The sequence below is a fragment of the Salinispora vitiensis genome, from assembly GCF_000378825.1.
In the GTDB taxonomy this organism is placed as follows: domain Bacteria; phylum Actinomycetota; class Actinomycetes; order Mycobacteriales; family Micromonosporaceae; genus Micromonospora; species Micromonospora vitiensis.
This window is the reverse complement of sequence record NZ_KB900389.1, coordinates 1-53,430: the sequence shown is the minus strand read 5'-3', so window position 1 is coordinate 53,430 and position 53,430 is coordinate 1. Positions and strand designations below refer to the sequence as shown.

Sequence of the window (53,430 nt, the reverse complement as noted above, 5' to 3'; positions counted from 1 at the left end):
CCGCAGGCACCCGTGCGGGCGCTGTTGCAGATGGCCTTCACCGCCGCCGGCTGACGTGCAGGTGCGGGGCGCCCCCGGTGCGAGGCCGGGGGCGCCCCGCACCTGCACTACCCGACACGGCCGACGGAAAGTGGGTAACTCACATTGATGCTTTCTACGCGCCCACGTATCGTCAAGGTCAAGAAGTGTGTTGACCAGGTGGACGCGGGTGAACGCCCGCGTACCGCAAACCGAGGAGGTGACCGCATGGCCACCAGCGAACCCGCAGCGGCCAGGGCCGCCGGCAAAGGCAAAACCCGGATGGACGAGCTACGGGCTATCCCGGGCCCGTGGGACTGCAGCACGATCTCAAGAGTTTTCGGCGTGGGCGTACAGACCGTGTGGATTTGGGTGCACGGGGGCCGCAGGACCCGCGACGAGAAGATCGCCCACCACTACGACGTCACTCTCGACACCGTGCGGCGCTGGCGCAAGGAAAGCGACGGGCAAACCTGGCGCGACAAGGCCGCCCACGTAGACCTCGACGGGGTAGGCGTTAACCATCAGATGCTGCCCGAGGCCACCGCGAAACTGGGCGGCAGCGATGGATGGGAACCCGACACGATCCTCAAGTGGGGCCTGACCTCGTGGGACGACACCGGTCGGACCCGCCTGGATGCCACCGGGCAGGCACGCCAGCTCCCCCCAACAGGACGGCCGCGGGGAACCCTCGAAACTAAACCGAGGGCCCACAACGACAACCGGGACAAGGTCCGGAAAGCGGTAGTCACCACCTACCGGAAGCTCGTGTCCCAAGAGTTCACCGACACGGCGGCGCGCGGTGCCGTCGCCGAACGGCTCGGCCTCAACCGCAAACAGGTGTCGCGGCACCTCGCCGCCGCCCGGCAGCTCCCCGACGAGTACGGCGACATCCCGCAGGGCTCCTCCAAGCGTGGCCCACGCCGCGCTCCGGGCAGCGTGCCCACCGCGGTCACGCCCCGCACGTCGCAAAAGGGGAAGGGGAAGGCCATCGAGTAAACGAAACCCGCCCCCCGACGCACCCGGACAAAGGCTGGAAAACCGAGAACGGTGCACGGAGGGCGGATCTTCCGAGAGGACGAGCACGCCCCAACTGCCACGTAGGTGGAGGTCGGTAACTGCCTCGCCTCGCAACACCCCTCGCGGGATGTCGCACGCCCACGGTAGCAACGCTGCGAGCGGACTGTCTAACGCGCCCCGTGTGCTGCGCGTCCCACAAGACCCAGACTGAAAGGGATTTTGTGACGCAAACCCCTCGGGCCCGGCATCCCAAACGGGCCCTGCTACTACCTACCCCCGGGAAGCTTCGCGCCCGCAAATCTGCCGGCCGTCGGCTTCATCTGCCGGCCACCACCCCGAACCCGGTCCTTATGGTGCAACTACGTGGCCGGTACGCGGGCCCACTCGAGCCCGCCGAGCAATGGCGGTACGCGCAGGCTCTCGCGCGGGGACGCACCGTCATCCCCACCGACTACCGGGCCAACCCCGGTGATCTCGTCGCGTTGATGGGCCACGCCATCGCGCTGGACATCCCCTTACCGGTGGCGTGGACACACCTACACTTCAGCGCCGACGGCAAGGGCGGCATGAGCGGCATCCTGATGTATGGGCTGCTGGTCCGCGCGGGTCACCGCGTGAACATCCTGCGCGCCGATGACCACGAGGTGTGCGCCCAGCTCGTCCGCGGTGACGGCCTGCCCGGCGGGCAGGCACGCTGGAGCATCCGGGAGGCGATGCGCGCCGACCTGCTGCTAACCACCAGGTGGCGACGCTACCCCGGCGACATGCTGTGGTGGCGGTGCCTGGCACGACTCGCCCGCCGATTCGCCCCGGACGTGGTGCTAGGTCTCGGCTACCTCCCCGAGGAGCTGGAAACCGGCGCGGTCGGTGACGATCCCACCGAGGCCACCGAGGCCACCGAGGCCACTGAGGCCGTTGACGCCGACGGGAACGCCGTGCCCCGCGCGGACGTGATGGAATTCCTCGCCGGTGTCGACACCCTGTCCTGGGCCGACCTCCGCCGGAAGATGAAGAAAGCGGTGGATCTGGGTCTTCATGGCCTGTACGCCGGGACCGTCGACTCGGTACCGCTCACCGTGCAGGACACGCTAATCAACGCCGGCAACCGCGCGGTCGCGGCCGAGGAAGCCCAGCGGGAGGCCGACACCCCACCCGGTGACGGGCTACCACCCACCGTCGGGGTGCCCAACACACCCGTAGTCGACCTTGGACGCACGACGACGGGTATGGCCTGCAAGTGCCCGCTCGAGCACATCGTGAGCACCGGTAACCATCTGCCCGCATGCGGCCAGTACCGGCCCCCGTTCGCTCCCAAGGGCGGCGAGCAGCGGTGATCGACCTCCTGACCGCCGACGCCGACCAGGTGCGCGCCCTCGTCGCCAAGGGGGTGTCCCAGGCGTTCATCGCCGAAACCACGCAACGCGCCCGGGACCCACACCACCTGGGCCTGTCCTCGATCGGCGGGTGCACCCGCGCCGCCGCGTACGCCCTGGCCCGCGTCGACCCGTCGGACACCCCGCCCGTGGAGGAGGGCCGGCAAGCCAACCTTGGTGTCTGGTACCACGAAGGTCTGCTACCCCGCCTGTCGGAGCAGATGGGCGGCGAGGTCGAGCTACCCGTGGTCCTGCACGCGGCCGGGGTCGCGATCACGGGCACCGCTGACCTGGTGCCGCCCGGCGCGGTAGTCGACCTCAAGACGGTCGGCGCGCACAAGCTGCAAACCATCCGCTACCACGTGTCGCCGTACCGTCGGCACCGGTTGCAGGTCCTCGGCTACGTCCTCGCCGTCCAGCAGGGCGGGCGGCCGACCCGATGGGCGATCTGGATCTACATGGACCGATCCACCGGCGAGGTGGAAGTCATCGTGGAGGAGTTCACCGCCCGCGCCGCGCTTGAGGTCATCGACCGGATAGCCGAGATCCGCCGATACGCCGAGCATGATCCTGACCTGGCCCCGGCTGAGGATCGCGGGCCGGGCCTGTCATTCACCTGCGACGCCTGTCCGTGGCTTCGCCGTTGCTGGGGCCCCGACGCGGTCCCCGGGCAGATCGGCGCCCAAACGTCGCTCGTAGCCGGCGCGATCCCCCAGGTACATCCGCCCGACCCCCGGGCGGTGCAGGCGCTGTCTTCCTACAAGGACGCCTCGGTCCGCAAGGGGGAGGCCGAACGTGACCAAAAGTTCTGGGGCTCGGTCATCGCGGGCCTTGATTACGGCGTGTACGGCGCGTGGAAGCTGACCCGCGACCGCGATGCAGACACGATGGATCAGGAGCGGGTTCGGCGGGAGTACGATGCTCGCCGACACAGTTGCGAGCCCCCGACACGCCGTAAACGGGGCGCGCTGCGGGTCACACTGATCGAGGCTAACGGCGCGAAGACCACGAGGGAGGTAGGGCCATGAACACCGCGACCATCGAGGGTTCGCGTACGCCGACGGCGTACAGCGCCTATTCGAAGGGCCGGGACCGCACCCGTCGAGGGCTACGGGCCAAGGCCGACTACATGGCCGCGAAGCGGGCCGCGGCCCGTGACGCCCGTGACGCCGCGAACGCCGCCGGCCGCCCCTACATTGTGGAGGGCATCAAGCACGGCTACTCCGGCTACGTCAACCACCTGTGCCAGTGCGGGGCCTGCAAGGACGCCAAGGCCGTTTTCGATGCGCGCCGACGCGCCGGATAAATCCCGGCAAGGGTGTTCCCCATCGCACGGTCAATGGGTCTAGGATCATCGGCGGCGACACGTCGCAACATGAACAGCGTGTGTCGATGCTGAGAAGTATTCCGGCCCCCTCACCCGGGGGTGTAGGGGGCCGGCGAACGCACAGGATGTTCGGACTGTGGAGGAGGGATAAGGTCCAGGACTAAGCGGGAACTCAACCGGACCCCGAGGATTGGTCGCGCTTGACACACCTCGTGTTCGACACCTCTATCGAGCTTCCCGATCTCCAATCGCACACTCAACACCGATTTTTCAGCCCTCCTGCGCGGGGCATGGACGAGCATAGCGGATGCACACGGGAAAGTGCACCCGGTAGCACCATGCGCCACGGGCCACGTCCTACCGCACAGGGGGCCGGAAGGAAACCCCCCGATGCTCCCCGATGAGATGACCGTTAGGGGGCGGCGTGTCCGCCTACCTGTCCTGCTCGTGCTGTCTGCCCACCACTCCCCAAGCGATCTATATTTGTTCGGCTTGGTCGACGTGATGACCGGCCGGCACCGGGGCCCCGCCGTCGCCTCCCGCGCCTGGTACGCGGGCCGGCTGGGCCTCTCCGAATCCGGCGTCGCCAAGTGCCTAGGACGACTCGCCCGCCCACACGCCTCCACCAGTGCCCTGGTGCCCGACGCCCCCGTCTTCATGATCTCCCGCCGGCGGGGCTGCAAACTCACCGCCGAACGGCAGGTAATCCCGGGCGTGCCCTACGTCGAGCTCCCCGAATGGAGCATCGGCGACGATAGCACCGGCCCACTAGTCTCTGCCCTGGCCTGGCGTCTCTACGCCCTGTGCATGTGGAAGCGGTGCCCCCAACGCGGCACCCTCGCCCTAGCCCGCCGCGAACTCGCCCAGTTGATCCGGGTCCGACCCGACAGCCTGCCGCGACTCGTCCGCGAACTCACCGACGCCGGCCTCATCCTCACCCACGCCCGCCCCGGCAGGGAAACACTGATCCTGCCACTCGCCCGTCGGGTCACGCCGGCCCAGGCCGCTCGACTGTGGGAAGCCGTCCTGACCCCCGAAGAGCAGGACACGCCGGTCAGCGACGCACAACGCTGCGCCGAGGCCACCGAAGCGGCCGAGGCCGCGGGCACGATGCCCCCGCCTCCGGTCGAAGATCTCACCTCGGCACGGTCAGACGAACCGCCGACGTGTGGACAACCCGCCGGACCCGCCCCCCCCATGTACACCTCACCCCAGCCCTCCCCAGGCACAACACCCCGCCCCGATACGGGTACATCCACTAAAGACCCGCACTATGAAGACCCGCACTATGAAGACCCCGCCCGCGTGCGCGCCGCCGGCCCCTCCGGGGCGGCGACGCCGGGCGATCCCGTGTCCGCCGACTACGCCGAGGTCTGGCCAGAGGCAACAGGGGCGACGCTTGCACGAGCGGTCCTGTCCGACATCACCGCTCGCCGGCAACGCGAACGCGCCAACCGCCAGCCGTCTCGCGCTATCGGCAAGTCCGGGGTGTGGTGGGACGACCCCCAGCAACGAGAACGCTCGCTAGCCGACGCAGGGTAGCCCCAAGTCGAGGAAGTACGCGCCAGCTCTGAACGCACGCTTACGCCACAGGTATCAGCGTGCGTTCAGAGCTGGCGCACCAAGTCGAGGGCCTAGTACTTACGGGTGAGGCTAGTTAATCAGTTAACTAGCCTCACCCGTAAGTACTAGCTGTACGTTTTGGAGACCTTGAGTGTCTGTACCTTGCAGCGTCGCTGATGACCTCACTGCGGCTACGGCTAGCTCCGGTCGTAGACCTGCACGACGTCTCGAAGTCCGTGCCACCGCACCGGTACACAGCTAGCCACGAGCTTCCAGCCCTGCTGCTCCAGCGTGGTGAAGAGGTCATCATCACCGCACGAACCATATTTCTCTCCGATATAGATGACTCGGTTGCCTTGGTAGGCGTCCAGGATCGCGTTCGCGTTGTAGCCAAGTGGCGGCCATGACACCAGCAGCGTGTGGCTAGGGTGCCAGGAAACGGCGTCCTCGGCGTCTGCCTCCGTGACCGGGAAGTGCGCGGCGACGTTTCGGTGCCACCGGTTGCTGTCAGAGCCCAGCGTGGGCGGGTGTCGGTCGTACGCGACGACGTTGACCCCGGCCTGCGCCAGCAGCCACGCCCAGTAGCCGGTTCCTGCCATTGGGTCCAGAAGGTGACCTTGGGAGTGCGCGGCGACGAAGCGGAGCGTGTCCGGGGCGGTGATCGTCCAGGAGTAGCGTGCGACGTAGGTCTGACGCACAGACAGCCAGTCGGTAACGGTGCCCTGCCCTCCGTGCTGGGTCAGCCCGAATCCACCGACGGTCGGTGTGCCCCCAGGGATTGATCCGGTTGGGTCCACGTAGCCACTCACCGCATCCCAGTAGGGATTGATGATGTCGTCCCCCATTGCAGGCTCCTCACTCTGGGGCTGTAAGGGTCAGAGCTAACGCCCCTCCCTCTGATGTCAGAGGGAGGGGCGTTGTGCCCCCGTATTCAGGTTGTCATGGCGCTTGCTCCGCTACCAGACCCTCTACTGAGGGTGACTGGTAGGGCACTCGACGGGATGAAGCGTCCACACAGAGGAGGTTAGTTAATCAGTTAACTAACCTCCCCTGAAAGGAGGATGCAACCGAGGCCAGTACCGGTATCAGCGAAAAACCAACAAAGCTAGTTGCATAACTTCTACTGGGCCGCTAATGTGGGTGGCGCGTGGGGTGCTGGAACTCCACCGCAATCCTCAATCCGAGAGGGCGACCCATGGTTCGCACTAATGACCGCCTAGCGGCAATCTTCAGATTCAGACCCGATCGTGCCTCAAGGCACACCCCCGTCACTGAGGAAGACCTTCCGCAACCGTCCCCTCAGGATGAGGGGACGGCAGATGACCGGGAACTCAACTTCATTGCCGAGCTGCTGTGGCAGCTCGGCGGGCAAGCCGACTACCAGACCATCGCCAGTGCGGTCCCTCCGGGACTCCTGCGCCCCGACGACGAGGTGGAGGGCAACCCCACCCGTCTGCAATGGGCTCTGCGCCGCGGCGTGTGGGGTGGCTGGTTCTCGGTGGAGCCCAACGGGCACAACTACTGGTTTCTGCTGACCGAGGTTGGCTGCGGGAAAGCCAACCTCGGATCTCTCGAGGGCACGGACCTACGGAAGCTGCTGGCGCTAGCGCAACAGCTCGCAACCGGGGTCTTTGCGATGGCCAGTGGAGAGATCGACGGGCCCTCCCGCGAAAACTATGGCGGCATAGCCGCCAAGCTCGCCGAGCTGGTGCACGCTGCGGGGATAGCCGCAACCCGTTGCGGGCACACCGGCAGCACGAAGGAGTACCTGGGGCAGGTAGATGTGCTCTTCCATGACATCACCCGCAGCAACAGCTAGGGCACCATCTACCAACTGAGGCGTAGCCCTGTTGACCAGGCGAGGAGGACACGTGGCCGGTAGTGACATCACCCCACCCCTGTGCGGGTACATCACCCCACCCCTGTGCGGGGACGTCACCACCGGCCGCGTGTCCTCCGGCACTCACCACCTGCTCAGAGCGCATGATGGGGTGCTTCCGCTCCCCACCGACAACGCCTCTACGGTGGGGAGCCTCGGGGCAGGCTGCGACGGGACGCAGCCAGCCACGAAGGGGCCCCTTCACCTTGGCGGCGCTGACGCGCCGCCGCATCCATCCGAACCAACCCCTAGTTAGGACCCCCCATGGCAACAACCATCCTGATCAACTCCAACAAGGGCGGCGTGGGTAAGAGCGCGCAATGCCGGGAGCTGGCGTGCGCGCTGGCGCGTGCCGGCTGGCAGGTCGACGTGGCCGACATGGCCCCCCAGGGCAACACCACGAGACGGTTCGGCATCGACCGTGCTGCGTTGGCGGCTGCCGGTCACCCGGGCACCGCCGACTTGATCGACCCCACCAAGAACATCACCTACCACCAGACGCTGGTCCCGGTGGAGTGGGATGTCCCCTGGACAGGCAACATCCGTGTAGCGCCCTCCCTGAACGCCATCAACATGCAAAACCGCAATTTGGAAGCGGGCAGGCCCGGCGCGGAACGGCGTCTGTTCGCTGCTCTACGCGGCCAGACCGAGGACCGGCACGTGGTCCTCATCGACACCGACCCCGGCATGGACCACCTCATGGCCGTCGCCCTCGCCGCGGCGGACGGACTTTTGATCACCGTCGAGCTGGACTACGACGCGGTCGAAGGTGGGGTAAACGTGGTGTCCTACCTCAACGCCAACAAGGTTCTTATGGGCCTGGAAGACGTGAGAGTCGTCGGGGTCGTCGTGACCAAAGCCCGCCGGGAACTGTCCGCCACGGCCAGGGTGCAGGAGGAAAACCTTCCGCAGGCTTTCGCCGCCGCCGGGGGCCCAGAACTCATCTGGACGCCGTCCGTGCCGCTGTACGACACCCTCGCCGCCGCACTGTCCGACGCCCAGCCGTTGGAGGCGTACAACCACCCGTCCGCACGTCGCCTCGAGGACGTGTTCGCCGCGCACGCGGCACAACTCGTCAAGGCCATCGGCTACTGAAAGTTACTGTCTAGCCACGAGAGGAGATCCCCATGGCGACCACAAAGAAGCCGGTTCCCGGTGCAACCTCACCTATGGTCCCGCCCCCGCCGCCGCCGCTCCCGCCGCCCTCGCCGGTACAGCGGCAAGCCCCACCCCAACCCTCGCCTCCGCCGGCCCCTCAGGAACCCGTGTACACGCAGCCTCAGGAACCGGCGAACGTGCAGCCTCAGGAAGTACCCCCGGCGCAGACTCCAGCCACCACCGCACAATCCGGCGGCGTGGTTAACCAGTTAACTAACCTCCCCCAAACAGGGGATGTGACGCAGGCCCTGTCGCTCGCCGCGATGGTGGGCCCCCACATGGTGGACCCAGAAACTGACCGCAAGCTCGCCGGCTTCAACTTACCTCAATACGTCATCGATGCGCTCGATGCCACCGTCCGACTACGCCTGGTAACCCCACCGGTCACGGGTAAGGCACTCAACCGACAGGAGATCGTAGACCTCGCGTTGAAGCAGCTACTACCGTCAGCCCTTCTGGACCAGGCATACCTAAACCGATACGGGCGGCCACGACCAGGAGGAGGGACCCAGTGAGTAGCGCAGTGCCCTCCTCGCCCGGCACACACCCACCGACTGCCTTCGACGGCACCGACCCCGTGGACCTCAACGAGCTAGGAGCGGAGTACCGGGCATGGCGCGCGGTACTCGACCTGCTCGCCCGCACGGGCGAGACCATGCCCCTGCCCGCAGAGTTCGCGCCCGACCCGACGATGCTCATCATCGCGGCGGGCTGGCACTACCAGCCCGCCCTACGCCGTGAGGGCGACCGCTTCGTCCTGGCCTGCACACACACTGGATGGACCCCGGACCTTCTAGCCGCGCAACAACTCCTAGCGCGCCACGGCGAGTAGCCCCCCGGTGTCGGGTCGCTCGAGTCGCCCCCTTGCCCGGGGGCGACTCGACACCGACGCGCGTGGGGACGGCCTCAACACCGCTCGACCCACCCCACCCCTGTGCGGGTACGTCACCCCGTTCTCCCCCCACGGTCAGTCATGCTGCCCGCACGCACGCTCGTCGGGCGTGGTGAGCAGGAAAAACGCCTCATCGTGGCCGGTGGGGCCGGCGCTACCCACCCGGAATCACGAGCGCTCCCAGAACTCCCTCAATCGAACGTCCGTGACATGCCCGCACAGGGGTGGGGTCCTCCCACGCCGCCACCGCAGCCTTTCTGGCCTGCCCGTTTCTGCTGGCGCGCGCCGGGTCGGACCTGACGCGGCAGGTAGACAGAGCACACACCAGGGCCCAACGTGATACTCTTCTGGCCGTAGCGGGACTCGATCCCGCCCTTCATTGAGGCAAGTTGCAGCCCTTAATCTGGGCTGTCGCCGATTATCTGTAGCGGGTGTGTTATACCTGCCCTTCATTGAGGCAGGTTGCAGCCCTTAATTGAGGCTGTCGCCGGTCGATCATCTGTAGCGGGCATTGCCCGCCCTTCACTGACCCCGGACCGGCCCGGTCCGGGGTCGTGGAAGTAAGCACGCGACCCCGGCACGTCACACTACGGGCGGCCCGACGTAGGTGACGTGCCCGCACAGGGGCGGGGTCCTCCCCTCCCACACCGTCCGGCAAGGGCCTTCAGCGGCACGCCCACCGGTCCGCCTCAAACCGCGCCGCCCGCAACGGACCGAGCCCTGATCGACTCGGCTGCGCTACACTGCCCGCACGGCTGCCGCGCCAGCCGATCCGGGAGCCCATCCCTGCCACGCCGGGGGCGGGCCGCGAACGGAGAAGACGTCGCAGACTCAGCGCCCACCCACTCGCACTGCTGTCAGGCATTGGATCTCGTGTCGGTTGGGGTCGGGCGTGGGCGTACCCCGGCCGCGAAACGAGCGATGATGCCGAAAAATAGTCGCAAGCTCACCCGCGCCGCGACTCAGCGCCGCGACAGCACCGGCGAAACTTACACCCAGGCCCGGCAGGGCGTGATCGCCACCCTGACCCTGCCAGAGCCCGAGCGTCAGGCCCACGCCTTCCGCGCGGCCGTCGCACTGCGCATGGTCCACGCCGGCGAGGACAAGACCACGGCCGTCACCGCGGTGGAGGCGATACAGGACATTGCGCAACGCAACGACTGGACCTTCCCCGTCGCTCAGGCCGCCTACGACGACCCCGCTAACCAGGTCATGTGCCAGGAGTGTGGGTGGACCAACGGCATGGTGTGCCCCGAGTGCCCCGGCTGCGGCTGCTACAACAGCGGATGCTCGGGCTGGCGGCACGAGGAGTTCATGGACGACGACGAACGCCGCGAACTCCACGAGTGCCCGGAGTGCGGCGGCGACATGCGCAACCACTACGACTGCACCTGCTACGACGACGTTGACGATGAGGACTGACCCCAGACCCACGCTGGCTGCCGGCCTGGCAGTGTTTCCGCTGCCGGCCGGCGCCAAGGGCGCCGCCCCGGGCTGGTCACGCCAGATCACGACCGACCCCGCGACAGTCGCCGGCTGGCCCGATGGCGTCAACATCGGTGTTGCCTGCCGCGCCTCGAACGTGGTCGGGCTGGACCTGGACCGCAAGCACGGCGTCGATGGTGTCGACACCCTGCGGGCGCTGTGCGCCGCGGCACGCTGGCCGTGGCCGGACACCCTCACCGTGGCCACCGCACACGGGCTGCACCTGTACTTCCGCGCCCCAACCGGCGTGGTGCCCAGCTCGATCGGCCGGTGGCCCGGCATCGATGTCCGCGCTCCCGGCCGCCGTCTCGGCGGCTACCTCGTGGGCCCCGGCTCCGTTGTCGACGGCCGCCCGTACACGATCAGCCGGAACCGGCCCATCGCGGCGCTACCGCCCTGGCTGGCCGCGAAGCTGACCGATTCCCGCGTGGTGGTGACGCCGTGACCAGGTGCGCCTAGTCACGGCAACGTCAACGAGCCGTACGCTAGGTGCTCACCGTCACCCGATGAGCTGGTCGAGCGTCGCTGTCGGCGTGAGCGCGTGCATCTCGTCGTGGCCGGTGGCGATCGCCATTGCCTCGATGACGCGGCGGGCGTGGGCGTGGCCGCCTGCCACGACGGCGTCGCGTAGGTCGACGGGCTCACCGCTGGCCAGGCTCACGGCCAGGGCGACCAGCCGTTGCGCGCCGGTGCCCCACCGACGTGCGACCGCGATCGACTCCACCGTGGGCCAGTCGCGGACGAACGCGGCTGTGACCGGCGCGTCCGTGTCGTCGTCGTTGTCGAATTCGAGCATGCTCACCGCGTCATGCTGGTGTGGGAACGCGGTGAACGTCAGGAGGTGCACCGCGGCCTGCATCGTCGGGCGGCCACCGAATCTCGCGCCGACGGTGAGCAGGTCGATTAGCTCATCCGGGCTGCATCCCGACGGGTCTCGTGGTGCGGCGTTGTCGTCGTGAGCCATGAGCCGTACCGTACGTCACACGGCAGCTACCGATCTACGCCCCGGTGCTGCCTGTGTGTGACAGGTCAGAAGCTGTTGCCGGTACAGGTCACCACCGCGTAGTCGCCCTGAGACGTCTTCTCCTCCACCACCTCACCATCGATGGTTATCTTGCAGGTGATCTCACCGGAACCACTCTTGATCTGCGCACTGACCGAGGTCAAGATGGGTTCTTCCTGCGTGAGTTCTTCCTTCCACGGCAGGGTCGCGTTCGCCTCCTGCGACTGGTCGCCCCCGATAACCCAGCTCACACGCGCGTTGTCGGGGCCGGTGACCTCCAACACGATCGTCTTTTCCGCCGTGCTGTCGGTGGTCTCGGCCGTGGCGGGAGCGTCGGTCTGCTCCGGCGACCCCTGACTGTCGGTGTCGTCGGTGCCGCCGCTGGAGCACGCAAGGGCAAGCGCGGTCAAGCCGGCGAGGCTGGCCACGAACAGTTTCGTACGCATGACTCTCCATGAGGGGCCAGATCGTCGGACCACTGTGGGCGGCCGGTCCTGGCCCCCGATTTCGCCCCGGGCCGCAGCGGGCTATCTTGCCGGCACACGCGGTGCGTAGGCAATCCTCCGCGATGGGCTGTCAGCTAGGCGACGCACAGACCCCCTCTTTCGGCGAGGGAACGCCGGAAAGCCACTGTCCGGATTGATCGCGACAGATACGACACTCCGGCTGGGGATCGACTGGTCTTCGTGCCCGGTAGCAGCAACGCCAGCCCTTCGGCCTCCTCACCGGCCCCACCCGATATCAACTGACCGCGCCTCAGACACCCGTAGCAAACCCGCGAAACCCAACAAAACCATCGCGGCGTCACGCATTCCCCCGAGGAGTAGCACGGTCACACACACTGAGACACCGCACCGCGTCTTCGATCCGCAACGCGGAAGAACGCTTCTTGACCCAACCCTGCCGCGCCAAGGTACGCTCATGCTCGCGCTGCACACACCTAGCGCGGGCACGCCGTCGGGAACCGGTTGTCCGTGCAACGATGCCACGCCATGATCGCGGCTTTGTGCTTGTTGATCGTGGACGGTGCCCGTCTACGTTCCGCCAGGTGTTGCAGGCACTCGGTGAGGACGTCAGGAGCGCACGGAATGAACCAACCCGCCGCCGTTGACCGGGCCAGCGCCGGCCGCGTCAGGTACGACTCAAGGCCCTTCGCGAGCATGTCCGGCACATCGGACTCGGCAATCGCGATCCCCTCGTTCACTGATGCCTCAGCATGGTGCGCCGGGCCAGCGGTACGTGCGCCGCTGCACGCGTTGGAAGTTGTGGGGCACATCGGGTAGCGCGTCCTAGGACGCCTCAGAGCGAGTGTGCCAACCCACGACGGCCACGTCGGGACTGGCACGACTGGGACGCTCGGAGCGCGGAGCATCCGTTGATCCCGCACTGGCAGTCCGAGTCGGGTGACCACCACCCGGCGCTGTGCCCCGGTGGAGGCGACGTTGGCGCGGGCGGCGTATCTGATCGGGCGTGGCGCCCCCGGACCTCTCCCCTGCTGCGGGCTGTCGACCAGCACAACCGGGTGTCCGGGGTGGGACGTGGAGCATCTACGCGGGCGGGGTCGGGTGCACAGTAGCGGCCGGATGTCGACACGGGGCCTTAACATGGCGTTCCAGTCGGTGGTGCTGGCCGCTGGTATCCCGCACGCCAGCACCTACACGTTTCACTCGCTGCGTGTCGGTGGAGCCTCCGAGCTGCGACGCCGAGGGGCGACGATCGAGGGCATCGCGGATGCCGGACGGTGGTCGCGGCACTCGACAATCGTCATGGACTATCTGAGGGCGGCGGAGCGGTGGATTGATCATCCGATGCAGAAGGTCGGCGCGTACGCGGTGACCGAGTATTTGGCGGCTGTGCTTGGCAGGGAAGGAGCTGGACGATAGATGTTCAGGAGATTGGGTTCGGACCCGCTGACGGGTCAGGTGGTCGTGATGCTCGGCGTCACCGTGGGAGAGATGCGGGAGTTGGCCGACGAGGCGGCGTTTTCGGTGTCTGAGATGGTCAATGTGGGTGACCATCCCACGTCGTTCGCCGGCCTCAAGGTCGTGTTGGTGTCCGCCTCATCCGAGGCGGAGTTGCAGCAACGGTTCGAGGTGTTGGCGGGATTGGCCGACATGCGGTTGGCTGATCGGTGCGGCGAGTGCGATTCGTGCCGTGGGGTCGCTACCGCCGCGCGTGCGGTGGTAGCTGAGGCCGAGCAGGTGGCCCGGAAGGCGAGCGAACAGTGAAGACGGACATCCCTTTGGTAGTTGACCTCGACTCGGCTGCCACCCCGGACGGCGACGAGTGAGCGGCGATCTGCCGATGCCGCGGAACCCGCTGTCTCGTCAACGCGAGCAGCTCCGCGCGATCGAGGCGGCCGAGGAGACCAAGCTCAACGACTTGATCGTGGTGGCCGAGGCCGAGAGCGTCGTCGGCGGAGCCCGGTTCGCCGAGCTCGACGCGGAGAGCAAAGCGGCCCGGCGCCGGTTGAGCGCCGCGCGGGGCCGGCTGACTCGAGCGCGCCGGGACGGCAGCGCGCAGAAGATCGCCGCAGCGCACGCGGCTGTACGGGCTGCCGACGCCGACGCGGGACGTGTGGCCGCGGCGGCACTGGACGAGATGCACCAGTTGATACGCGCGAGGCTCGGCACCCTGCGCGCCATGAGCGACCAGATCGACGTCTCCTGGGCGGCCCAAGCCGCGGTCATCGACACCTACCGGCGTCCGCCCGGCTCTCCGGAACGACCGGCGTGACCGCCGAGGTCGTCGCGCTGCCTTGTAGGCGACCGCGAGTGCGAGTCGAGAGGTGGACTCCACTACCGCGATTCTTCCGTCGGCGGTAGTGGTCACCTCCGCCTCGACGGTGGCGGCTTCCCGCCGTTCCGCGCGAATCCGATCCCCCCGTGGGGTCGCTACCGCCGTGCGTGCGGTGGTAGCTGAAGGCTGAGTGGGTGGCCCGGAAGGCGAGCGAACAGTGAGGACGGACATCGCTGATACCGGGCAGTGACCGGGCCCTAGAGCGTGCGCGCGGACGACTGACCACAACAGAAGCTAGGACCCCCGGTATCCGGGGGTCCTGACTGCTGTGATTCCACCCCCACATGCGTGGGGAAGTGCCCCTAACCAAGAGGCTGGTACGGCCAACGACCGATACACCCCCACAGGTGTGGGGACCCCCGCGTTGGCGGGGACAATAATCCGTGATGCCCGCATCGTGTGCTAAGCGACGGATGACCCCCGCCTTGGCGGGGAATTCAGTCATGCTAGCAGTCGCCTAACCCGATGGGAAGGAGCGACATAGAGTCACGGTGTGTACCCGGCTTCTCCGTTCGGGGGCCACTTACTGATCGGGCAAAGCCCACGCGAGGGACTCCAGCACAGAGAGTGCGGTCGCGTGTGACTGCGCGGTGGCGGCGTGCGACACCAGCTTGACAAGTTCCGATCCAGACAGCTTTCTACCAGTGTCGAGCTCCTTGCAGAGTTCCGCCGCCGCCCTCTCGATTTCGACCAGCGATCGCCGCAAGTCCGTCCGCCGCCGCGCGGAATCCAAACGGACTCCGTGCGCGGCGATGCTGAGGGCGATCCGCTGTTCCGCCGCCTGTTGGTCGTCCTGTGCGGTCATCGCGGGTACCTCCTTGGTCGGCAACTCAAAGTGGCGGATCATCAGCACCGCCATGACCCCGAGAGGGTCACGTACACAGCTTCTCCGTTCGGGGGTTGAGTGTCCTCTCGGTGGCGGGCACTGCTTCGGAAGCTCGCTGCCTGCCAACACCCACACTAATCGGTCACATAGAATCAGTCAAGCGTCATTGTGCGGATTTTATGTGACCCTCAATGGTGTTCCATGCAGTCAGGGGTGAGGGTGAGGCTCATACGCCGGTGATCCGCGCAGCCAGTTCGTCCGCCACGGTCTGACACCACCGCTCGGTGATCGGCCCGTCACCCCATCGGGCCACGATGTCGACCCGGGACGCGATGACAGCCATCCCGGCCGCCGTGGCGAACTCGGCCGTGACCGCGCACGCACCAAGGGAGCCCGACACGGCGATCACCGGATCACGAGCGATGTCCAGGTCCATCAGTTGCCAGACGGTTTCGGCTGTCAGGGTTTCGGTCATCGGCCTCTCCGGATCATGGGAACTGGTAGGCGAACCTGTCCAGTGTCGCTGCCGCTATTCGGGATGCTCCCTCAGGCCCCGCCACGCACTTGTCGTACAGGTGTACGGCGGGTCGGTCCCCGGTTCCTCCGATGGAGCTGACACTATGGACCACAGCAACACATCGGCGCATGTTCATATGATCGGTTTTGTCACCTGCACGGGGGTTTAGGTGATAGGCACTCTTTCCACGTCCACGCCTCGCGTCGGCACCGGACTACACGCACCATCCACGACACCGGCGGGTACCTGGCAGCGACTGTCCCCCACCCGGGCACGGGTGGCCGTGCTGTCCTGGCGTGCTGTCGGGCTGATGTTGATCACCGCGACAGGTTGGGACGTGATCGGCCTGGCCCTGATCGGTGACCGTGTGTACTCCTCACCGGCCTACGATCTGGCCCGGCAGATCCCGGGCGGGATGCGAACCTACGGCGTAGCCCTGGCCGCGTTGCTGCTCTACATCGTCTACGGCTACGGGCAGTACCGCGCTGGCCGGGGCCGGCGGCTACGACTCGGCCTGGCGCTGCTGGCCGGCTGGCACCTCGGATGGCTCGCCGTCCTGACCGCCACCTACGTCCTGACCTGGCAAGTGCCGTCCTGGCGGGCGGTAGGAGTCGGCGCGTTCGTCACGGCGGTGGCGCTGCTGGTTGCCCGCGCCACGCCACCGGACCGGAGGTAGCCGGTGGGGGCCGTCGAGGTACAGGCGGCCGGGTGGCCGGCATGGTGGCAGATTGTCGGACCGATCATCGCCGCCCTCATCGGGGTGGCCACGGGACTCTATGGCACCCGCAGCAGTTGGCGGGCCGCCGAGGCGTCCAACGACACGGCGCGGGCACGCCTGGATCACGACCGGGACGCCCACGTGGACGCCCGCACAGACAGGCAGCTCGAGCAGACGTGGGCTCGGCTGACGGAGGTCACCGCGGAACTGGACCAGCGCACGGCACAGTTTTGGGCCCTGTGGGAGCAGCACCAGCGGCTACGGCTGGCGGTGATGCACCTCGGACACGACCCAGACGCGGTGATCGGCGCGACCGGCAATCACGGACCTCGGTCCTGACTACCGGTCGCATTGAACTGACAACCACGAGAAACGGGGGAACAGCGATGAACGAGCAGACGGCTAACCCATCACCGCCGTCCGAGGCGCTTAAGCGGGTATCGGACCGGGCCGCAGCCTACATCCGCACGGTGTGGCCGATGGCGCTCGGACACGTCGCCGCGCTGGTCGCCGCCTACCTGGCGGCCCGCTCGGGAATCCGGATGGACGAAACCTGGCTCATTGAGGTGATGGCCCTTGCTGCGGGCGCGGCCATCTACGCCGCCGGCCGGTGGCTGGAGCAGCGCACCGGCACCAGTGGGGTAGCGCGGTCGGCGCGGTGGCTGGGCCGGTGGGTGCTGTCGATCGGCATCCACACCGGTACGCCGGTGTATGTGCCGCCGGCCGGCACGGGCCGCTAGCCCGAGCCGAAGTACACGGAAAAGGCCGGGGCCCACCTCCAGCGGGCCCCGGCCTTTCCAGGCACGGTGCGGTACGCCTGTCAAGGACGGGACTAGGCCGTGCCTGCACGCGGCGATCGAGGATGACGCGTGGCACTGGCGTGATCGCCCCCGGTGCCACGGCGGGCCCGCAGGATCGCGGGGGCCTTTTCGGGCTCCCGTAGCGGGGCATCCGACGGAAGGGACCGATGGTGGAATCACCCGAGGAACAGGAAAAGCGCAAGATCGCCCTAGCTGTAGAGCTTGGCGTGGCCTGTGAGCTGGCCTCTGCCTTTGAGGCACTGACCAGCAACAAGGGGCCCAATCTTGGGGTTGGGCCCCTTGTGCTGATCCTGTTGCTCAACGTGAGCCACAACTCACGTAAGCAGTAACAGCACGGGGGCGTCGTTGCTAGTTGGCAGCGGCGTCCCCATCTAAACCCTTCGGGCTCGCAAGGGATCGTACTTGATTGCCTTCTGTTGGGCTCGGGTGGCATCCCTCCTGATACCTGGGGAGAACGATCTCCAGTTCCTCCGATGGACCGGCCGGCACGGGCCGCTAGCCCGAGCCGAAGTGCGCGGAAAAGGGCCGGGGCCCGCTGGAGGTGGGCCCCGGCCTTTTCAACGCCGCGGTGGCCTAGTCAGCCTAGGTAGGACCCGGCTCGATGCTCCTGGGGAGGCTGACCCAACATCATCGCGCGTGTTGGTGGTGGCCACGCTGATGGTGGCCGGCTCTGGTGGATGCCCTCGACAAGCTCTCCGGGTCGGCCACTCTGCAAACCATAATTCGCAACTTGGCTTGCGAATTATGGTTCGGTGCTCCAGACTGGATTGGTCGAGGGCAGTCCCGTAAACGGGCCACCATCCAGGAGGGCAGGAACTATGCAGATCACCGTCCCGCCAGCGGAACCGAAGACCTCCGCGTGGCGGAAAACCATCACCGCGTTGGGTGCCGGGAAAGGCGGTGGTGCCGTCGAGGGGGTTTGGCTTCAGCCCGGTGACGTGGTGGACGTGCCGGTCGGCACGCTCGTGGTGGCGGTCGACAAGGTCACGACCGGGCACGCCTACACCTATCGCGGCGGTGAACCCTACGCCGTGCAGGATGCCACCGTGACGGTGTCCATCGTGGCGGCAGAGGGGCTGCGGAAGTTGTGGAGCCGGCACTACAAGTCGGCCAAGTCGGCCTTCGGGGCGACGACGCAGAGAAAGATCGCGGCCCTGCTCAAAGAGCATCCCGTGCCAGACGGAGAGGTCAGCGTCGTCACCGAGGCGCAGCGCCCCAACCGCCGCGAGGCACGGTGCCGCTGGTGCCAGACCACCGTCTACGCCGAAACCGGCCATCTCGTCGGTCATGGCGAGAACATCGAGGTCGAGCACTTCGGGCAGTGCCCCACCCGCAACGTCGCCGCCGGCACCCCGTGTGCGTTGTGCGGGGTCACCGTCAGCGCCGGCCGGCTCGACGCGCCAGCCGCCACGATGATGATCCGCGAGAGCGGCGGCGGCCGGTGGGAAACCCGGCATGCCTCATCCGTGGATTGCACCACCAACCCGCCGGAGAGTCACGAGGACTACACCGCCCGCTGTGACGCGCAGAGCCGGGCCGCCGCCGAACAGTTGCGCGTCGCGGGTGAAGCCGACGAGCGGCGCCGGCAGCAGCGGGCAAAGCGGAAGGCCGCCCGAGAGGCCGCCGCCCGAAAGGCCGAGGAGGAGGAGATAGCCCGCGTGGCCACCCTGACCGAGACCTCCCGCAGCTCGGTGAACCTGCACGACAAGGGCCTCGGCGGGAATCGCCGCGCGGCCCTGGACGAGATCACCATCTCGCTGTCTGACGGCACCACCACCACACGCTGGGAGGTGCGCGTCTACAGCAAAGGCAGCGGATGGACCGGGGAGGACGGCGACCCGGACGAGGGACAGAGCACCGAACACACCAACAAGCAGGAAGCGCAGTTCGCCTACCGGCGCTGGGAGTTCTCCCCACCCCGCCGCGAGCGCGAACGCAACACCCGCAACGCGGGTACGTGCGCCGAGTGCCTCCGGTGGGTCGGGGCCCGCTTCCCCCGGCAAGACAACTCCGGTATCCCCGGCCTAGTGTGCGCGAAATGTAACCTTTACGCTCGATACGAACTGTCGTTCGCGTGATCACGAGCCCCGGCGGGTGCACGTCCACCCGCCGGGGCCGGACAGAGAGAATCCGTTTGTGGATGAAGCCCCCGAAACCCGCGCGGAGTTGGCCCGCCGCCACGGGGTACACCCCTCAGCTATCACCCGCGCGCTACAGGCAGCCGAACAGGCGCACGCCCGGGACGCGACCCAGCCCGCTCCACCGCCATCGCTGAATCCCGACAGCCCTCACCAGGTGTGGTTGCCATCGGTGTTCGACCCCTGGTGGAAAACTCGCCCACGCCGGGGACGCCCACCATCGTCTGAGACGAGGAGCCGAGGCGATCGCGGCTAATCCATCAAGGTTGGGGTTGGACAAGCCCGACCAACAAAAGTCATCAAACATTGCTTGACAGTTTCTATTGGGTCGGTATGGTCAAGTGGTGAGGGGCTGGAACCTCACACACCAACCGAGAGGAGCCGTCATGGCGATGCCGTCGATTCGGTGCGGTCACTGCGATGGCCGCCACGAGAGCGTGGCGCAAGTACGCGAGTGCGACGCCGAACTCCGGTACCTCAGCGAAGACGACCAGTGGACCGAAAGTGTGGCCAGGGCTGAGGCCGCGTGCGAGCGGTACCTTGAGGACCGGGGCTACTGGGCGGCGACAGCCCAGGAAGAGTACGAAATGAGCTTGGGTCTCTGGCCGTAGAACCGGGGCCCGTCTCGGGCAGGCCCGGACAGACACAAACCAGGCCATCAAAAAGTCCCAAGTATTGCTTGACACCTTCTGTTGGGTTGGTGTGGTCAAGTGGTGAAGGCTGGAACCCTCGCCAAAACCAACCCCGTAACCGAGGCACGGCCGCCAGGAATGGGGATCGATATGATGTTCGCTACCAGCGATCTTGAGGAAATCAAGCTGGCGCTTTCTGATAAACGCCAGTCGATCCAAGAGCACGCCGCCGGCCTTGAATCCATCGCCGAAACCCTCTCGTCCCGCGCCGATGCCAGGGCAGACGATGCACGGAACCACGCAAAGCTGATGCATCAGCGTGTGGTCGAATACGACCGAATAATCTCAAAAGTTCATGCTGAGATCCGGCGTCGCGACAACGCTTGACGGCGGGCGGCGGGCGGCGGGCGGCGTGACGCGCTAGGCTGGGAGGCGTCCAAACACAACTAGAGACCATTCTGGCTACGCGCCGCGCTGGGGGGTGCTAGCGCGTGCCTGTGAACGGGCGCTTCGGTTGGCAGGACAATCCGCAGCCTTGCACCGCAAGGAACGGGGTGGGTTCGGAAGGAAGGGCCGGCGGGTGCCGGCCCTTCCGCTGTGTTCTACCGGTGGGACTGCTCGGCGTACCGGCGGCCCGCACTGGTCAGCCACCACACGTTCGCCGGGGGCTGACGGTCCCCTCCCGGATGCCGCGCATGATTAACCAGTCCCGCGCGTAGCAGCTCCCCCAACCGGCCCGTCACAAAGGACTTGCTCACGCCGGACGCCCTGGCAATCTGCGCGATGGACCGCTTGACTCCGGACCGTTTGCTGTCCAGAAGTGTCTCCCAGAACGCTCTATCACGCTCTTCGGCACTCATCCGATCGGCCATAGATTTGATCGTCGCACACGCGAGATCCTTTGCACGTTGCGATCCACGGGCTACTGTGTGTGTGAACCACAGTGGATGCGGGGCAAACGGGACCCTTGTGGCAGCGACGAACCGTGGACGGGAACCCACGAGCACGTCGCGCATAAAACGCTGCCCTGCGTACCTCTTTGGCAATGACATTACGGAGAGACGCCATGGGACCAGAACGGGGCCAACGGCGTACGTGGGGGCAGGTCGCGGCGATGCGCGCCGTGGGAGCGGGAACTCAGCACGGTGCCCGCCGCGACCTGCACCGCGCGGACGGTGAGCGCCTGTGAGCGTTCACCGCCGCCGGGCCCCGCGTCACCGCCACGGCGCACCCAACTACGCGCCGATTCCCACCAACAATGATGCCGGCTACCACATCGCCGAGGCCGTCGCCCGGCTAGTGGAGCTGCGCGACGCGTGGCCGTGGCTGTCGGCGTTCCGCACCCCCGGCACCCCCTCCTACCGCCACGAACGCTCCATCGCCGCCGCCGCTGAACACGCCCGCGCCGAGCAGTGGCACAAAGACCGCGTGGCCGCCGCCGAGGCAATCCGCTGCGGACGGGTGCCCTCAGCCCCCCACGCTGCCGCTACGAACCTCGCCGCGGTGCACGCCCGCGCCCGCATCGCCGCCGACGTCGCCGCGCTCACCGCCGCCGTCCTCACCGCCTGCGAGCTGCCCACGGTCCGGCCGGTGATCCGGCAGGGCACGCACGTACTCGTTGGTGCCTGCCAACCCTGCCGGGGCACCGGACGCACACTGCCGCCGCGCTGGTGGCCAGCCGGACAGCCATGGCCAGCCCGCCCGGCCGGCTCCCCCGACGAACAGCCGTGGGTGCCGGACCCGGTGCCGTGCCGGCACTGCCACGCCGGCGAGGCCGTCGCGGTCGTCGCCTACGACCTGCCTGACGCCATCATGACCACGGCGGTCGGACTCCTGGCCGACCTACTGCCCCGGGTCACCGACGCCGAGCTGGCCGACCGCGCCAGGCACGTCCTCGAACGCGCCAACCGCATGGCGCGCGCGACGGTCGGCGTGGACACCGAGGACTTGCGCCGGCTACCGGCCAGATGCCCGGCCTGCGGACTGCGGGAGCTGCACGCCGAGGTGTCGTCGCTGGATGAGATGCAGTGGTCGGTGCACTGCCTCAACGGCGACTGTCGCTGCGTCGGCCCTGACTGCGGATGTGGACGTGCCGTGCGCTGGCCCGGCCGCCGCCACCGGTGGGGCGTGACCGAGTGGAGCGGACCCGACGGGTTGGCCACCCGCCTCGGTGTCGACATGACCGCGCTCGCGCACGGCCGCCACGGTGGCGCGACGCGCACCCGGTCGGCTCCCCTGACCACCACCCGCCAGGGCCACGGAGGCCGATCATGACGGAATCGCTGTCTGGCCGGGACCAACGCGTGTTCTCCGTGGTCTTCAACGCCATCACCCGCGCGTTGTGCCCGCGACGGTATGTGCCGCTGGCCGAGCGTTCGGAGGCCGCCTACATGATCCTCGCCGCGATCAATGCCGAGCTGCCGCCCGCGGCCAACCGGCGGGGGCTGCACCTGGTCGACGGCCGGCTCACGGTCCGCGTCGAGGTCGGGAACCTGTGCGCCGGTGTCCGTGTCAGCTCCGACGCGGTGTCGATGCTGCTGCCCCTACTGGTCATCCGGTGGCACCGGTGAGCGCCCGCCACCGGGTCACCGCACGGCCCAGCACCGCCCGAGGGTGCGGGCACGTGCGCTGGCCCCGTGACGCCCGGCTTGTCGTGTGGTCAACCAACGCCCGCCGCACCGTTGACGGCGACGACTGGCATCGACTGATGGGCATCGTGCGACGTGCCGCCGCCCGCCACCGGCTGCATCTGCTGCCCGCCACGGCGCACATCTGCCGTACCACCGACTCGCAATCGATCTGGGTAGCTGCCACCCGCCCCCAACAGCGGAGGACATCATGGGCCACGATCTGGACTACGCTGACCGGCCGCGCGGCAATCCCCTCGTCGGGCCGCGTACCCCCGCGACACCGCCGGTCCTGACGCATCCCCTGCATGACTGGCTCACCCGTGCCTGCGATGACCTGGAGCGCTACGACCGGCAGGCCCCGCCCGCGCCGTGGCAGATGGAGCTGTTACGCGGCACCTGGTGGGTAGGGCCTTCCACGCCCCGCAAGGTCGCTGAACTGTTCGCGCGCATCACCCACGGCACCCGCCGGGAAAACCAGGCCACCACCCGAATCATCACTACCGCCCGGAATCTGGTGCCGGGTCTGGTGTTGGTGACCCGCGACGTGCTGCGCACCCACGCCGGCCGCGCCGAGTACGTCTTGGCCGGCGGTCCGGCGTGCCCGAGCTGCGGACAGGTGTGGCCGTGCCTGACACTGCGCCGCGCTGCCGTGCCGTACGCCTCGTGGGCGGTCGGCTACGACCCGGCCTGGCAGCCAGGCCGATGATTGGCCGCTCGTGAGCACGGAAGCGATCGCCGACGCACTGCGGACACGTGCCACGGAGGGGCACTACTGCGTGGCTCCGGGGTGTCCCCGTACCGCTACGCGCGCGTTCGTGTTCCACCGGTTGGCCCACCTCGCGGGCCGGTGGTGGAGACCCGGCGACTACCTCGACGTGTGCCGTGAGCACGCCCGCCAGGTCTACCAGGCGCACCAGGCCGACACGTTCGCGCAGGTCCCCGGCTGGCTGCGCCCATTCGTGGGGCACTGTCTGCCGGACGGCCGCCGGCCTGACCCCGGCGGCATGATTGGGCTGGTGTGAGCCATGATGATCAACGGCGTGGAGTACGTCACGGCATCTGACATCCGCGCGCGGTTTCCGGAGGTCACACCAGCGCGGTTACGCGACTGGCGGCGGCGTGGGCTGCTCGCGGTGGTCACCAAGGGGGAGTTGGCCGCCGCGAAAGGCTGGCCGGTTCCGCCGAGCCCGGACACCCCGGCACGCCTTCTCCACCGGTCCTCGGGGCGGTGGGAGTCGGTCTGCCGGTGGAGCGGCCCCGGCGGCGTGGCCGTGGTGGAGGCCGACACCGGGGCGAGCCCGGTAGGACGCAAGCGCGTCATGTTGGAGTGACCGCCGGGGGCGGTTCCTCGACTGGGGGCTCTCCCCCGTCAGCTCCCCACCGTCCCTGGCCCCGACATGCGCGGCACGGGTGGGCCACATGGGCGGTAGCCATCATGCCGGGGGGCACGTTCGCAAATCCGCGGCCGTTGATGATGAACAGGCTACGGGGGGACGGCCGGATCGGCCCCAGGGCGGCAACGTCCCGGGAGATCCAACCATCCCCCCTGCACAGAGGGCACACAACCATGTGCGCAGCGTACGTCAGGTCAGAGCCAGCCTGAACCCTTGCAACGGGGGCACGTGTCCCAAAGTTTCTGGGACTCCACCTTGCCCTTGCCGGTCGATACCTTCTTGTCCACCCACTTGCCGCCACGACCACTGCACTGGCCGCAGATGGGCTTTGAGGTGGCCCCACCCTGGGGTTCCTTGCGTGCCATTGCGTCGCCTCCCTCTCGGATTGCGGGAGTGGTGGTTCCAGCTCCACCGCCCCCTTCGATAGACACCACACTATCGAATCCAATAGAAAGACACAAGGTTTACTGTATAGCTTTTCGTGTCCCGTAAAACAGGCAAAATGCGGCCCGCGCCCCCGTACATGGGCGCGGGCCGCACGGCATCCCCAGGTCAGACGGCTACCAGCCTCCCGGCCGCGGCAGCACGGCCGACCGTGGCCACCGACGCCACATCGACCACGAGCACGGAACCCTGCCGGTCCTTCGTGTCGCGCACGGCGGCCATCCCCGCGACGACGCCACCGAAGTTCACTTCGACGCAGTTGTCGCAGTTGGGCCCACTCTTGGAGGACTTAAACCACATATTGGGGCGAGCTGTCATGACATGCTCCTTGTAGCGGGATCGGGGGAATTCCTCTCGGTGCCAACGATTCCCGCCACCCGATCGCCACACTGTGTCGCCAAGGCGACACAGTTTCTACTGTGATCATGAAAAGAGCCACGATGGATGTACCGAGAGGAACCAACCCACGAGGGGACCACCATGCCTGGCCTTTGTGACCGCTGGACCGACGACCTGCCACCCCTGCACCCCACCGACCAGGTGGCCGACACCCGCATCCTGGCCCGGGTACTCGGCGAAACGCCCGGCTCCGCCTCAGCCCACCTACTCGCCGCGTGCGAGGCCGGCGGCTACGACGTCCAGGAGAAAATCCGCAGAGAGTTCCCGGCCCTCGTCGCCGCCTTCGAGGCGTGGCGCCGACACGCCGCCCCCCACGCCTGGCAGGTCCCCACCGTGGCGCAGGTCCGCGCGGCCCTCAACGCCACAAGCCAGCCCCACGAGGCCGACTGACGCCACACGAACGGCCCGCCCGCCGGCCAACGTGACAGCGACAGACGGGCGTCGACGGAAACCCCCACCCCCAGGGCCTTGGGGGTGGGGTCCGCCTAACTGGTCGCCGAACCGGTGCCGTCGCTGGCGTGCTTCGTGCCGGTGTCGACCTCGTCGGCGAGGCGTCCAGCGATCGCGAACACGACGGGCAGATACCGTGCGAGTTGACCTATCACCTGGAGCGGCTTCAGTCCGCTGGGGAGGGGCAATTCGGTCACGATCCCGTTGCGACGCATGGTGAGGACGTTAGTCGGGGAAATGTCATACTCGACGTGATCGGGGATGGGCCTGCCAAGCAGATAGGCAGTCATCTCCGCCTCGTCGTCACAACGGCCGTGAATGGCCCCCAGCTCGACGGCTTGGTCGAGCAGGGCGACCACCGCCGGGAGGTCGCGCTTACGACGGGGGATTCCGATCAGGACCCCAGTTGCTACTCCATCGATCCGTACTCGGATGTCAGGTTCACACCCTGAAGCTCAGGCGCTTACGAGCCCGTTCGATGCGCTCGGCCGCGTGTTCCTCGTTGTAGGCGCGCTCATAGTTGTTCAACTTCTTCCGTCCTCCTTGTGATGTCGGCGGTATCGGTGAGTGGGGTTGAGCGCCCCGGCGTGGGCCCGAGGCGCAGCAGATCAGCACCACCCCGCGTGGGTGGCCGCACACACGGGACACATCCCATTCGGCCGATGATCAGACCAGAGGGCCGCCACCTTCGTCGGGTTCGCACCGAGAAGGCGTCCCTGGCGGGCCGCCGCTCGAGCGGCGCTCTGATAGGCCCGGTCGTATTCGACCTGTAGCCCATTCAGCTCGGGGGTGAGGCGCGGGTAGGGGACCTGCCCTTCTGCCCGCAGTGTGTCTCCCCCGTATCGGATCGCTTCGTTCACCGCCGCGCGCGTTGCCGCGCGCGCGGCCTCCCGCTCGCGCAGGTACTGCGCGAGCGCCGCCGGAACCAGCGGTAGGGAGGTGTGTGCCGTGGCCATGGGGCCCTCCTCTCGGTGTGCGAGCGGTTCCAACTCCGCCCACACCCACCACTTAACCAGACCATTAGAAAGTTTACAAGGAGCCTTGATAACTTTTAATGGTCCGGTTAGTGTGATGGATGTAAGGCGGGAGAGCTGGAATCCCGCTTCACCCCGAGAGGAGAGCGCATGGAAAACATCGAACCTCGGAACTTCCCCCATGTGGGGCTGACCCCCCCAACCGAGCCGAACATGTGGACGGCGGGGATGATGCGCCACCTCATCGGGGCCCTTGAGGGAGCCCCGGTAGACATCACCACAAACAACCAGAGAGGACTCACTATCGAGCGAATCCGATTGGTGCGGGTGTACGCAACCGCAACTAACCGCGGCTACACGTTGACCTTCGCTCGCATTCGGAGTAGCCGAACTGGTGCGGAGGTTCCCGTCCCCCTGCACAAGATCGGGAACACCATAACCGCTCATCAGGATGGGGTCAGGCAGAAGGCGCTGTGCTCCTACGAGGAAGAGCAAGCGGCGGCTATCCGCGTTGCCCAGCGGGTATTTCCCGATATGGCCGGGCCGGGCGCATGGAGTGCCACCCCATACGGCCACGGCGTCGGCATCGCATACATGCCGCACAATGCGGCCGACCGCGTGTGCCGGCAATTGCGGTTGCCCATCCCCCACGCCTGACAGCCCTGTGGCTTCCGAGGGCGGCCCCGATCTGCCCTCGGAAGCCACAGACTTAACGCCGGAGCTGACCCGACGACCGCACCCGGCAGAAACGCACGCCCGGCGGGGAAAGTGACGGGTACCGCACATGCTCGCCCCGCCGGACAAGCCGGGGCGGGGCGAGCATGTGCGGTACGGTGTTCACACGCAGGGTGCCTTGGACGCAGGCTGCCCGCGAGTCAGTCAATGGGCCTCAGCATCGGGTCAGCCCCGCGACGCCGTACGATCCGGAACATGAAGAAGGGAACGCGGCCGTTCCCGCAGAATGGGAACCTCAACTGGACTATCGCCCCGATGCTCAACACCGGGCCGAACGGTTGGCCGCTCTCCCAGGTTCCGGTGCCCGTCCACTCCGATCCACGCCAGGACTCGATGATTGGCTCCGCACAAAGCAGTGCGCCCGGCCTCCCCGACAGCACCCGGTGGGGATACCCCGGGCTATGGACCGGGCCATCCACTCTGTGGACAAAAACCCCCTGGTACTTGATCCAGCGGCGGTCACGGTCGTACGGGTCAGCCTTAACTTCCTCTAGGTCGATGATCGGGATTGGCATGGGCGCGGCCCTCTCTGAGGGGCGAGGTTCCAGCTACCTCGCCTTGACACCCACTACACTAACCGGGACAGCAGAAGTTATCAAGGCTTCCTTAGATGTTTTTAAGTGGTCGGGTTTGGGGGTGTCCCGGCCCCGCAAGCTCCGTAGACAGCAGTCACCCCCGCTCCTCGCGAGGAGCGGGGGTGACTGACCGGCCGTGACCGGGGGCTTAGCCGATATTCCATTCCGGGTGCCCGTGCCAGCGCCGGCGTGGCCCAGCGGGGTCTTCGCATGAGAGGGGCGGCAGAGCGCCCCTCTCATGCGGTGAGGCTCAAGAGCCGTAGTACGCCTCGTTCCACATCCCCTCCAGGACTTCCCCGAGGGTGTCGCAGTAGATGCCGCTCTCCTTGACCTTGAGGGTCTTCCACGAGGGGAGTCCTTCCCCTCGCCGCCGACGCATCCGCCCGATCTCGACGCCGTACGTGTCGTCGGCTCTCAGAACCACGATCACCAGCGCGGTACGTGAACCCTCTCCTATGGTGAATCGAAGTTCCCCCTTCGGGTCATCGTGGCGGAACTTGTGGGCACCCAACAGGAGCAGTCGGCGTCGGCCGATCTGGCTGAGTGTGACCTGATGGTCGGCCGGGGCACGGTCAAGATCATTGAGGACTGGCATCGACATTGACATGTTCGACCTCGTTTCGGGGGGGGGCGGGTCGGGGGTTCCAGCTCCCCCGGCCTCACACCAACCACCATAATCGGGACAACAGAAGTTGGCAAGTAGGATTTCGATCCTTTTACTTGGGTTCTTTAGGTGGCGATCCAGCGGCCCGGGGGAAACGCCGCGCACACGGTTGCGCCCCCACCCTGCGTGCGCAGAGCGGGGGCGCAACCGTGTAGATCAGGAGACGGAAACAAGCTTGACTGCCGCATCCGGACCCGCGATCACCACGACTTCCTGGTGGTCCTTCACTACCCCTTCCCGGCAGTCCTCCACTACCCCCTGGATCATCATGTAGTCCGTGGCGAGGGTGATGGTCACTACCTGCATGACCATGGGAAGGGAACCTTTCTCCACCTGAAACTCGATCATGTCTCCGGGATTGATGCTGCTCATTGTTCCCCCTCAGGTGGGGGGCGGGGTCCAGCTCCCCGCCCCGAACACCCACTACACTAACCGGGACAGCAGAAGTTGTCAAGGCTTCTTTTGCGGTTTGTGGGTGGCCGTGTTTGTGGGGTCCGTCCTACTCGACTTCAGAAGCTCGGTAGGCAGCAGTCACCCCCCGCTCCTCGCGTGGGAGCGGGGGGTGACCCACCGGCCGTGACCGGGCCCTACTAGTGCCGGCCCTCAAGCACACCAATCAGCGCCATAGCGGCACCCCGCGCGTTCCCGCCAGGATCAACCGTCCCCCGGACCGTCTTGTCGCCACAGACCAGAACAACCGTTCGGCCATCCTCGACCCGCACCGACCATGCCACCCCCCGAGCGGTTACACCCGTCCACTCAGTGTCCACACCAACCTCCTCTCCGTTCGCAGGGCGTCCGGCCCGCCACCGAGCCCCATGAAGGGGGCCCACGCCGGGCCGAGATGCCCTAGCGGCTTTTCCTCTCGGACTGGCTAAGGGGTTCCAGCTCCCCTCAAAATCCATCCCCTACAATCTAACCCAGCCATCAGAAACCAACAAGGAACATTTACCACCTTTTACAGGACTCGGAGAGGTTGACGCATGACCGTGTTCGACCCCCGCAAACCCGTATCCGCCATCGACGGAGTAGAAACCAGCGCAGAAATCCGCGCCTCCCTCAAAGACAAAGACGTCGTCCACGCCCACTCCGGCGGCAAAGACGCATGGGCCACCGCCATAGCCCTCCGCGACGCCGGCGCCCGCGTCTACCCCTACTACATGCACCTCATCCCCGACCCGAACCAGCCCTACACGCTCGCCGCAGCCCAACCAGCCCCCGGCGCACACCCACTGTCACACCGCGTCTACGGCCGCCTCCGCGGCCTGGCCTTCGTAGACGAATACCTCGACTACTGCGAGGAATGGTTCCAACGCGAATTCGGCACCCGCATCCTGCGACTGCTCAACCCCAGCTTCTACCGCTGGCTGCACCACTACACCTACCAACCCCCCGAACGATGCGCCGTCATCGACGCCGCGAACCTCCCCGTCCCCGACTACCACCACGTCGTGCAGATCGCCCGCGAACACTGCGGCCTACCCGCCGACGCCTGGGTCTGCGACGGCGTCCGCGCCGCGGACTCCCCCATGCGACGCATCGCAATGGCCTCCCACGGCCCCCGCAACCACAACCACCGCAAGCTCCATCCCATCTGGGACTGGCGCAAGTACCACGTCATGACCGCCATCGAGCAGGAAGGCATCCACCTCAGCGTCGACTACGACATGTTCGGCCGCTCCTTCGACGGCCTCGACGCCCGCTTCACCCGACCGATCCGCGACCGCTTCCCCGACGACTACGCCCGCATCCAGGCGTGGTTCCCCCTCGTGGACCTGGCCCTGATGGACCTATCGCAACCCAAACCCCCGTACCCGAAGGTGACCCGCTGATGGCCAAACCCACCCGCGAGGAGATCGCCGCCCGCCTCAAGGGCAGCGCCGCCAACGCCAACGGCAAACTCCGCAAAGTCCACGACCTAACCCAACGGTTCAAGGCCGAACCCGAACCCGACCCCCTCGCCGGCATCGAACCCAGCGACGACGTGGAAGCCGACATCACCCGCGAAACCGCGGCCCTGGATGAGGGCTTCCGCGCCCGGATGCGCGCCGAAAACAACCGCGTCCGCACGGCCACCGACTCCGAGCACTGGGTGGCCCTCTGCTTCCGCACCCGCGAAGACAAAGAAAAGTTCCTACGCCTCGCGGGCGCGGAAACCGGCCACCCACTCATCGAGATCGGAGACAAATACCTCGACGGGTACGAGGTGGCCGCCCGTATCGGCATCGACATGACGAAGGAGGGATAACCCATGCGCGAACGCATCCGCAACGCGATGGGGCGCGTCGGCGAACGCGCCCGAGGACTGTTCGGCCGTAACCGCCGGGCCGCGAGCACCGCACAGAGCGGCCTGTCCGGGAGCCCGGTGAACTAACCACCGATGGCCGACACCACCACCAGTACCGCCAACGGCGGCCCCAGCACCGACCACACGGGGGGATCGGATGCGGGGGCCGCCTTGGCCTGCCCAGAAAACCTTCCCGACCCCGTACGCGCCGTCTGGGAAGCCCTCGCCCCCACCATCACCGTCGCACTAGCCCCCGTCGACACCCACGCCTTCCGGCTGCTGTGCACCGCCATCACCACCTACAACGACGCCGACGAACTCATCGCCGACTCCGGCATCGTCGTCTCCGACGCCCACGGCAACCTCGTAGAAAACCCCGTCCTCAAAATCCGCGACCGCGCCGACGCCCAAATCAGAGTCTGGTCCCAAAAGTTCGGCCTCACCCCCGCAGACCGCCCCCGCAACACCAACCCCACCGGCGGCAAGAACAACCGCTCCACGATCCCCCACCTGATCGAGCCGTAGCCCGTGCCAGCACCACTACCCGACGAGGTACGCGCCGCGATCCTCGCCGACATCCACACCAACACCCTGTCCCGCAACAAGATCGCCGCGAAACACGGCGTGGCCACCTCCACCGTGACCAAGATCGCCCGCGAAGCCGTCGGCGACACCGCCTTCGACCGGTCGCACGCCGAAAAAGGCGCGCGTGCGCGCGCGTTCGACGCCAAGGCCGCACGCGCCACACTGATCGCCCAGCTCTACGACGACGCGCAGCGCTTCCGCGCCCGCGCCTGGGACCCCTACACGCAGGTCGTCTCCGGACCTACCGGCCCCGAACTGGTCACGACCAAGCTGCCCCCGCTACGCGACCAGCAGGCCGCCTACACCTCCCTGGCCATCACGGTCGACAAGGCCCTCACCCTCGAAAAGCACGACAGCGACGAGGGCGCAGTGGTGGGCAAGAGCATGGTCAACGACCTGTTCGGCGCGCTCGGGCTGGCCTACCACCGCATCGTCGCCGAGGACGAAGCACCGACCAGCCCCGACAGCGGTCCCGACACCATGGAGCCCTGATGCCGTCCCGCCACGGAATCGACCTCACCGGCATCTGCCAGATCATGTCCCGCAAACAGATCCGCTCGATCATGGAGTGCACCGCACGCATCAACCTGTGGTCCGGAGCTGTCTCCTCCGGCAAAACGATCGCCTCGCTACTCGCGCTGCTCTTCGCTGTCGTCCGGGCCCCCAACAACGGCCTCATCTTCATCGTCGGCCGCTCCCTACAAACCGTGGAACGCAACATCATCGAGGTGTTGATGCAGCCCGCCGGACCGTTCGGCCCGTTCGCCCGCTACATCTCCCACACCCGAGGCGCGACCACCGCCTCAATCTTCGGCCGCACCGTGCACCTCATCGGCGCATCCGACGTACGGGCAGAGGGCCGTATCCGCGGCGCGACCGCGGCCCTGATCTACGTGGACGAGCTGACCCTGATCCCCGAGGCGTTCTTCACGATGTGCCTCAGCCGGCTACGGGTCCCCGGCGCTAAACTGCTGGCCACCACCAACCCCGACGGCCCCTCCCACTGGGTCCGCAAGAACTTCATGCTCCGCGTAGACAGCCTGGACATGCGCCAATGGCACTTCGTCCTGGACGACAACCCGTCTCTCACCGAGGACTACAAGGCCGCCGTGAAGACGGAGTACACGGGCTTGTTCTACGACCGGTTCATCCTCGGCCGGTGGTGCCTGGCCGAGGGCGCGGTCTACTCCTCGTGGACCCCGTCGTACCACGTCGTCACCGAGCTGCCACCGATCGATGCCTACCTCGGACTCGGTATCGACTACGGCACGGTCAACCCCTTCGCCGCCGAAGTGCTCGGGCTCGGCCGTGACGGCATCCTGTACCTGACCAACGAGCTCTACTACGACTCCAAGGCCCGCCGCCGGGAGCTGTCCGACCACGAGTACAGCGAGCAGCTACGCGACTTCCTGGCCGGCATCGAGCAGCCCCACACCCGGCAACGCGGAGTATCACCGCAATGGACGATCGTGGACCCAAGCGCCGCGTCGTTTCGTATCCAGCTCTACAAGGACGGCATCAACGCCGTGCTCGCCAACAACGAGGTCATGCGCGGCATCCGCACCGTCTCGTCGCTGCTGGCCACCGGCCGTCTGCGCGTCCATGCCTCCTGCACGGGCTGGATCAACGAGATCCCCGGCTACAGTTGGGACCCCACCGCCGCCGAGGCCGGTTTCGACGCCCCCATCAAAGCCGCTGACCACGCCCTCGACGCCGGCCGGTACGCCGCCGTGACGACTGAGGCCATGTGGCGCTACCGCATCACCGACCCGGTACCGCTGCCCAGCACGGTTGGCTCGTAGTGCCAAACTCACGCTCATGGAGACTCCCATCGACCCGAAACCTGAGGCCCGCGCCGCCGCCACGTGGTGGGCTGACAAGCTCACCAGCGACACACGCCACGACCTGGGCGGCCGGGACGCCGCGGAACAGGCTGCGACCGCGACCTTCAACGTGGCGTCCGTGATGCTGCGGCAACGCTTCACCCCCGCCCAGGCCGACCGCTTCGCCGACGCTTTGGCCACGCTGATCGATCAACATCTCAGGGGGGAGGCACCGCAGCAGGACTTCGCGCGGCTGGCGATTCACTGCGACTACGGGATAGATCCGGTGCTGGCCGAAGCCGCGACGCGCGCCGGGCTGTCGGTGAGCATGTTCGACCTGCCGATGAAAACCAACATGTGGATCATTCCGGGTCGGGTGACGGTGTCCGAGGGGTATGGGGCACCCGACGAGGTTGTCTGGGCAGCGTGACGACCGCAGCACCGGGCGGTCGCGTGCTCGCCAACAACGAGGGCGCTGAACTGCCTAAAGGGAACGGTCGAGCAAGCCCCACACATTGACCTACAGCAAGGGGTGTTGCAGCAAGGGGTAGGCTCCAGCATGGCAGGTAACGGCATGACGCCCGGAGCACACGCCACACCGCGTGTTCAGCGCACCGTAACCAGCCAGGCACTACTAAGATGAAGCGCCCCTTTTCTCCTTCCTCGCGGAGTAACACTGTGGCACGACGATTCTTGTTCTCAGACGAGAGCGGTGATCTCAACTTCAAAAAAGGACCAAACCTTTCGCGTTTCTTCGCCGTCGGCACCCTCGCCATTGACGAATCCGAACTATCGGGGCTGCGAGCGGCGTTCGGGCATCTGCGTGATGAACTGGCCTTCCGCAATCACGGCCTGGACTCCTGCTTCCACGCCACGAACGACACGCCTGAGGTACGCCTGAACGTCTTCAAGCTGTTGTCGACCCTCGACTTCCAGTTCGACATCACCCTGCTCGAGAAGTCGAAGGCGCAGCCTCACGTTCGCCAGGACCACGCGACGTTCTTCCGCTACGCCTGGTACTACCACCTCAAGTACGTCGCACCGCGGACGTTCGGCGCCGACGACGAGGCCCTCATCGTTGCGGCCGAGCTGGGCACCAAACGAACACGGAAAGCCTTCCGGGGAGGCATCGAGGCGGTGCTGACTCAGTGCCTGCCCTACAGGGTCAAGCGCACGCTCGCGTTCTGGCCGTGCAGCTCGGACTTCGCTTTACAGGCCGCCGACTACTGCACATGGGCGGTCACACGCTTGAGGGAGCGCGACGACGGCCAGTACTACGAGATCATCCAGCCCAAGATCCGCCACGTGTACGACCTGTGGGCGTCTGGGACAACGCACTACTACTAGAAAGCACGAACCCCCGTCCAACTAGGCTTCATGGCCAGAGCCCCGGGGCTCTTTCGTCAAACGGGGTCGCGCAGACCCCTACGGTAGCGCGGAAATCCCTGGCGGGAAGCCCAAAGTGCCATCCTTGTCGGAAATTTACGCACGGTTGCTACTCACACCCCGCAGACACCCGAGCTGAACACGGAACGTGATGTCGCGAGCCCCGGCTCCCTCTCAGTGCCCCGGCAAAGTCGTCACGTGATGCCGAGAAGGGCCAGTGGGCGGGTGCTGTCGCGAGCGTGATGCCGGCGGTTCGTAGGGCACCGATGGCGGCGTTGCGCAGGGCGGCCATCACTTGGGGGCCGGTGCCGGTGAATCTTGTTCTCGATGCTCCCGAAACCTTGTCCGTCTCACATTCGTTGCTCCTGTTGGTTGGTATTGATGCAGGTTTGAGGGCGGCACCCGTGGAGGCCCACGAAGCCAAGGGGTGCCGCCCTCCCCCATGCGGGCGGCCCACCGCGAAAACAGGGACCCACAGAATCTGTGAAGGGTTGCTTGTCGGTTACTGCTGTCCTATGCTTTGATCGAGCAATCGACAAGAGGAGGATACAGTGAAGATCATCGACCTCGATCGGGACCCGACCCACATGGGATCTGTCACTGCTCGCCACTCCAACGCCGAGCAGTACGTACACGCCCACGTACTCGTGACCCGCACCGACGGCAAGCAGATCGGCGGTCTACTCGTCAAGGTAGCCGAGCCCCGAGACGGCGACGATCCGCGCGGCGGGTGGCTAGTAATGCAGACGGGGCAGCTCAACATCCAAACCATCGTCGTCTCCCTAACCGACGTAGCGGAGTTCCGCGCGGGGGAGGCTGAACCGATCCACGCGTACGTCGATCACCGCGCCGGGCTGCGTATCGCCTATGCCCTGGTGTACCTAGCCGACCAGCATAAGGGGCAGCGACTTACCGCCCTGCCAGAGCAGGATTTCGCCTACGCCCACGGCCTAGCCAGGGCCTACGTCGCAGCGACGCAACGCCAGTTCGGCGGAGCCGGAGAAGGGTACGACGGCGACTACGCCCTCGTACACGAGGCCACGGAGGACGCCCGCGACATGGTCAAATACTGGCGGCACTGGGTGAAGGGGGACCGCGATGCCAAAGAGGAAATCCGCGTGGCCCTCGCCGCCCCTGACCAGTCCAACACCTGATGTCTCAATACGACATACGCCGGTCCTGCGGCCACACCGAAACCATCAACATCCGGGGCCCGAACACAAAAGGTCAACGTGAGGACAAGGCCCGGTGGCTGGCAGAGCACCCATGCCATGACTGCGTCCGCGCCGAACGCCAGCAGCAGCGGGCCGCGCTGACCGCACGCGCGCTGACCCTCGCCAAGGCCGCCGGCTGGCCCGACATCACTGACGGCACCCCCCGGCAAGTCTCGGCCGCCATCGAGGCCCGCGCCACGATGGTCGCTGAGATCGTCGCGAGGGTCTGCGACCCGCCCAGAGAGCTGGGATTCGCTGGAATCCTAGGCGAGGAAGACTACCGGCACGCCGGGCACCCGCGCGCCGAGGACATCGCTGGTATCTACGTCGCGGCGGCACTACGGGTGACAGACCCCAAGTGGTGGCTCGATCGGCGGGACCTCGGCCGACAGATCCGCAACGCCGTTGACCTGGTGGAAGAAGCCGGTGTCGCCCGACGCACCTACGGCGGCCTACTGGCCGCCATCGAGACGACGTTCACCGAGGACGACCGTCAGCATCTCGCGACACTGACCACCGGCCCGAGCTAGGAGACCGCGATGTCGACCAACTACTACGTTCGCATCGCCAACACCCCGGACGACGGTGAGGGCATCCATCTCGGCCAGCACGCCGCCGGAACGTTCACTTTCCGCGCACACCCCGATCGGAATGTCACCGACTACGAAGCGTGGTTGAATCAGCTCGACCAGGGCGAGATCGTGGCCGAGTCCGGATACACGGTCACCCGTGACGAGATGGTGGCCATCGCCGCAAAGACGCCACGGACCCCGTGGGCCGAGTGCGGGGCCACTCATTCCGGTGGTGACGGCTACTACGACCTGGAAGGGCGGCGGTGGCTGGCCGTCGATTTCTGCTGAGAGGGCGTGTCAACAGTCCGATTTAGATCGTCGTGCTCACGTTGCGCCCCGCCGTCCTCAGGGGCGTCAGACGCGGCCTTGGTCGTGCAACCGGCGGCGAGGACGTCGGCTACATAGTCGTAGGCCGCAGTGTGCTGCGGCAAGTGCGGCAGATCGCGTTCGAGCTTGCGTTGGCCATCCGACCACGTGGTCCAGATCGCCGTGACCTCGGTGAGGCTGAGTCCAGTAGCGAGCGTGACCTGCTCGGCCGTGGCACCGCTGATCACGGCGGCGTGGACCCGGTGCGCTGTGCTGCGGCCGAGGTAGTGGTGCAGGGCGCGAACGGTCGCGAGGTGTTCCAACTCTAGGCCCAGCCGCTGCACGCGCCGCGGGTCGCCGGGCGGGACGTCGGTGGGCAGGGAGATCGTGTCCCCGAGCCAGCGGAGCACGTCACCGACGCGGCGTGCCAAGTCCAGCGGGCTGACCTTTTGCGCGTCGGCGAATGTCGTCGGATGCTGTGGCGGGTCCGGATACGGGTTCGGAACGGCGGTCATCGGGTCGACGCTACGGCATCACGTGCACTGAGACGGTATCTGATCCACCGATCCAGGGCGTCAACGTCACTGCGCCGCATCAGGTTGCGCCAAGCCAGAACAAAGGTCAACTTTGCCCAGCGAATTCACAGGAACCGCTTTACATCATAATGACCATTATGGTGTTCGAGAAATACGCAGAAACCACAAAACCGTTGAAACCTCACAAGAAGGGTCGTGCTCGCCATGCCCATCATCCGAGGCACCACCACCCCCACCACCGAACCAACACCCACCCCGCCACCCCACGACATCCCCACCCCCGACACCTGCTGGCGCGCAGCAGCCGACGCCCTACGCACCAGCTACCACGCCGACGCCGCCCACGCCTGGATGGCCCTCGCCCACGCCGTCGCCGACCGTGCCCCCGACCAACCCTTCACCACCTCAACCCTCCAAACAGCCACCCCAGAGACACTGATCGACGCCGCCCGCCAGCACCCCACCGCATTCGCCCGCGCCGTCCACCACCTCATAGCCGACACCAAAGACCAACGCGACGCCGTGACCACATTCCACCAGCGAACCGAAGGCGAGTACCGCCACCACATCGCCGCACTGGAACAGCACATCACCAACCTGAACCACGCCGTCCAAGACCTCGCGGACCGAGCCGCCGAAGTGCAGGCCACCCACGACCGCGACGCGTACGCCCGCCTCCACCGCGCCGTCCAAGACCTCGCCGCACTAGCCACCGACCACGGCCGCCGACACCGGCCCACCCCCACCGCCGCACGCCGCCCCGGCCCGGAGACCCCAAAACCGCGCCCCCACCACCAGACCAGCCACACCACGATGCGGTGACAGCCCCACACCCGGGGATGCTGTACCCTTGCTAACTACTTGTGGGAAGCAGCAAGCCGTAGGATCGGAGTGAGGAGCTGCGCCGCTGGCCAGCCCGCAACGAAGGGCCTACACCGCAAGGTGCAGGCCCTTCGGCCGTCCCACGGCGCTACGTCCCGTCGCAAGATCATGGCCTACCTGATGACGCAGCGATCAGCCAGCGCATCACGCCGCAGCACGAGCGCCACCCCCGGGGCATCGCCCCCGGGCGCCAACGCCCCGCGCAGGAGCGCCCCGAGAACAGCCGACTGCCCACCAGACCACCCACACCACGATGCGGTGACAGCCCCACACCCACTCACCGCCACATCCGGGATGCTGTAGCCTCCCTCTTACGGCCTGCTGTCCGCCTTCGGCGTACTGTCTCGATGGTGCGAAAGGGAAGCAAGCCGTAGGAGTGGAGCGAGGAGCTGCGCTGCTGGCCAGACCTCAACGAGGGGCCTACACCGCAAGGTGCAGGCCCCTCGGCTATCTCACGGCGCTACGTCCCGTCGCAAGATCATGGCCTACCTGATGACGCAGCGATCAGCCAGCGCATCACGCCGCAGCACGAGCGCCACCCCCGGGGCATCGCCCCCGGGCGCCAACGCCCCGCGCAGGAGCGCCCCGAGAACAGCCGACTGGTGCCGGTTGGTGCCACGTCACGGTGACCTCTTCGCCGCGGGCCAGCACCCGCCGCGCGTTGCTATTGATTTTCGGCCGATTACTACGGCCGGGCCCTTATGGCGCAATCCCCCGGCATACGAGAGAAAAGGAGATAGCACATGTCGGACATCCCATCGGGGATCTTGAAATACTGGACGCGCGGCAAAGGCGCGATCAAAATCGGCTACGGCACACCCGGTGCCTTCGACCGCGGCGTCGCGGCGATCACCGAGGCCACCGGCGGCCGGCTCCCACCGCACGTGGTACGCGGCATGGTCGCTAACTTGATCAAACGTGTCACCGGCCGGTGGCCAGGCCGACGCTCACGCCGCTAGCAGGCCCCACAGCAGTCGACCCAACGCGCCCAGGCCGACCCACAGCAGCAGGCTAACGCCCAGCGCAACCAGCTTCGGCAGTTCTCGAGCCACCAGCGCGTCTACAGGCGACGGGATCGGCTCGGCTATCAATGGTGAGGTGGTGGTGTGGTGCGGGGACATCAAGCGCCTTCCCTAAACTGAACAAGGAAAAGCTTGACAGTAGGACAGCGACACCACCCGCCGTATACCGGGTCGGCGCGCGCCACGAATACAAAAAGGGGGAGTCACCGCATGGAGGAGGAATCGACTTGCTACCTACCAATCCACGGGCGTTGTCGCCTCAACTGCGCCGAGGCGTTCGGCGCGCTCCATGACGTGTGGGACGCACTCAACCGAGCCGGTATCACAGGCTCGGACAGCGCCGCTGATCTTGTAGATCAGCTTGCTGTGGATCTGTCCCTGGCCCGGGCCACGATCGCCGAACTCCAGGTCCGGTAAGCCGAGCGCGTCGCGCGTGTGCCGACGCGCGGGGGCTGACCGGTTGCGGCGCGGGAGGTGTTCAGTGCTCGTTCCAGGTTAGGCCCCAGTAGGCGAGGACCTTACGCTGATCGCCACCGTAGCGGGACGCGCCGCCGCCCTCGCGCTGCCAGAAGGCGCAGCCCAGATGGATCGTCACCGCACGCTGCCCGGCGTAGCCGAACACGATGCTGCGCCGCAGAGGTGGGATGTGCATCAGACAGCCGGCGTCGTCTTCGGAGATCGCCAACCCGTTGATGTAGTCGGTCAGCTCGGTGACGTCGCTGGTGTTGCGCCTGGTGCTGCCGAGGCTCCATGGTTCTGGCCCGAGCGTGGGGTAGGTGCACATCAGAACCTCGGTCGCCCCGGTGGGGACCATGACCTCCGGTGCGAACGGGGTGGCTGGCCAGTCCGGCTCGTGCCGCTGTTCGGGACAGCGGACCGGGCCCGCGTCCGTGTTCGCCACGGATGCGGCCTGCACTGGCTCGGGCTCTGGGTCGCCCGTGACGATGCCGATGGTCGCTGCGGTGCCGACGGCGACCGCGGCGGCTAGGAGGCCAACTACCACGTGCCGGCGCGCGCGGCCGGGCGTGGGGCCTTGCGTCTGCTGAGTCGTCATCGACATGTCTCCCTTTGCCCCTTTGGCGGCATGGTACGCCGCGTTGCCCCTGCACGTCGGCGAATTCGGTGTGGTGGGCCGCGTCAAGTCACGCGACCCACCACCTTGGTTCAGCCCGTGCGTGGGTAGGCCCCGAACACGTCAATCACGGTCGCCCAGTCCTGGAACCAGAATGTCGTGCCGCCGCCGCCGACCGTGATGCCCTTGGCCCGCACGCCGGCGCCGTCGAGCACGAAGACGGGGCCGCCGCTGTCGCCAATCCGGGTCGCTTCGCGGCCCTCGGTTTGATAGCCCTCAATGATGCCACGGATGGTGTAGTCGCAGTCACCATCGGAGTCCGCCCCGAAGTTGCAATCCAGGAAATAGTTTCGTTCATGGGACTGCCTGATGGCGCACACCGTCCCGCTTGTCCGGCCGGACTGGCAGACCAGTTCGCCCTTCGTCCAACCGCCCCAGCCTTTGACGACCTTCGTAGTAGACGTGTTCGCTGACCCGTCGAAAATTTTGTACCATCCGGGAGCGTCGATGAGCAGCAGGTCTGAACGCCAATCGTCGTCGTGGACCGGCCCCATCTCGTCAAAACCTGGTTGACCCCACACGCCCTGGTACGCGTCGTCGGGTGGCGACCCGCAGTGCCCGGCGCTGAGGACCCAGGTCCGGCCGCCGGAATAGACGCCGAACCCCGTCGTGCACGTGGACCGCCTGTCGTTGTTGCCCCGCCACGCCTCCCATTTCCCGCCGCCGTTCCACGGGGGCGAATCGTCGGAGCGGTTGACCGTCAGTTGCATCTGCTCGGGTCGGTCAACCACCGCCACCGGGACGTCGACCCCAGCTTCCTGGAGGATCTGCACCGCCGACGTGACCGGCCCGGTCCTCTTGGGCACCGTCCCCGGGTGCAGGACTTTAGGGCCACGGGCAATTTCCAGGCCGCTACCGTCGCTCTCTAGCCCGATCGACTGAATGTCGTGCTCGGGGTGCTGCTCGCTAGCAGAAATGATCTTTTCTGCGGCGGCTTGCAGCTCGGCACGGGAGTACGCCGCCGGCTTCACAACAACTGGCCCCCACTGGCGTGCACGCTCGAGAGCCGCAGCCATGCCCGGTGTCAGGTCGCCCTTCCAGTAGAGCGTGAGGCCCTTGCCCTCGTACGCGAGGCTAGCCCACCCGGACTCGGGCGCTCTCACCTGCTCCTCCCAGAGCACGTTGCCGGCCGGCGCTAGCTCGCTCTGCCGTTCCATTTCCGCCCTGATAGCGGGGTCCAGGTTGTCTGTGCCCTGGGTTTCGACACCCACCGCCGCTGATGTCAGGGACGGCGTGGTGAGGGCTGAGGCGACCAGAAGGGCGGCCAGCCCGGCGGCGACGACGCCTCGACGTCTCATACTCATAGCGCTCCCAACGACGAAAGCCAATGTTGAGCCCAGTACACCCCACCAGGGGTTGCCTGGCCACGGTGCCGATGGTGCCGATGGTGCCCGCAGACACGACGCCGCCCCCGACCACAAGGTCGGGGGCGGCGTCGTTTGGGCTATGAGCAGGTGCAGACGCAGGTGCATTGCCGTCCCAGGTGGCAGGTGCAGATGCACAGGCAGCGCCACGGCGCTTCCCGGAGCACCTTCTCCAGCGCGTCGATTTTATGCTTTCTGTGTTACCAAGTTCGAGGCGGACACCCACACGCCGCGCCCACGGAGCAACCACCACCGCAACACGGCGATACCGCCCCCGACCACAGGCCAGAGGCGGCATCGCCGTGACTCCCTAGCAGTGACCGCCGTGGCGGTTGAGGATCTCACGCCCGGGGTCACCGGCCCCGGGAACGGCTTGGTCGAACAGCTCACGAAACGCTGCCTTGTACCGAGCAACCGTGTCAGGATGTTCGATGAGGGTCACGTCGTTGGGTTGGTTTTCAAGGCAGACGACGTCGGGATCAAGGTCAGAGCAGAACTCATGGCAGGAAAACGGGCCGACGAATCCGGGTTCAGCCGCGCTGTCCCACTGGAGGATGACCAAATTGAGTCGCGGCAAAAGACCGAGGATCTTGCCGATTTGGTGCCGCATCACGTCGGGCTCGCGAACTGCCTTGAGTGCGCGTTCATCCAACACGAACCGCACGGAGTGGTGTCGGTCGTTGCTGAACGCACGGTCTTGTCGCGCCATACACAGCCGTACCCAAGCCTCGACGGCCTGGCTGTCACGGGTATGCGGGCTGGCCGTGGCCACCAGCCGCGCGTAGTCCTGGGTCCGAAGAAGTCCGGGAATCAGGAAGGGGTGGTACTGGCTGATCCGTGAGGCATCGTCCTCGACGCCCAGCACCTCCGCATAGGAAGTCGACAGGTACGCACGGTCCTGTCCGGCCCAGTGCCGCCGACGCGCCGAGCGCGCCATGTCCACCAGACGGTCCACCTGGGCGGGATCAGCGACTCCGTAGTACGCCAGCAGCGCGCGGAGGTCGTTGACGGAGACGCTAACGACACCACTCTCGATCCGCCTCACCTTAGACAGTGACCAGTCCATCTCGTCCCGGATGTCCTCCAAGGAGCGGCCGGCGGCGAGCCTCAGTTGCCGTAGCGCCATACGCAAACGCCTACGGCTCGTGATCGGCCCTGGCCCACTCGTCATCACGTCCACTCCTTCCCGCCGCGGACGCGGACGGTCGCTACAGGCAGAACTACGTGTCCACCCACAGCATGTGTTGACCATCGACACTCACGGTGATTCCGAGGCGGTCGACGTCAGGACGACGGGCCCGACCTGGGTGACCCGCTCGCGCCCACGACCCCGCACGGTTGGCGTAGATGTGCTCGTCCTGCTCACTGCTGCCGTCCGGTCCAGGGATCGTGACGTGCGCGGCCCCTGGACAGTGAGTCCAGTACATCTCGCCGGGCGTTGCCTGCCACCGGTGTCGATGGTGCCGATGGTGCCCGGGGCGGCGAACACCCCCGATCACGCCTCAGGTCACGCGGTTTTTTCGGGCCATACGCAAGCCGCGCTGCTGCTGCTCCATCCGCAGGGCGGCGAAGTGTCGGCTCATTCTCGTAGTACGTTAATGTCGTGGTGTAAAGGTGCATAGATCAGCGCGGAAGCATGGCGTGGATGGTGCCGACGTCACCCACGCTGCAAACCACCGCCTTCACGAGAGCGAGATTGACGGCGACGAGCCGGAGGGACGATCATGAGCAAGTCATGCAGGGGCACCTCCGGTGGCGATGAACTCACCGATGAGCTCATCGAACGCCTTGCGTCGGAGGCCGAGCAGGGGTACGACACGACACAGTTGCGGCCTCGTCGGCGGGGTCGCCCCGCGGTCGGGTCGGTGCCAGCGGATGTCTTCTATGTCTGGCTCGACCCCGACTTCCAAGAGGCGCTTGTGACGGCGGCCAGCGACGCCGGCATCTCTCCCAGTGAACTGACCCGCCGTGCGCTACGCGCGTACCTTCAAGGTCCACCGGAGTAGCGCCACACTCGATCTGCGGTAGGGCGTAGTGACGGAGTTACCTGTCACCGCTACTGTGCCACTCAGGACACCTCGGAGGGGTCGCGATGAGTGGCAACGGCGCGGAGTTTGACCGGCTGCTGACCGAGGCCGGGCTAACGCCCGAGGCGTATGCCCGCCGCCTCAACGATTCCGCCGAACATCACGGCTTCCACAAACGGCTGCACCTCAAAACGCCCTACAAGTGGCGTTGTGGCCAGGTGCCCGGCCGTCCCTGGTCGGCCCTGGCTGCGCACCTGCTGTCAGATCTGCTGGGCCGCACGATCACCCCGTCTGACCTGGGCTGGCCTGACGACAGCGGTGAGGCGGTTCCGGCCTCCACGGGACTCGTCCTGCCCTGGACCGTGGCCGGGGCATTGCACGCGGTCCAGACCGTCAACGAGGGTGGGATCATGCGACGGCGGACGTTCGTGACGCTCCTGGGCTCTGCCATGACCGCCTCCGGGCACGAGTGGCTGATCGCAGGCCCCGCCGGCTCACCGATAGCCACGCGCGGTTACCAGCTCACCACCGACGTGGTGGACCATATCGACGCGATCACCGCAGACCTCCGCCGCATGGACGACCACCTCGGGGGCGGGCAAACCCTCGGACTCGTCCGCCAACACTTGAGCACCGTCACCAACTTGATGACGCAGCGCAGCTACACCGATACTGTCGGCCGGCGGCTGCACTCCAGCGCCGCAGAGATCCTGCGGCTAGCCGGATGGCTGGCCTTCGATTCGGGCCACCACCCGAACGCGCAGCGCTACTGGACCGCGGCTATGCACGCGGCACACGCCGCCGGTGACCGCGCCCTCGGCGCAATCATTCTGGGGTGCATGTCCTGCCAGGCCAAGGACCTCGGCCAGACACGCCAGGCCGTCACGCTCGCCGAAACCGCCCGCGCCGGCTACCCCGCCGCTAGCCCCAAAGTCACGGCCATCCTGCACCTGCGCGCGGCCGAGGCCCACGCCAACGCCGAGTCCGTCACCGACACCCGCCGCGCGATCGACGCGGCGTTCGACACCCTCGACAACGCGGCCCCCGACCACGGCGACCCGGACTGGACCTACTGGGTAGACGAGGCCCAGGCGCACGCTATGGCCGGCTACAGCCACCTCAAGCTGTCGCACTGGGCCGGCGCCCGCACTCATCTGCGGATGGCGCGACGCCTGCAAGGCGGCGACTACACCAGGGAGGGCGCGCTACGCAACGCGCTGCTCGGCCAGACCTACGCCCTCCAAGAGGTGCCAGACCTCGACAAGGCCGTCGCCTTGGGGGACCAGGCCGTGGTCACCCTGTCTGACCAGGTGGCGTCCGCGCGCTGCGTCAAACACGTGCGAACCCTCGCCGAAGCGCTGTACCCGCACCGCGCCTACGCCAACGTGGCGCGGTTCTGCGCCGACGCCCGCGAATTCCTCCATGGGCAGAATTCCGCGACGTGACATCGCGCATGTCCCGGCCCCCCCGGTGACGAACCTCGGCCCAACGCGAAGCACTCCCGAATTCGCCGACAGCATCGGCCCCTTTTGCTTGCCTACCCCCGGCGGAACGTCTCTCGACGTGCTGCACCATCGGCACCATCGGCACCGGTTCCTCACACCGCCTGAGGCGGTTTACTTGGCCCCCGCAAGGCCCACTGGCTTGAGGCTGGGCTAGACGGACTGAAGGAGGCTGTGATGGCCGACGACAACAGGCCCCGTATGCACCGCAACCGTGACCCGCATGGCACGCCTCCTTTGCCAGATGGCGAGGGGTTCCCCGTGGTACCGCGGCCTCCCGCCGAGCTGACGACTAAGCAGAAGCTGGTAGCAGCCCTCGTGTTCGTGATTGTTGTTGGCGCCGTGGTGATCGGCGGCCTGAGGCGATAGCACGGCCGGGGCGCGTGCCAGCGCCGCCCCGGCCGTTTAGAGGAGGTTCACGGTGCGTCGTATTCCCTGGTTCAGGCTCCGCCGGAAGATCGACCCCGGCCCGCCGACGCCGGCCGTGCCGGGCCCGGTGCCGCCGCCGCCGGCGAACCCGCCGGCATGGATGACTCAACCCACCCTCGCTTACCCCCAACCCGGCCGCGTCGGTTGGCTCACCCCCGCCCAGGCGTGGCGCGCGAACCACGGCCGCCGGTGGGAGACGCAGACACCCCGGAACGGGCAAGTAGCAGGGCGGAATCAACCGCGCACGGTCAGGGACTGACGGCTGCTGCGCGGGTCGGTCCAGGTCAACTTCACCCACTGATAGCCGCTCATGATCGCGACTTGCGGCAGGACGTCTCCTGGTTGGATGACCTCAGGCATGTCGCCGTCAAGCGGCGGTTCGCCGCCTTGCTCATCCTCGATGGTGATGTCACGGGCCGGGGCGTTACCCCGGTTGGTGAGCGTCAGCAGCAACGTCCCGTGTGGTGTCCGCCGTCCGGCCACGTCGAATACCGCCTGCGGCTGATCCACCTGCATGAGGGTGACCCACGGCTCGTGGTCATCGCGTGTGCACCGGATGTCGAGCCGGATCGGGGTATCGCCATACCGGTCCGCCCACGCGCTGGGGTCGATCCACGCGGGGGGCACGCTCGGTTCCAGTTCGAGGGTGCGCTGCTCGCCTCGACGCAGCGCGAACGCCTCGGCGCTCGCCCCAAGGCGCTGGTTGGCACCGGGGACGAACCGGTAGGGCCCCCAAACCGTGTTGTCGGCGTGGTGTCCCGTGCGTGGCGGTTCTGGCTGATCATCACTGATGCTGACGGCGACCTCATCCAGATGCACGCCGGGCGGTCCCTCGAGCGTGAGCGTGAGGGAAACCCGCCCGTGCACGTCAGCCGTTGCCGACAGCGCGATCTGTGGCGTGAGTTCGGCGTGCCGCCGCTGGACCTCGATGTGGCTGGTCCGCTGGGCCGACGCCGCCGCGGACTCGGCCGCCCGCGTGGCCCGTCGCGTGAAGTAGACGCTGACGGCCAGCGCCACGACCCCTGTTACCGCGCCGGCCATACCGCCGACCAACGACCACGCCTCTACGCTCATGCGGTGTCCCGGCGCTGATCAAAGACCGTGGGGGCCGGTGAGGGGCGCCGCATGGTGTGGCCGGACGGATCTTCAGGCACAGAGACGAATCCGACCCGGCCCAGCGCGCGGACCAGAGCCTGCCTGTCCGAGCCGTACGAGCCCGTCGGCGTGCACACCACGTCCAGGCCCCGGGCATCTGCCGCAGCCAGGATGGACAGCAGCATCCGGGGTCCGTGCCAGCCAGCGCGCGAGTCGACCGGGATACGTAAGACCCCGATTGCCAGCGCGCCATCATCAGCCTGGTTTAGTGCCAGCAGCACCATTCCGGGCACGGAGCCCTTCAACTCCCCGACGAGTCGGCTAACCCAGGTGGCGTTCACGGCGTCCAACGTACTGCGCGGCATGGTGTCCTCCCTCCGGCTCCACGGTCACGCTTGACTGGTTTCTGCTGTCGCTGGCTGTCACTCAAGGGGTCCAGTCGTCATCCGGCTCGCGCTCTGCGGGGTCGACTACCCAGTCGAGGTCACCCGGGCCGCGCCACACACCACAGGCAAACAAAAGAGACAGCGCGAGAGGGGCCCACCCGTAGCGGGTGGCCCATCCGCTCGGTTCGAGATGGGAGCCCCACGCACCGGCAGGCCCCATGCATCATGGTCACAAGGGGCAAAGTTCGGAGCCCTGGCCCAAAAGGGCCAGGGAAGGAACATCCGAAATCGGCACAGGTCGCACGACCCGCATCGCCGCAATGGAGCCGGTGCCATGCCACGGCGGCAGCACCGGAGAGTAGGCGGCGAGCGAAATTTTACCATCCTGTGGCACCCGAAGCCGCACGCCGAACAGCAAAAACGCGTCCGCTGAGACCAAGCTCGGCGAACGCGTTTTCGTGCCTCTGTCTCCGCGAGTGTTTCGATCCCTGATAGGGGTGATGAGCTAGCACTTCGGGCGCCGGTGGCGCTCCTCGTGCCGTCTCGTGGAGACGCCTAACCTTGCAGCACATGACCGGGTGATGTCAAGGGCCCATCCCCCGTGCGTGTGTGCGCCGTCTCCTTCATCCCGGCGGCAACGGCGTTGGACACCAGCGCCTTCACTGACCGCACGCGCCATCGACTCCGAGGTGATCACAGGACGCGCCGCTGTGACTGGTGCATGGCACGTATCACCTCAGCACCCACATCGGGCTCACCCTTGGCACGGCGGTCGGCATCCCGCGCGATGCACACCTCCACGTCCACGTCGCGCAGGTCAACGACCTCCAGGGGTGCATCGGCCGCATCGGCGATCTGCCGCCACGTGTCCAGCGTCTCCGGTGGCAGGTTCGTGTCGTCCACGATGACGCTGACGCCGGACGCGAGCAGACCGGCTACCGCCGCCTCCTCTGCGACGTCGACCTGCCTCTCCTGGGCCTGGGTCCCGAGACGGGCCCCGTGCCCCATCACTCGAAAAAGATCGCGGTTGACCCGGAATAGCAACGACGCGCGGCCTCGGGCTCGCGTGCGGTACGGTGTTCACACGCGGGCTGCGTAGGGCTACCCCTGCCCGGAAGTAGTTCCGTCTTCTGCAACAGGGGCACACCACCTGCAGATGCCGTCGGCGACGTCCTCGTCGTGGTGCTTGCGCAGTGCGATCTTTTGGATGCGGCTCAACGCAAACACCAATTCCGCGCCAGTGCCGGCGTTTGACGGGTCTGGAATGCTCATCGGGTGCCCCCGGTGCGCTCGGCCTCCAGTTCGGCCCGGGCACGCAGCGCAACCAGCTCTGCATTCTCCGGCGCGGTGATTCGAGTCGAGACGGTGACGCGCAGCTCGCCTACCCGGCCGCACGCCCGGCGAGCCCAGGATGGCCCGTCCTTCACTTCAGCGGCCGTGATGTCAAACGCGGCGATCCGGCCCGCCGCCGCACGCAGGTCGACATCGAGCGCCTGCCAGTACGGACGGTTCCAGTCATTGGCTTTATTCACGGTTCCTTCTTTCGGGTTGGGGGGGAAGGGGCCGACCGGAGCCGGCCGGGCCACACGGGAAGCGGGGTCCCGGGTGGCCCGGCCGGCGGCCGGGGCGTCAGCGTGCCAGCCATCGGAAATCGCACTCGACGCCGGTGTGGTCCTGGTGATCGGGCGGGTAGCCCAGCCGCGCTAGGTCTTGGTCGCAGAGCGGACAGCATCCTGTCAGCCACGCCCTAGTCCGGTTGATCATGTTGTCGAGTAGGTCGGATCGGCGCCTGGAAGCCGTGACTGTTTGCCGTAGGACTGTGATGCCGTGCTGGCCTCGTGGCCATCCCTCTACCGTCTTGCCGGCTTCGAGGGCGGCGAGCGTTGCTCCCTGTTGATGCAGGGCAAGGTCCACGGCGGCGCGGTGACGTATCAACGCCTCCAGGACGTGGTCGGAAATTTCGTCGTGCGTGTACGGGTAGGGGGGCTCGGTCATGGTGTCCTCTCGGTTGGGGCCCCCGCCCGGGAATGGGGCGGGGGCCGGGGATGTTGGGGAGGAGCCGGCCGGGCCACACGGGAAGCGGGGTCCCGGGTGGCCCGGCCGGCGGCCGGGGTCAGCGTGCCAGCCACCGGAAATCGCACTCGACGCCGTCGTCGTCGTGATGGGCCGGGTAGTCCCACCCCGCTAGGTTCTGTCCGCACAGCGGGCAGTCCCCTGTTAACCACGCTTGAGTCCGGTCGATCATGTTGTCGAGCTGCCTTATGTCCTTCTCAAGGGCGGTGAGCGTGGCTTGCTGTTCGGCCCGGTGACGTATCAACGCCTCAAGGACGTGGTCGCAAATTTCGTCGTGGGTGTACGGGGAGGGCCTCATGGTGTCCTCTCGCTTGGCGGGTGGCCGATGGGTTCGGGCCGCCCGGGAAGGGGGCGGGGGCCGGAGGTGTCAGGCTCCGTCGCGGGCGGTCAGACGGGCCTGCCACTTGGTGCAGGCCGGGGACCCTGCCCAGTGGGACTGCCCCCACTGGACGTTGTTGCCGTTTATCGAGTCCAGGTGGATTGCGCAACTGGGGAGCACGTTGCGGGCGTCTACCGCCCCGCATGGCTCTCGGGGGCACTCGCATGGTTCGTCGGGGTCGCCGTTGCCGTGGGTGTGCCACGGCGGGAGGGGGTTGGGGCAAGTCCAGCCCATCGACTGTCGTCCTCTCTGGGAATCCGGTGCGTGGGGTTCCAGCTCCCCGTGCTCACCTCACACTACAGAGACACATAGAAGTGGTCAAGCATTATTTGTTGACTTCTTGGTGTCGCTGTTGCTTGGGTTCAGTCCCGACGCATGTGCGCCATGACGAAGTACTTCTTCACGGTCACCAGGGGGCGGCGGTGCGGGATGAATCGTGCGCTCGCGACGTGGCGGGAACTCTCGGCGTCGTACACGACGACGATGAGCCAGTCGTCGTCGCGGTACACGATGAGGTCGGCCTGCTTGAGCGTGCCGGCCTCGTACTGGACGTAGACCTTGAGCGGCCGCCAATCGTCGTTGCCGCAGGCCACCAGGTCTGACATGCGGGTCGCCAGGTCGCGGACGGTCCCGGCGACCGCGTCGGGTCCCCAGGTGCCGACGATCAGGGCCGCCGACCCTATATGGGCTACCGAGATTCCGTTGTCGTCTGCCTTGTCGTAGTCGAACTCAAAGTCGGCGCTCATGGTCGTTTACTCCCCTTCGTGTGGTTCGGCCGGTGAGTGACCGGCCCTGTGTCCGCACCGAACATTAGCAAGCCATTTAGAAGTTCACAAGCATTCTTTCATAGATTCTATTGGGAGGTGGTGTCGTGGCCGGCTACATGCCCGCCCGCTCGGTCCACCGCACGGGCGGAGCCTCGAAAGCCGAACCGACCGCCACCCCCACCACCCAGGGCCTGCCCACCGACCCGAAGGCCACATGGCCCCCACGAGCCATGCAACAGACCTTCGAGCACATGCGGGTCCTGTCGGCCTGGTACGGCGGTGACCCCGAAGACCTCGCCATGATTCACGGCGGCCTCTACGGCTCCGATCACCCGTTCTTCCGCAACGGCCCCACCGACCGGCCCAGCCAGTACCGAGGAGGCGTCGTCGGCTCCGTCGCACGCTGGTTCTGGGGCCAGCCCACCCCGGCCGGGGAGAAACGCGCCAAGCTGCACGTGCCGATCGCCGGGGACATCGCCACCCTGTCATCGGACCTGCTGTTCGCTGAACCACCCGCGATCGAGTTCACCGACGACACGACGCAGCAGGCATGGGACGAGATGGCCGAGGCCACGATGCTCGACGCGACGCTGCTGGAAGGCGCGGAGGTGCAGTCACCCCTCGGCGGGGTGTTCGTGGTCGTCTCGTGGGACGAAAACCTGTACCCGCATCCGTTCTTCCGGATCGTGCACCCTGACTGCGCCGTGCCTGAATGGGAGTGGGGCAGACTCTCCGCGGTGACGTTCTGGCGTGTGGTGGAGGACCGACACGGCCAGATCTACCGCCACCTCGAGCGCCACGAACGGGGCCGGGTCCTGCACGGCCTGTACCTCGGTGCCTCCGACGTGCTCGGGCCCGCGATCCCGCTGGACCAGCACCCGGCCACAGCTCGCTTCACGCCCACCGTGGACACCATCACCGGCCGGCTGACAGCCGGCTACGTGCCGAACATGCGCCCCAACCGCCTCGACCGCAACTCCCCGCTCGGTCGCTCTGATCTCTCCCCCGGAGTCCTGACCCTTATGGACGCCCTGGACGAGACCTACTCATCGTGGATGCGTGACCTACGCCTGGCCAAGCCCCGCCTCGTCGTGCCCCGGGCATACATGCAGCAGCAGGGCCCGGGGGGCGGGGCGCGGTTCGACGCCGAACGGGAGATCTTCGAGGCCGTGGACTCGATGCCGAAATCCGACGGCGGGTTGGAGCTGTCGGCCACCACGTTCGGAATCCGGGCCAGCGAGCATCAGGCCACGGCCGACGCCCTGGTCAACCAAATCGTCGGACGGTGCGGCTACAGCGCGCAGTCCATCGGTGAGCAGGGTGAGGTGGCGACCACGGCCACGGAGGTCGAGGCCCGCGAACGGCGCTCGTTCATCACCCGGAAGAAGAAGGTGCGCTACTGGCGGGCGGAGCTGGCGACCCTGGCCGAGACGCTGCTCATGCTGTGGGTGGCGAAGTTCCCGGCGGATGGGATCACACCGGCACGACCGAAGATCACCTTCGGTGATGGGGTGGCGGAGACCCCGGAGGCCCTGGCCCGCACGTTGAGCCTGTTGGAGGCCGCTTCGGCGATCTCCACGGAGGAAAAGGTACGTCTACGCAACCCGGACTGGGATGAACGGCGGGTCCACGGCGAGGCGCGGCGAATCCTGATGGAGTCGGGCAAGATGGCCGCGATGCAGCCACTGGCCAACCCGGACCAGGTGACCGGTGCCGGCGCGGACGGCTCTGTCACCGGCCCCCCATCCGACGCCGGGGCTGACGCGGAGGGTGCCGGGGCTGACAGCGCCCGACAGCCCGACACGCCCCCGCCGCCGGACAGGGCCCGTAGGCCCGTGGGCAGCGCCTCCAGGGGCCGACGCGGGCGGAGGTAGCCGGTGGCCTCCGACCGCGACGTCGCCGCCGACCTCGCCCGGTCACTGACCACCCTGTACGCCGACGCGTCGACCCGCCTCGCCGCCGACATCGCCCGCCGGGTCGCCGCCGGTGAAGACTCCCCCGCATGGGCCGACGAGAAATTGCAGGCCCTGCACACCCTGCGGGCGTGGACGCAGAACCTCATCAGCCAGCTTGAGACCGACTCCTCCGGCATGGCCGCGCAGACGCTCGTGCTGGCGTTCGTGCGGGGCTCCACCGAGTCACTGGACGCCATCGCCAGACTGCAACTGCCCCCCGAGCAACGCGCCGACCTGAACCGGCACCGCACCCTGCTGGCCCGGCTACGCCGCGCGGCGCACGGACCGCCCACACGGGCGGTGAAAACCGCGATCGACGCCGAGTTACAGCAGGTCAAAGACGCCCTGCCCGGGGTACACGGCCTCCTCGCGATGATGTGGTCCCTGGAATCGACCCTGTCAGGCACGCATATGCCCCTGCTGAGATGGGCGCTGGACAGCTACCGCACAGTGGTTACCCGCGCCTCGGTCATGCCCGTGTTGGGCCTGTCGAGCCGACGCCGCGCCGCGCAGATCGCGTGGGAACAGCTCCTCGCCAGCGGGGTGACTGGATTCGTGGACCGGCGCGGCCGGCGCTGGGAACTGGCCTCCTACGTCGAGATGGCCACCCGCACCGTCGTGCATCAGGCGCTACGATCCGGCCGTCTCGATCAGCTCCTCGCCCACGGCTACGAGCTGATCCGCATCAGCGATTCCCCGCAGGAGTGCCACCGGTGCCTTCCCTGGGAACACGCCGTGCTGCGCATCGCCGGGGCGGGCACGGGATGGATCGAGGCCGAACACGCGACCCGTGACGGCGAACGCGTGCGGGTGCACGTCGCCGGGACGCTGCCTCAGGCCATCGCCGCCGGCCTGTTCCACCCGAACTGCACGCACAGCTTGGCGGCGTACTTGCCTGGTGTGACCCCCGACCGGGCCCCCCAGCAGGTGGCGAACCCGCAGGGCTACGCCGACCGGGTGCGGCTCCGAGAGCTGGAACGCGCGGTCCGTCGGGCCAAGCGGCAAGCGGCGGCCGTTATCGACCCTGGTGCGCGCGCCGCCGCCGACGCGAAAGTTCGCCGCGCCCATGCCGCGGTACGCGCCCACATCACGGCCACCGGCCTGCTTCGCCAACGGCACCGCGAGCGCATCGGTACCGCGAGGTGAACTGACACTCCCGCCGTCCAGTCCGGGCGGCAGGTCGCCCGCACGTTCAAGGCACGCGCGGGCATCTTCCCTGTCACGCAAAAAGGGGCCAAGCGGCCCCCGTGCGTGTTCCTGATGACCCCAAGGAG

At 67.1% G+C, this 53,430-nt stretch carries 68 protein-coding genes (1 of these 68 only partly in view); 47 read left to right on the top strand and 21 right to left on the bottom strand.

The genetic code is table 11. The annotated features are described in order from the left end of the window. The 6 genes from SALPAC2_RS0124010 to SALPAC2_RS27415 all read left to right on the top strand — a co-directional run. Positions 1-54, top strand: partial view of a hypothetical protein gene (locus SALPAC2_RS0124010; RefSeq protein ID WP_018219173.1) — the 3' portion only. 240 nt of this gene lie to the left of the window's left edge; the window shows 54 of its 294 coding nt (coding positions 241-294); its start codon lies off the left edge, out of view; it ends in the stop codon at positions 52-54. Between the two features lie 309 nt (positions 55-363). Continuing rightward, the gene (locus SALPAC2_RS0124005) at positions 364-1,017 is read left to right on the top strand and encodes a hypothetical protein (protein WP_026185097.1); all 654 of its coding nucleotides are present in this window, start codon (positions 364-366) and stop codon (positions 1,015-1,017) included. Positions 1,018-1,388: 371 nt separating this feature from the next. Next, positions 1,389-2,372, top strand: coding sequence for a hypothetical protein (locus SALPAC2_RS0124000; protein ID WP_018219171.1), 984 nt, complete (start codon positions 1,389-1,391; stop codon positions 2,370-2,372). Beyond that, positions 2,369-3,439, top strand: a complete 1,071-nt coding sequence (locus tag SALPAC2_RS0123995) for a PD-(D/E)XK nuclease family protein (RefSeq protein ID WP_018219170.1) — start codon at positions 2,369-2,371, stop codon at positions 3,437-3,439. Before SALPAC2_RS0124000 ends, SALPAC2_RS0123995 begins: the two co-directional genes overlap by 4 nt. Beyond that, complete coding sequence (locus tag SALPAC2_RS0123990) at positions 3,436-3,717, top strand: hypothetical protein (protein WP_018219169.1); 282 nt, start codon at positions 3,436-3,438, stop codon at positions 3,715-3,717. Before SALPAC2_RS0123995 ends, SALPAC2_RS0123990 begins: the two co-directional genes overlap by 4 nt. A gap of 513 nt (positions 3,718-4,230) precedes the next feature. Beyond that, positions 4,231-5,280, top strand: coding sequence for a hypothetical protein (locus SALPAC2_RS27415; protein ID WP_162561415.1), 1,050 nt, complete (start codon positions 4,231-4,233; stop codon positions 5,278-5,280). A 218-nt stretch (positions 5,281-5,498) separates the two neighbouring features. On the opposite strand, the gene SALPAC2_RS0123980 is transcribed toward SALPAC2_RS27415, so the two are convergent. Further along, positions 5,499-6,146, bottom strand: a complete 648-nt coding sequence (locus SALPAC2_RS0123980; RefSeq protein ID WP_018219167.1) for a methyltransferase domain-containing protein — start codon at positions 6,144-6,146, stop codon at positions 5,499-5,501. Positions 6,147-6,496: 350 nt separating this feature from the next. Here SALPAC2_RS0123980 and SALPAC2_RS0123975 point away from each other — a divergent pair, with 350 nt between their 5' ends. The 5 genes from SALPAC2_RS0123975 (at position 6,497) to SALPAC2_RS25380 (ending at position 11,160) form a co-directional block, all read left to right on the top strand. Next, complete coding sequence (locus SALPAC2_RS0123975; protein ID WP_018219166.1) at positions 6,497-7,120, top strand: hypothetical protein; 624 nt, start codon at positions 6,497-6,499, stop codon at positions 7,118-7,120. A 324-nt stretch (positions 7,121-7,444) separates the two neighbouring features. Further along, positions 7,445-8,275 (top strand): ParA family protein, encoded by an 831-nt coding sequence (locus tag SALPAC2_RS0123970; RefSeq protein ID WP_018219165.1) that lies wholly within the window; start codon positions 7,445-7,447, stop codon positions 8,273-8,275. Between the two features lie 574 nt (positions 8,276-8,849). Then, positions 8,850-9,170 carry a hypothetical protein gene (locus SALPAC2_RS0123965; protein ID WP_080637028.1) on the top strand — a complete coding sequence of 107 codons (321 nt, stop codon included), beginning with the start codon at positions 8,850-8,852 and terminating at the stop codon, positions 9,168-9,170. A gap of 984 nt (positions 9,171-10,154) precedes the next feature. Further along, positions 10,155-10,652, top strand: coding sequence for a hypothetical protein (locus tag SALPAC2_RS0123955; RefSeq protein ID WP_109745467.1), 498 nt, complete (start codon positions 10,155-10,157; stop codon positions 10,650-10,652). Next, a complete protein-coding gene (locus SALPAC2_RS25380; protein ID WP_080637027.1) occupies positions 10,642-11,160 on the top strand; it encodes a bifunctional DNA primase/polymerase in 519 nt (172 codons plus the stop codon). The genes SALPAC2_RS0123955 and SALPAC2_RS25380 overlap by 11 nt, the downstream gene beginning before the upstream one ends. Positions 11,161-11,214: 54 nt before the next feature. Here SALPAC2_RS25380 and SALPAC2_RS0123945 read toward each other — a convergent pair whose 3' ends face one another. The 3 genes from SALPAC2_RS0123945 to SALPAC2_RS0123935 form a co-directional block, all read right to left on the bottom strand. Next, positions 11,215-11,679, bottom strand: a complete 465-nt coding sequence (locus SALPAC2_RS0123945) for a hypothetical protein (protein ID WP_018219161.1) — start codon at positions 11,677-11,679, stop codon at positions 11,215-11,217. Between the two features lie 65 nt (positions 11,680-11,744). Continuing rightward, positions 11,745-12,146, bottom strand: a complete 402-nt coding sequence (locus SALPAC2_RS0123940; RefSeq protein WP_223874161.1) for an MmpS family transport accessory protein — start codon at positions 12,144-12,146, stop codon at positions 11,745-11,747. A gap of 512 nt (positions 12,147-12,658) precedes the next feature. Further along, positions 12,659-12,922, bottom strand: a complete 264-nt coding sequence (locus tag SALPAC2_RS0123935) for a hypothetical protein (RefSeq protein ID WP_018219159.1) — start codon at positions 12,920-12,922, stop codon at positions 12,659-12,661. A 400-nt stretch (positions 12,923-13,322) separates the two neighbouring features. On the opposite strand from SALPAC2_RS0123935, the gene SALPAC2_RS25375 reads away from it, so the two are divergent. From SALPAC2_RS25375 to SALPAC2_RS0123920, 3 genes are all read left to right on the top strand, one after another. Continuing rightward, complete coding sequence (locus SALPAC2_RS25375) at positions 13,323-13,601, top strand: site-specific integrase (protein ID WP_018219158.1); 279 nt, start codon at positions 13,323-13,325, stop codon at positions 13,599-13,601. Next, positions 13,602-13,946 (top strand): hypothetical protein, encoded by a 345-nt coding sequence (locus SALPAC2_RS0123925; protein WP_018219157.1) that lies wholly within the window; start codon positions 13,602-13,604, stop codon positions 13,944-13,946. A gap of 76 nt (positions 13,947-14,022) precedes the next feature. After that, a complete protein-coding gene (locus tag SALPAC2_RS0123920; protein ID WP_162561413.1) occupies positions 14,023-14,454 on the top strand; it encodes a hypothetical protein in 432 nt (143 codons plus the stop codon). A gap of 586 nt (positions 14,455-15,040) precedes the next feature. Here the strand turns inward: SALPAC2_RS0123920 and SALPAC2_RS0123915 are convergent. Together SALPAC2_RS0123915 and SALPAC2_RS0123910 are read right to left on the bottom strand one after the other, a co-directional pair. Continuing rightward, a complete protein-coding gene (locus SALPAC2_RS0123915; protein ID WP_018219155.1) occupies positions 15,041-15,376 on the bottom strand; it encodes a hypothetical protein in 336 nt (111 codons plus the stop codon). A gap of 193 nt (positions 15,377-15,569) precedes the next feature. After that, positions 15,570-15,818 carry a hypothetical protein gene (locus tag SALPAC2_RS0123910; protein ID WP_018219154.1) on the bottom strand — a complete coding sequence of 83 codons (249 nt, stop codon included), beginning with the start codon at positions 15,816-15,818 and terminating at the stop codon, positions 15,570-15,572. 319 nt (positions 15,819-16,137) lie between these two features. Between SALPAC2_RS0123910 and SALPAC2_RS0123905 the strand changes: the two genes are divergently transcribed. The 12 genes from SALPAC2_RS0123905 (at position 16,138) to SALPAC2_RS0123845 (ending at position 24,130) form a co-directional block, all read left to right on the top strand. Continuing rightward, positions 16,138-16,536: a hypothetical protein gene (locus SALPAC2_RS0123905; protein WP_026185095.1), complete on the top strand. Its 399-nt coding sequence runs from the start codon at positions 16,138-16,140 to the stop codon at positions 16,534-16,536. A gap of 3 nt (positions 16,537-16,539) precedes the next feature. Beyond that, positions 16,540-16,917, top strand: a complete 378-nt coding sequence (locus tag SALPAC2_RS0123900; RefSeq protein WP_018219152.1) for a hypothetical protein — start codon at positions 16,540-16,542, stop codon at positions 16,915-16,917. A gap of 47 nt (positions 16,918-16,964) precedes the next feature. Continuing rightward, positions 16,965-17,318, top strand: coding sequence for a hypothetical protein (locus tag SALPAC2_RS0123895; protein WP_018219151.1), 354 nt, complete (start codon positions 16,965-16,967; stop codon positions 17,316-17,318). 227 nt (positions 17,319-17,545) lie between these two features. Then, positions 17,546-17,728 carry a hypothetical protein gene (locus SALPAC2_RS0123890; RefSeq protein ID WP_018219150.1) on the top strand — a complete coding sequence of 61 codons (183 nt, stop codon included), beginning with the start codon at positions 17,546-17,548 and terminating at the stop codon, positions 17,726-17,728. Between the two features lie 489 nt (positions 17,729-18,217). Then, positions 18,218-19,477 carry a hypothetical protein gene (locus SALPAC2_RS0123885; protein WP_018219149.1) on the top strand — a complete coding sequence of 420 codons (1,260 nt, stop codon included), beginning with the start codon at positions 18,218-18,220 and terminating at the stop codon, positions 19,475-19,477. 773 nt (positions 19,478-20,250) lie between these two features. After that, complete coding sequence (locus tag SALPAC2_RS0123875; RefSeq protein ID WP_162561411.1) at positions 20,251-20,556, top strand: hypothetical protein; 306 nt, start codon at positions 20,251-20,253, stop codon at positions 20,554-20,556. 679 nt (positions 20,557-21,235) lie between these two features. Beyond that, positions 21,236-21,358 (top strand): hypothetical protein, encoded by a 123-nt coding sequence (locus SALPAC2_RS28275; RefSeq protein WP_263404680.1) that lies wholly within the window; start codon positions 21,236-21,238, stop codon positions 21,356-21,358. Continuing rightward, positions 21,355-22,443: a hypothetical protein gene (locus tag SALPAC2_RS0123870; protein ID WP_018219146.1), complete on the top strand. Its 1,089-nt coding sequence runs from the start codon at positions 21,355-21,357 to the stop codon at positions 22,441-22,443. The genes SALPAC2_RS28275 and SALPAC2_RS0123870 overlap by 4 nt, the downstream gene beginning before the upstream one ends. Further along, a complete protein-coding gene (locus SALPAC2_RS0123865) occupies positions 22,440-22,739 on the top strand; it encodes a hypothetical protein (RefSeq protein ID WP_018219145.1) in 300 nt (99 codons plus the stop codon). Before SALPAC2_RS0123870 ends, SALPAC2_RS0123865 begins: the two co-directional genes overlap by 4 nt. 268 nt (positions 22,740-23,007) lie before the next feature. After that, a complete protein-coding gene (locus tag SALPAC2_RS0123855) occupies positions 23,008-23,505 on the top strand; it encodes a hypothetical protein (protein WP_018219144.1) in 498 nt (165 codons plus the stop codon). Between the two features lie 10 nt (positions 23,506-23,515). Continuing rightward, positions 23,516-23,821: a hypothetical protein gene (locus tag SALPAC2_RS0123850; RefSeq protein WP_018219143.1), complete on the top strand. Its 306-nt coding sequence runs from the start codon at positions 23,516-23,518 to the stop codon at positions 23,819-23,821. 3 nt (positions 23,822-23,824) lie between these two features. Then, positions 23,825-24,130, top strand: coding sequence for a hypothetical protein (locus SALPAC2_RS0123845; protein ID WP_018219142.1), 306 nt, complete (start codon positions 23,825-23,827; stop codon positions 24,128-24,130). Between the two features lie 615 nt (positions 24,131-24,745). Here the strand turns inward: SALPAC2_RS0123845 and SALPAC2_RS25365 are convergent. Next, a complete protein-coding gene (locus SALPAC2_RS25365; RefSeq protein ID WP_033662060.1) occupies positions 24,746-24,955 on the bottom strand; it encodes a DUF397 domain-containing protein in 210 nt (69 codons plus the stop codon). 162 nt (positions 24,956-25,117) lie between these two features. On the opposite strand from SALPAC2_RS25365, the gene SALPAC2_RS0123835 reads away from it, so the two are divergent. Continuing rightward, on the top strand, positions 25,118-25,426 hold the full coding sequence (locus SALPAC2_RS0123835) for a hypothetical protein (RefSeq protein WP_162561409.1): 309 nt from the start codon (positions 25,118-25,120) through the stop codon (positions 25,424-25,426). A gap of 95 nt (positions 25,427-25,521) precedes the next feature. Here SALPAC2_RS0123835 and SALPAC2_RS0123830 read toward each other — a convergent pair whose 3' ends face one another. Further along, on the bottom strand, positions 25,522-25,845 hold the full coding sequence (locus tag SALPAC2_RS0123830; RefSeq protein ID WP_018219139.1) for a hypothetical protein: 324 nt from the start codon (positions 25,843-25,845) through the stop codon (positions 25,522-25,524). 249 nt (positions 25,846-26,094) lie between these two features. Further along, positions 26,095-26,442 (bottom strand): hypothetical protein, encoded by a 348-nt coding sequence (locus SALPAC2_RS25360; RefSeq protein ID WP_018219138.1) that lies wholly within the window; start codon positions 26,440-26,442, stop codon positions 26,095-26,097. Positions 26,443-26,610: 168 nt separating this feature from the next. Between SALPAC2_RS25360 and SALPAC2_RS0123825 the strand changes: the two genes are divergently transcribed. Next, positions 26,611-27,117, top strand: a complete 507-nt coding sequence (locus SALPAC2_RS0123825; RefSeq protein WP_018219137.1) for a hypothetical protein — start codon at positions 26,611-26,613, stop codon at positions 27,115-27,117. 903 nt (positions 27,118-28,020) lie between these two features. Here SALPAC2_RS0123825 and SALPAC2_RS25355 read toward each other — a convergent pair. After that, positions 28,021-28,371, bottom strand: coding sequence for a hypothetical protein (locus SALPAC2_RS25355; protein WP_027657357.1), 351 nt, complete (start codon positions 28,369-28,371; stop codon positions 28,021-28,023). A 219-nt stretch (positions 28,372-28,590) separates the two neighbouring features. Then, on the bottom strand, positions 28,591-28,806 hold the full coding sequence (locus tag SALPAC2_RS0123805; protein ID WP_162561407.1) for a hypothetical protein: 216 nt from the start codon (positions 28,804-28,806) through the stop codon (positions 28,591-28,593). Between the two features lie 611 nt (positions 28,807-29,417). On the opposite strand from SALPAC2_RS0123805, the gene SALPAC2_RS25350 reads away from it, so the two are divergent. The 11 genes from SALPAC2_RS25350 to SALPAC2_RS0123750 all read left to right on the top strand — a co-directional run bounded on the left by SALPAC2_RS25350 (position 29,418) and on the right by SALPAC2_RS0123750 (position 36,589). Next, positions 29,418-30,266 (top strand): hypothetical protein, encoded by an 849-nt coding sequence (locus SALPAC2_RS25350; protein ID WP_018219132.1) that lies wholly within the window; start codon positions 29,418-29,420, stop codon positions 30,264-30,266. Beyond that, positions 30,266-30,682, top strand: a complete 417-nt coding sequence (locus tag SALPAC2_RS0123795) for a hypothetical protein (RefSeq protein WP_018219131.1) — start codon at positions 30,266-30,268, stop codon at positions 30,680-30,682. The genes SALPAC2_RS25350 and SALPAC2_RS0123795 overlap by 1 nt, the downstream gene beginning before the upstream one ends. A 3-nt stretch (positions 30,683-30,685) precedes the next feature. Beyond that, entirely contained in the window at positions 30,686-30,808 is a 123-nt protein-coding gene (locus tag SALPAC2_RS28270; protein WP_018219130.1) for a hypothetical protein, read from the top strand. 6 nt (positions 30,809-30,814) lie between these two features. After that, on the top strand, positions 30,815-31,246 hold the full coding sequence (locus SALPAC2_RS0123785; protein ID WP_018219129.1) for a phage terminase small subunit P27 family: 432 nt from the start codon (positions 30,815-30,817) through the stop codon (positions 31,244-31,246). Positions 31,247-31,249: 3 nt separating this feature from the next. Then, positions 31,250-31,798 (top strand): hypothetical protein, encoded by a 549-nt coding sequence (locus tag SALPAC2_RS25345; protein ID WP_018219128.1) that lies wholly within the window; start codon positions 31,250-31,252, stop codon positions 31,796-31,798. Beyond that, positions 31,798-33,108, top strand: coding sequence for a PBSX family phage terminase large subunit (locus SALPAC2_RS0123775; RefSeq protein ID WP_018219127.1), 1,311 nt, complete (start codon positions 31,798-31,800; stop codon positions 33,106-33,108). Before SALPAC2_RS25345 ends, SALPAC2_RS0123775 begins: the two co-directional genes overlap by 1 nt. 16 nt (positions 33,109-33,124) lie before the next feature. Next, positions 33,125-33,559 (top strand): DUF2267 domain-containing protein, encoded by a 435-nt coding sequence (locus SALPAC2_RS0123770; RefSeq protein WP_018219126.1) that lies wholly within the window; start codon positions 33,125-33,127, stop codon positions 33,557-33,559. A 248-nt stretch (positions 33,560-33,807) separates the two neighbouring features. After that, positions 33,808-34,476, top strand: a complete 669-nt coding sequence (locus tag SALPAC2_RS0123765) for a DUF3800 domain-containing protein (protein ID WP_018219125.1) — start codon at positions 33,808-33,810, stop codon at positions 34,474-34,476. A gap of 590 nt (positions 34,477-35,066) precedes the next feature. Beyond that, positions 35,067-35,669, top strand: a complete 603-nt coding sequence (locus tag SALPAC2_RS0123760; RefSeq protein WP_018219124.1) for a hypothetical protein — start codon at positions 35,067-35,069, stop codon at positions 35,667-35,669. Next, on the top strand, positions 35,669-36,259 hold the full coding sequence (locus SALPAC2_RS0123755) for a hypothetical protein (RefSeq protein WP_018219123.1): 591 nt from the start codon (positions 35,669-35,671) through the stop codon (positions 36,257-36,259). Before SALPAC2_RS0123760 ends, SALPAC2_RS0123755 begins: the two co-directional genes overlap by 1 nt. A 9-nt stretch (positions 36,260-36,268) precedes the next feature. Next, positions 36,269-36,589: a hypothetical protein gene (locus SALPAC2_RS0123750; protein WP_018219122.1), complete on the top strand. Its 321-nt coding sequence runs from the start codon at positions 36,269-36,271 to the stop codon at positions 36,587-36,589. On the opposite strand, the gene SALPAC2_RS0123745 is transcribed toward SALPAC2_RS0123750, so the two are convergent. Beyond that, on the bottom strand, positions 36,544-37,122 hold the full coding sequence (locus SALPAC2_RS0123745) for a hypothetical protein (protein WP_018219121.1): 579 nt from the start codon (positions 37,120-37,122) through the stop codon (positions 36,544-36,546). The genes SALPAC2_RS0123750 and SALPAC2_RS0123745 overlap by 46 nt on opposite strands. Before the next feature lie 225 nt (positions 37,123-37,347). Here SALPAC2_RS0123745 and SALPAC2_RS0123740 point away from each other — a divergent pair, with 225 nt between their 5' ends. Both SALPAC2_RS0123740 and SALPAC2_RS25340 read left to right on the top strand, forming a co-directional pair. Further along, positions 37,348-37,965 (top strand): hypothetical protein, encoded by a 618-nt coding sequence (locus tag SALPAC2_RS0123740; RefSeq protein ID WP_162561405.1) that lies wholly within the window; start codon positions 37,348-37,350, stop codon positions 37,963-37,965. A gap of 803 nt (positions 37,966-38,768) precedes the next feature. Continuing rightward, positions 38,769-38,984: a hypothetical protein gene (locus SALPAC2_RS25340; protein WP_018219119.1), complete on the top strand. Its 216-nt coding sequence runs from the start codon at positions 38,769-38,771 to the stop codon at positions 38,982-38,984. Here SALPAC2_RS25340 and SALPAC2_RS27410 read toward each other — a convergent pair. Then, positions 38,973-39,146, bottom strand: a complete 174-nt coding sequence (locus SALPAC2_RS27410; protein WP_018219118.1) for a hypothetical protein — start codon at positions 39,144-39,146, stop codon at positions 38,973-38,975. The genes SALPAC2_RS25340 and SALPAC2_RS27410 overlap by 12 nt on opposite strands. A 111-nt stretch (positions 39,147-39,257) precedes the next feature. Here SALPAC2_RS27410 and SALPAC2_RS0123725 point away from each other — a divergent pair, with 111 nt between their 5' ends. Continuing rightward, positions 39,258-39,464, top strand: a complete 207-nt coding sequence (locus SALPAC2_RS0123725) for a hypothetical protein (RefSeq protein WP_018219117.1) — start codon at positions 39,258-39,260, stop codon at positions 39,462-39,464. 61 nt (positions 39,465-39,525) lie between these two features. On the opposite strand, the gene SALPAC2_RS28120 is transcribed toward SALPAC2_RS0123725, so the two are convergent. The 3 genes from SALPAC2_RS28120 to SALPAC2_RS0123710 all read right to left on the bottom strand — a co-directional run bounded on the left by SALPAC2_RS28120 (position 39,526) and on the right by SALPAC2_RS0123710 (position 42,669). Beyond that, entirely contained in the window at positions 39,526-40,101 is a 576-nt protein-coding gene (locus tag SALPAC2_RS28120) for a hypothetical protein (RefSeq protein ID WP_223874175.1), read from the bottom strand. Positions 40,102-40,211: 110 nt separating this feature from the next. Continuing rightward, positions 40,212-41,483 (bottom strand): chymotrypsin family serine protease, encoded by a 1,272-nt coding sequence (locus SALPAC2_RS0123715; RefSeq protein ID WP_018219115.1) that lies wholly within the window; start codon positions 41,481-41,483, stop codon positions 40,212-40,214. 370 nt (positions 41,484-41,853) lie between these two features. Then, complete coding sequence (locus SALPAC2_RS0123710) at positions 41,854-42,669, bottom strand: helix-turn-helix domain-containing protein (RefSeq protein ID WP_018219114.1); 816 nt, start codon at positions 42,667-42,669, stop codon at positions 41,854-41,856. A gap of 598 nt (positions 42,670-43,267) precedes the next feature. Here SALPAC2_RS0123710 and SALPAC2_RS0123705 point away from each other — a divergent pair. The 3 genes from SALPAC2_RS0123705 (at position 43,268) to SALPAC2_RS26620 (ending at position 45,441) form a co-directional block, all read left to right on the top strand. Next, positions 43,268-43,549: a ribbon-helix-helix domain-containing protein gene (locus tag SALPAC2_RS0123705; protein WP_018219113.1), complete on the top strand. Its 282-nt coding sequence runs from the start codon at positions 43,268-43,270 to the stop codon at positions 43,547-43,549. Between the two features lie 86 nt (positions 43,550-43,635). After that, positions 43,636-45,015 carry a hypothetical protein gene (locus tag SALPAC2_RS0123700; protein WP_026185088.1) on the top strand — a complete coding sequence of 460 codons (1,380 nt, stop codon included), beginning with the start codon at positions 43,636-43,638 and terminating at the stop codon, positions 45,013-45,015. A 234-nt stretch (positions 45,016-45,249) separates the two neighbouring features. Further along, positions 45,250-45,441: a hypothetical protein gene (locus tag SALPAC2_RS26620; protein WP_080637024.1), complete on the top strand. Its 192-nt coding sequence runs from the start codon at positions 45,250-45,252 to the stop codon at positions 45,439-45,441. A 294-nt stretch (positions 45,442-45,735) separates the two neighbouring features. On the opposite strand, the gene SALPAC2_RS0123695 is transcribed toward SALPAC2_RS26620, so the two are convergent. The 5 genes from SALPAC2_RS0123695 to SALPAC2_RS0123670 form a co-directional block, all read right to left on the bottom strand. Next, positions 45,736-46,518, bottom strand: coding sequence for a hypothetical protein (locus SALPAC2_RS0123695; protein WP_018219112.1), 783 nt, complete (start codon positions 46,516-46,518; stop codon positions 45,736-45,738). Between the two features lie 53 nt (positions 46,519-46,571). Next, positions 46,572-46,961: a hypothetical protein gene (locus SALPAC2_RS25335; protein ID WP_018219111.1), complete on the bottom strand. Its 390-nt coding sequence runs from the start codon at positions 46,959-46,961 to the stop codon at positions 46,572-46,574. A 714-nt stretch (positions 46,962-47,675) separates the two neighbouring features. After that, positions 47,676-48,026 carry an AAA family ATPase gene (locus tag SALPAC2_RS0123685; RefSeq protein WP_397540885.1) on the bottom strand — a complete coding sequence of 117 codons (351 nt, stop codon included), beginning with the start codon at positions 48,024-48,026 and terminating at the stop codon, positions 47,676-47,678. Positions 48,027-48,250: 224 nt separating this feature from the next. Continuing rightward, positions 48,251-48,514, bottom strand: a complete 264-nt coding sequence (locus tag SALPAC2_RS25330) for a hypothetical protein (protein ID WP_018219109.1) — start codon at positions 48,512-48,514, stop codon at positions 48,251-48,253. 1,282 nt (positions 48,515-49,796) lie between these two features. Beyond that, positions 49,797-50,180 (bottom strand): hypothetical protein, encoded by a 384-nt coding sequence (locus tag SALPAC2_RS0123670; RefSeq protein ID WP_018219107.1) that lies wholly within the window; start codon positions 50,178-50,180, stop codon positions 49,797-49,799. Between the two features lie 125 nt (positions 50,181-50,305). Between SALPAC2_RS0123670 and SALPAC2_RS25325 the strand changes: the two genes are divergently transcribed. After that, positions 50,306-52,075: a hypothetical protein gene (locus tag SALPAC2_RS25325; RefSeq protein ID WP_018219106.1), complete on the top strand. Its 1,770-nt coding sequence runs from the start codon at positions 50,306-50,308 to the stop codon at positions 52,073-52,075. Positions 52,076-52,078: 3 nt separating this feature from the next. Beyond that, positions 52,079-53,302, top strand: coding sequence for a phage minor capsid protein (locus tag SALPAC2_RS0123660; protein WP_018219105.1), 1,224 nt, complete (start codon positions 52,079-52,081; stop codon positions 53,300-53,302). The last annotated feature ends 128 nt before the right edge of the window (positions 53,303-53,430 follow it).

What these genes read in the sequence shown, in the direction of transcription:
- SALPAC2_RS0123920 (WP_162561413.1), top strand. Translation starts at nt 14,023, where the DNA reads ATGCCGCGGAACCCGCTGTCTCGTCAACGCGAGCAGCTCCGCGCGATC.
- SALPAC2_RS0123725 (WP_018219117.1), top strand. Translation starts at nt 39,258, where the DNA reads ATGGAGGAGGAATCGACTTGCTACCTACCAATCCACGGGCGTTGTCGC.
- SALPAC2_RS0123915 (WP_018219155.1), bottom strand. Translation starts at nt 15,376, where the DNA reads ATGGCGGTGCTGATGATCCGCCACTTTGAGTTGCCGACCAAGGAGGTA.
- SALPAC2_RS0123955 (WP_109745467.1), top strand. Translation starts at nt 10,155, where the DNA reads ATGCCGAAAAATAGTCGCAAGCTCACCCGCGCCGCGACTCAGCGCCGC.
- SALPAC2_RS25335 (WP_018219111.1), bottom strand. Translation starts at nt 46,961, where the DNA reads ATGCCGCGCAGTACGTTGGACGCCGTGAACGCCACCTGGGTTAGCCGA.
- SALPAC2_RS0123895 (WP_018219151.1), top strand. Translation starts at nt 16,965, where the DNA reads ATGAACGAGCAGACGGCTAACCCATCACCGCCGTCCGAGGCGCTTAAG.
- SALPAC2_RS27410 (WP_018219118.1), bottom strand. Translation starts at nt 39,146, where the DNA reads ATGTCCCCGCACCACACCACCACCTCACCATTGATAGCCGAGCCGATC.
- SALPAC2_RS0123795 (WP_018219131.1), top strand. Translation starts at nt 30,266, where the DNA reads ATGGCCAAACCCACCCGCGAGGAGATCGCCGCCCGCCTCAAGGGCAGC.
- SALPAC2_RS0123775 (WP_018219127.1), top strand. Translation starts at nt 31,798, where the DNA reads ATGCCGTCCCGCCACGGAATCGACCTCACCGGCATCTGCCAGATCATG.
- SALPAC2_RS0123670 (WP_018219107.1), bottom strand. Translation starts at nt 50,180, where the DNA reads ATGAGCGCCGACTTTGAGTTCGACTACGACAAGGCAGACGACAACGGA.
- SALPAC2_RS28270 (WP_018219130.1), top strand. Translation starts at nt 30,686, where the DNA reads ATGCGCGAACGCATCCGCAACGCGATGGGGCGCGTCGGCGAACGCGCC.
- SALPAC2_RS0123925 (WP_018219157.1), top strand. Translation starts at nt 13,602, where the DNA reads ATGTTCAGGAGATTGGGTTCGGACCCGCTGACGGGTCAGGTGGTCGTG.
- SALPAC2_RS28275 (WP_263404680.1), top strand. Translation starts at nt 21,236, where the DNA reads ATGGGACCAGAACGGGGCCAACGGCGTACGTGGGGGCAGGTCGCGGCG.
- SALPAC2_RS0123885 (WP_018219149.1), top strand. Translation starts at nt 18,218, where the DNA reads ATGCAGATCACCGTCCCGCCAGCGGAACCGAAGACCTCCGCGTGGCGG.
- SALPAC2_RS0123890 (WP_018219150.1), top strand. Translation starts at nt 17,546, where the DNA reads ATGGTGGAATCACCCGAGGAACAGGAAAAGCGCAAGATCGCCCTAGCT.
- SALPAC2_RS0123745 (WP_018219121.1), bottom strand. Translation starts at nt 37,122, where the DNA reads ATGACCGCCGTTCCGAACCCGTATCCGGACCCGCCACAGCATCCGACG.
- SALPAC2_RS0123970 (WP_018219165.1), top strand. Translation starts at nt 7,445, where the DNA reads ATGGCAACAACCATCCTGATCAACTCCAACAAGGGCGGCGTGGGTAAG.
- SALPAC2_RS0123715 (WP_018219115.1), bottom strand. Translation starts at nt 41,483, where the DNA reads ATGAGTATGAGACGTCGAGGCGTCGTCGCCGCCGGGCTGGCCGCCCTT.
- SALPAC2_RS0123710 (WP_018219114.1), bottom strand. Translation starts at nt 42,669, where the DNA reads ATGGCGCTACGGCAACTGAGGCTCGCCGCCGGCCGCTCCTTGGAGGAC.
- SALPAC2_RS0123910 (WP_018219154.1), bottom strand. Translation starts at nt 15,818, where the DNA reads ATGACCGAAACCCTGACAGCCGAAACCGTCTGGCAACTGATGGACCTG.
- SALPAC2_RS0123980 (WP_018219167.1), bottom strand. Translation starts at nt 6,146, where the DNA reads ATGGGGGACGACATCATCAATCCCTACTGGGATGCGGTGAGTGGCTAC.
- SALPAC2_RS0123865 (WP_018219145.1), top strand. Translation starts at nt 22,440, where the DNA reads ATGACGGAATCGCTGTCTGGCCGGGACCAACGCGTGTTCTCCGTGGTC.
- SALPAC2_RS0123700 (WP_026185088.1), top strand. Translation starts at nt 43,636, where the DNA reads ATGAGTGGCAACGGCGCGGAGTTTGACCGGCTGCTGACCGAGGCCGGG.
- SALPAC2_RS0123945 (WP_018219161.1), bottom strand. Translation starts at nt 11,679, where the DNA reads ATGGCTCACGACGACAACGCCGCACCACGAGACCCGTCGGGATGCAGC.
- SALPAC2_RS25340 (WP_018219119.1), top strand. Translation starts at nt 38,769, where the DNA reads ATGTCGGACATCCCATCGGGGATCTTGAAATACTGGACGCGCGGCAAA.
- SALPAC2_RS0123770 (WP_018219126.1), top strand. Translation starts at nt 33,125, where the DNA reads ATGGAGACTCCCATCGACCCGAAACCTGAGGCCCGCGCCGCCGCCACG.
- SALPAC2_RS0123990 (WP_018219169.1), top strand. Translation starts at nt 3,436, where the DNA reads ATGAACACCGCGACCATCGAGGGTTCGCGTACGCCGACGGCGTACAGC.
- SALPAC2_RS0123740 (WP_162561405.1), top strand. Translation starts at nt 37,348, where the DNA reads ATGCCCATCATCCGAGGCACCACCACCCCCACCACCGAACCAACACCC.
- SALPAC2_RS0123785 (WP_018219129.1), top strand. Translation starts at nt 30,815, where the DNA reads ATGGCCGACACCACCACCAGTACCGCCAACGGCGGCCCCAGCACCGAC.
- SALPAC2_RS0123755 (WP_018219123.1), top strand. Translation starts at nt 35,669, where the DNA reads ATGTCTCAATACGACATACGCCGGTCCTGCGGCCACACCGAAACCATC.
- SALPAC2_RS25360 (WP_018219138.1), bottom strand. Translation starts at nt 26,442, where the DNA reads ATGGCCACGGCACACACCTCCCTACCGCTGGTTCCGGCGGCGCTCGCG.
- SALPAC2_RS0123705 (WP_018219113.1), top strand. Translation starts at nt 43,268, where the DNA reads ATGAGCAAGTCATGCAGGGGCACCTCCGGTGGCGATGAACTCACCGAT.
- SALPAC2_RS0124000 (WP_018219171.1), top strand. Translation starts at nt 1,389, where the DNA reads ATGGTGCAACTACGTGGCCGGTACGCGGGCCCACTCGAGCCCGCCGAG.
- SALPAC2_RS0123805 (WP_162561407.1), bottom strand. Translation starts at nt 28,806, where the DNA reads ATGAGCAGCATCAATCCCGGAGACATGATCGAGTTTCAGGTGGAGAAA.
- SALPAC2_RS28120 (WP_223874175.1), bottom strand. Translation starts at nt 40,101, where the DNA reads ATGACGACTCAGCAGACGCAAGGCCCCACGCCCGGCCGCGCGCGCCGG.
- SALPAC2_RS0123845 (WP_018219142.1), top strand. Translation starts at nt 23,825, where the DNA reads ATGATGATCAACGGCGTGGAGTACGTCACGGCATCTGACATCCGCGCG.
- SALPAC2_RS25350 (WP_018219132.1), top strand. Translation starts at nt 29,418, where the DNA reads ATGACCGTGTTCGACCCCCGCAAACCCGTATCCGCCATCGACGGAGTA.
- SALPAC2_RS0123750 (WP_018219122.1), top strand. Translation starts at nt 36,269, where the DNA reads ATGTCGACCAACTACTACGTTCGCATCGCCAACACCCCGGACGACGGT.
- SALPAC2_RS0123975 (WP_018219166.1), top strand. Translation starts at nt 6,497, where the DNA reads ATGGTTCGCACTAATGACCGCCTAGCGGCAATCTTCAGATTCAGACCC.
- SALPAC2_RS25365 (WP_033662060.1), bottom strand. Translation starts at nt 24,955, where the DNA reads ATGACAGCTCGCCCCAATATGTGGTTTAAGTCCTCCAAGAGTGGGCCC.
- SALPAC2_RS25375 (WP_018219158.1), top strand. Translation starts at nt 13,323, where the DNA reads ATGGCGTTCCAGTCGGTGGTGCTGGCCGCTGGTATCCCGCACGCCAGC.
- SALPAC2_RS25380 (WP_080637027.1), top strand. Translation starts at nt 10,642, where the DNA reads ATGAGGACTGACCCCAGACCCACGCTGGCTGCCGGCCTGGCAGTGTTT.
- SALPAC2_RS26620 (WP_080637024.1), top strand. Translation starts at nt 45,250, where the DNA reads ATGGCCGACGACAACAGGCCCCGTATGCACCGCAACCGTGACCCGCAT.
- SALPAC2_RS0123835 (WP_162561409.1), top strand. Translation starts at nt 25,118, where the DNA reads ATGCCTGGCCTTTGTGACCGCTGGACCGACGACCTGCCACCCCTGCAC.
- SALPAC2_RS0123855 (WP_018219144.1), top strand. Translation starts at nt 23,008, where the DNA reads ATGGGCCACGATCTGGACTACGCTGACCGGCCGCGCGGCAATCCCCTC.
- SALPAC2_RS25355 (WP_027657357.1), bottom strand. Translation starts at nt 28,371, where the DNA reads ATGTCGATGCCAGTCCTCAATGATCTTGACCGTGCCCCGGCCGACCAT.
- SALPAC2_RS0123825 (WP_018219137.1), top strand. Translation starts at nt 26,611, where the DNA reads ATGGAAAACATCGAACCTCGGAACTTCCCCCATGTGGGGCTGACCCCC.